This is a genomic window from Zobellella maritima, assembly GCF_003075035.1.
Classification (GTDB): domain Bacteria; phylum Pseudomonadota; class Gammaproteobacteria; order Enterobacterales; family Aeromonadaceae; genus Oceanimonas; species Oceanimonas maritima.
In genome coordinates, this window is sequence record NZ_QCZE01000001.1 from 1,918,430 (window position 1) to 1,976,100 (window position 57,671).

42 protein-coding genes and 1 pseudogene (2 of these 43 running past the window's edge) are annotated in these 57,671 nt (G+C 59.5%); 11 read left to right on the forward strand and 32 right to left on the reverse strand.

Annotated features, from left to right (window positions below; translation table 11 throughout):
• The 11 genes from DCS96_RS08860 to DCS96_RS08910 all read right to left on the reverse strand — a co-directional run.
• On the reverse strand, nt 1-814 hold the 5' portion of the coding sequence (locus DCS96_RS08860) for a dipeptidase (RefSeq protein WP_116473923.1). 167 nt of this gene lie to the left of the window's left edge; 814 of the gene's 981 nt are visible here — the first part of the coding sequence; its start codon is at nt 812-814; the stop codon falls past the left edge of the window.
• Between the two features lie 209 nt (nt 815-1,023).
• Nucleotides 1,024-2,076, reverse strand: coding sequence for a choline metabolism transcriptional regulator GbdR (gbdR, locus tag DCS96_RS08865; protein WP_116473924.1), 1,053 nt, complete (start codon nt 2,074-2,076; stop codon nt 1,024-1,026).
• Between the two features lie 494 nt (nt 2,077-2,570).
• Nucleotides 2,571-4,175, reverse strand: a complete 1,605-nt coding sequence (locus DCS96_RS08870) for a BCCT family transporter (RefSeq protein WP_232818211.1) — start codon at nt 4,173-4,175, stop codon at nt 2,571-2,573.
• A gap of 290 nt (nt 4,176-4,465) precedes the next feature.
• Complete coding sequence (gene betT / locus DCS96_RS08875; protein ID WP_116473926.1) at nt 4,466-6,493, reverse strand: choline BCCT transporter BetT; 2,028 nt, start codon at nt 6,491-6,493, stop codon at nt 4,466-4,468.
• 154 nt (nt 6,494-6,647) lie between these two features.
• Nucleotides 6,648-7,649: a 3-hydroxyacyl-CoA dehydrogenase NAD-binding domain-containing protein gene (locus DCS96_RS08880; protein WP_116473927.1), complete on the reverse strand. Its 1,002-nt coding sequence runs from the start codon at nt 7,647-7,649 to the stop codon at nt 6,648-6,650.
• 65 nt (nt 7,650-7,714) lie between these two features.
• A complete protein-coding gene (locus tag DCS96_RS08885) occupies nt 7,715-8,479 on the reverse strand; it encodes an SDR family NAD(P)-dependent oxidoreductase (RefSeq protein WP_116473928.1) in 765 nt (254 codons plus the stop codon).
• 11 nt (nt 8,480-8,490) lie between these two features.
• On the reverse strand, nt 8,491-9,465 hold the full coding sequence (locus DCS96_RS08890) for a PDR/VanB family oxidoreductase (protein ID WP_116474581.1): 975 nt from the start codon (nt 9,463-9,465) through the stop codon (nt 8,491-8,493).
• 52 nt (nt 9,466-9,517) lie between these two features.
• Nucleotides 9,518-10,945: a gamma-aminobutyraldehyde dehydrogenase gene (locus DCS96_RS08895; RefSeq protein ID WP_116473929.1), complete on the reverse strand. Its 1,428-nt coding sequence runs from the start codon at nt 10,943-10,945 to the stop codon at nt 9,518-9,520.
• A gap of 23 nt (nt 10,946-10,968) precedes the next feature.
• Entirely contained in the window at nt 10,969-11,898 is a 930-nt protein-coding gene (locus tag DCS96_RS08900; protein ID WP_116473930.1) for a BKACE family enzyme, read from the reverse strand.
• Nucleotides 11,899-11,910: 12 nt separating this feature from the next.
• Complete coding sequence (locus DCS96_RS08905; RefSeq protein ID WP_116473931.1) at nt 11,911-12,675, reverse strand: SDR family NAD(P)-dependent oxidoreductase; 765 nt, start codon at nt 12,673-12,675, stop codon at nt 11,911-11,913.
• A 71-nt stretch (nt 12,676-12,746) separates the two neighbouring features.
• Nucleotides 12,747-13,892 (reverse strand): aromatic ring-hydroxylating oxygenase subunit alpha, encoded by a 1,146-nt coding sequence (locus DCS96_RS08910; RefSeq protein ID WP_198649966.1) that lies wholly within the window; start codon nt 13,890-13,892, stop codon nt 12,747-12,749.
• A gap of 929 nt (nt 13,893-14,821) precedes the next feature.
• On the opposite strand from DCS96_RS08910, the gene DCS96_RS08915 reads away from it, so the two are divergent.
• A complete protein-coding gene (locus DCS96_RS08915) occupies nt 14,822-16,000 on the forward strand; it encodes a gamma-butyrobetaine dioxygenase (protein WP_116473933.1) in 1,179 nt (392 codons plus the stop codon).
• Nucleotides 16,001-16,440: 440 nt separating this feature from the next.
• On the opposite strand, the gene DCS96_RS08920 is transcribed toward DCS96_RS08915, so the two are convergent.
• Complete coding sequence (locus DCS96_RS08920) at nt 16,441-17,382, reverse strand: DUF1177 domain-containing protein (protein ID WP_198649967.1); 942 nt, start codon at nt 17,380-17,382, stop codon at nt 16,441-16,443.
• Nucleotides 17,383-17,479: 97 nt separating this feature from the next.
• Between DCS96_RS08920 and DCS96_RS08925 the strand changes: the two genes are divergently transcribed.
• Entirely contained in the window at nt 17,480-18,394 is a 915-nt protein-coding gene (locus tag DCS96_RS08925; RefSeq protein ID WP_198649968.1) for a LysR family transcriptional regulator, read from the forward strand.
• Between the two features lie 94 nt (nt 18,395-18,488).
• Nucleotides 18,489-18,668, forward strand: a pseudogene (locus tag DCS96_RS08930) (TauD/TfdA family dioxygenase); the annotation flags it as partial.
• A gap of 33 nt (nt 18,669-18,701) precedes the next feature.
• On the opposite strand, the gene DCS96_RS08935 reads toward DCS96_RS08930, so the two are convergent.
• The 6 genes from DCS96_RS08935 to DCS96_RS08960 form a co-directional block, all read right to left on the reverse strand.
• Nucleotides 18,702-19,730, reverse strand: coding sequence for a GlxA family transcriptional regulator (locus DCS96_RS08935; RefSeq protein ID WP_116473936.1), 1,029 nt, complete (start codon nt 19,728-19,730; stop codon nt 18,702-18,704).
• A 51-nt stretch (nt 19,731-19,781) separates the two neighbouring features.
• Nucleotides 19,782-21,440, reverse strand: coding sequence for a BCCT family transporter (locus DCS96_RS08940; protein WP_116473937.1), 1,659 nt, complete (start codon nt 21,438-21,440; stop codon nt 19,782-19,784).
• A 401-nt stretch (nt 21,441-21,841) separates the two neighbouring features.
• Nucleotides 21,842-22,603, reverse strand: coding sequence for an SDR family oxidoreductase (locus DCS96_RS08945; RefSeq protein ID WP_116473938.1), 762 nt, complete (start codon nt 22,601-22,603; stop codon nt 21,842-21,844).
• 99 nt (nt 22,604-22,702) lie between these two features.
• Nucleotides 22,703-23,671 (reverse strand): 3-hydroxyacyl-CoA dehydrogenase NAD-binding domain-containing protein, encoded by a 969-nt coding sequence (locus DCS96_RS08950; protein WP_116473939.1) that lies wholly within the window; start codon nt 23,669-23,671, stop codon nt 22,703-22,705.
• 131 nt (nt 23,672-23,802) lie between these two features.
• A complete protein-coding gene (locus tag DCS96_RS08955) occupies nt 23,803-24,693 on the reverse strand; it encodes a BKACE family enzyme (RefSeq protein ID WP_116473940.1) in 891 nt (296 codons plus the stop codon).
• Between the two features lie 212 nt (nt 24,694-24,905).
• On the reverse strand, nt 24,906-27,440 hold the full coding sequence (locus tag DCS96_RS08960; RefSeq protein ID WP_116473941.1) for a CoA transferase: 2,535 nt from the start codon (nt 27,438-27,440) through the stop codon (nt 24,906-24,908).
• Nucleotides 27,441-27,572: 132 nt separating this feature from the next.
• On the opposite strand from DCS96_RS08960, the gene DCS96_RS08965 reads away from it, so the two are divergent.
• Nucleotides 27,573-28,418: a LysR family transcriptional regulator gene (locus DCS96_RS08965; protein WP_116473942.1), complete on the forward strand. Its 846-nt coding sequence runs from the start codon at nt 27,573-27,575 to the stop codon at nt 28,416-28,418.
• A 402-nt stretch (nt 28,419-28,820) separates the two neighbouring features.
• Here the strand turns inward: DCS96_RS08965 and DCS96_RS08970 are convergent, their stop codons facing one another.
• The 3 genes from DCS96_RS08970 to DCS96_RS08980 form a co-directional block, all read right to left on the reverse strand.
• Complete coding sequence (locus DCS96_RS08970) at nt 28,821-30,209, reverse strand: BCCT family transporter (protein WP_116473943.1); 1,389 nt, start codon at nt 30,207-30,209, stop codon at nt 28,821-28,823.
• A 133-nt stretch (nt 30,210-30,342) separates the two neighbouring features.
• On the reverse strand, nt 30,343-31,161 hold the full coding sequence (locus DCS96_RS08975; RefSeq protein WP_116473944.1) for an alpha/beta hydrolase fold domain-containing protein: 819 nt from the start codon (nt 31,159-31,161) through the stop codon (nt 30,343-30,345).
• A 300-nt stretch (nt 31,162-31,461) separates the two neighbouring features.
• Complete coding sequence (locus tag DCS96_RS08980) at nt 31,462-32,418, reverse strand: GlxA family transcriptional regulator (protein ID WP_116473945.1); 957 nt, start codon at nt 32,416-32,418, stop codon at nt 31,462-31,464.
• A gap of 181 nt (nt 32,419-32,599) precedes the next feature.
• Between DCS96_RS08980 and DCS96_RS08985 the strand changes: the two genes are divergently transcribed.
• Complete coding sequence (locus DCS96_RS08985) at nt 32,600-33,082, forward strand: thioesterase family protein (protein WP_116473946.1); 483 nt, start codon at nt 32,600-32,602, stop codon at nt 33,080-33,082.
• A 161-nt stretch (nt 33,083-33,243) separates the two neighbouring features.
• Here the strand turns inward: DCS96_RS08985 and DCS96_RS08990 are convergent, their stop codons facing one another.
• Nucleotides 33,244-33,483 (reverse strand): hypothetical protein, encoded by a 240-nt coding sequence (locus tag DCS96_RS08990; RefSeq protein WP_116473947.1) that lies wholly within the window; start codon nt 33,481-33,483, stop codon nt 33,244-33,246.
• Nucleotides 33,484-33,595: 112 nt separating this feature from the next.
• Here DCS96_RS08990 and DCS96_RS08995 point away from each other — a divergent pair, with 112 nt between their 5' ends.
• The 3 genes from DCS96_RS08995 to DCS96_RS09005 all read left to right on the forward strand — a co-directional run bounded on the left by DCS96_RS08995 (nt 33,596) and on the right by DCS96_RS09005 (nt 37,024).
• On the forward strand, nt 33,596-34,549 hold the full coding sequence (locus tag DCS96_RS08995; RefSeq protein WP_116473948.1) for a LysR substrate-binding domain-containing protein: 954 nt from the start codon (nt 33,596-33,598) through the stop codon (nt 34,547-34,549).
• A gap of 180 nt (nt 34,550-34,729) precedes the next feature.
• Nucleotides 34,730-36,679: an acetoacetate--CoA ligase gene (locus DCS96_RS09000; RefSeq protein WP_198649970.1), complete on the forward strand. Its 1,950-nt coding sequence runs from the start codon at nt 34,730-34,732 to the stop codon at nt 36,677-36,679.
• Between the two features lie 117 nt (nt 36,680-36,796).
• Nucleotides 36,797-37,024, forward strand: a complete 228-nt coding sequence (locus tag DCS96_RS09005) for a hypothetical protein (RefSeq protein WP_116473949.1) — start codon at nt 36,797-36,799, stop codon at nt 37,022-37,024.
• A gap of 38 nt (nt 37,025-37,062) precedes the next feature.
• Here DCS96_RS09005 and DCS96_RS09010 read toward each other — a convergent pair whose 3' ends face one another.
• Entirely contained in the window at nt 37,063-38,328 is a 1,266-nt protein-coding gene (locus DCS96_RS09010; protein ID WP_116473950.1) for an aromatic ring-hydroxylating oxygenase subunit alpha, read from the reverse strand.
• Between the two features lie 306 nt (nt 38,329-38,634).
• Here DCS96_RS09010 and DCS96_RS09015 point away from each other — a divergent pair, with 306 nt between their 5' ends.
• The 3 genes from DCS96_RS09015 (at nt 38,635) to DCS96_RS09025 (ending at nt 43,706) form a co-directional block, all read left to right on the forward strand.
• Complete coding sequence (locus tag DCS96_RS09015) at nt 38,635-39,741, forward strand: hybrid-cluster NAD(P)-dependent oxidoreductase (protein WP_116473951.1); 1,107 nt, start codon at nt 38,635-38,637, stop codon at nt 39,739-39,741.
• 343 nt (nt 39,742-40,084) lie between these two features.
• Complete coding sequence (locus tag DCS96_RS09020; RefSeq protein ID WP_116473952.1) at nt 40,085-43,084, forward strand: 2Fe-2S iron-sulfur cluster-binding protein; 3,000 nt, start codon at nt 40,085-40,087, stop codon at nt 43,082-43,084.
• Nucleotides 43,077-43,706 carry a sarcosine oxidase subunit gamma gene (locus tag DCS96_RS09025; protein WP_116473953.1) on the forward strand — a complete coding sequence of 210 codons (630 nt, stop codon included), beginning with the start codon at nt 43,077-43,079 and terminating at the stop codon, nt 43,704-43,706. The genes DCS96_RS09020 and DCS96_RS09025 overlap by 8 nt, the downstream gene beginning before the upstream one ends.
• Nucleotides 43,707-44,264: 558 nt before the next feature.
• On the opposite strand, the gene DCS96_RS09030 is transcribed toward DCS96_RS09025, so the two are convergent.
• From DCS96_RS09030 to DCS96_RS09070, 9 genes are all read right to left on the reverse strand, one after another.
• Nucleotides 44,265-45,434 (reverse strand): BCCT family transporter, encoded by a 1,170-nt coding sequence (locus DCS96_RS09030; protein WP_116473954.1) that lies wholly within the window; start codon nt 45,432-45,434, stop codon nt 44,265-44,267.
• A 275-nt stretch (nt 45,435-45,709) separates the two neighbouring features.
• Entirely contained in the window at nt 45,710-46,531 is an 822-nt protein-coding gene (gene fdhD / locus DCS96_RS09035) for a formate dehydrogenase accessory sulfurtransferase FdhD (protein WP_116473955.1), read from the reverse strand.
• Nucleotides 46,532-46,688: 157 nt separating this feature from the next.
• Nucleotides 46,689-49,553: a formate dehydrogenase subunit alpha gene (gene fdhF, locus DCS96_RS09040; RefSeq protein WP_116473956.1), complete on the reverse strand. Its 2,865-nt coding sequence runs from the start codon at nt 49,551-49,553 to the stop codon at nt 46,689-46,691.
• A 3-nt stretch (nt 49,554-49,556) separates the two neighbouring features.
• A complete protein-coding gene (locus DCS96_RS09045; protein ID WP_116473957.1) occupies nt 49,557-51,104 on the reverse strand; it encodes a formate dehydrogenase beta subunit in 1,548 nt (515 codons plus the stop codon).
• Nucleotides 51,104-51,631, reverse strand: coding sequence for a formate dehydrogenase subunit gamma (locus DCS96_RS09050; protein WP_332870194.1), 528 nt, complete (start codon nt 51,629-51,631; stop codon nt 51,104-51,106). Before DCS96_RS09050 ends, DCS96_RS09045 begins: the two co-directional genes overlap by 1 nt.
• A 120-nt stretch (nt 51,632-51,751) precedes the next feature.
• On the reverse strand, nt 51,752-52,951 hold the full coding sequence (gene fdhA, locus DCS96_RS09055; RefSeq protein WP_116473959.1) for a formaldehyde dehydrogenase, glutathione-independent: 1,200 nt from the start codon (nt 52,949-52,951) through the stop codon (nt 51,752-51,754).
• A gap of 395 nt (nt 52,952-53,346) precedes the next feature.
• Complete coding sequence (locus DCS96_RS09060) at nt 53,347-54,624, reverse strand: dicarboxylate/amino acid:cation symporter (RefSeq protein WP_116473960.1); 1,278 nt, start codon at nt 54,622-54,624, stop codon at nt 53,347-53,349.
• 314 nt (nt 54,625-54,938) lie between these two features.
• Nucleotides 54,939-56,360, reverse strand: coding sequence for a sigma-54-dependent transcriptional regulator (locus DCS96_RS09065; RefSeq protein WP_198649971.1), 1,422 nt, complete (start codon nt 56,358-56,360; stop codon nt 54,939-54,941).
• Nucleotides 56,357-57,671, reverse strand: partial view of a transporter substrate-binding domain-containing protein gene (locus DCS96_RS09070; protein ID WP_232818212.1) — the 3' portion only. The gene runs 362 nt beyond the window's last position; only the last 1,315 of its 1,677 coding nucleotides appear in the window; its start codon lies beyond the right edge, outside the window — the gene reads right to left on this strand; it ends in the stop codon at nt 56,357-56,359. The genes DCS96_RS09065 and DCS96_RS09070 overlap by 4 nt, the downstream gene beginning before the upstream one ends.

The following is a 57,671-nucleotide window of genomic DNA, read 5'->3' on the forward strand; positions in this document are numbered from 1 at the left end:
GACGGGCATAACCCTTGTCGTGAGTCAGCCACTCGAAGAAGTTCTGATCATGGCCCTGGGTAAAATCGGTACCGATACCGATGGCATCTTCACCGACCAGATCCATTACATAGGCGATAGCCTCGACGTAGTCGTCGATGGTGGAATTGATGCCGTTTTTCAGGAAGGGCGCAAACATGGTCACACCGACAAAACCGCCGTGGTCGGCGATAAAGCGCAGCTCTTCGTCGGACTTGTTGCGCGGATGATCCTTCAGACCAGCCGGCAGGCAGTGGGAGTAGCACACCGGCTTCTTGGACTCGAGGATCACCTCCTGGGAGGTCTGGGCGCCCACATGGGACAGATCGCACATGATGCCGACCCGGTTCATCTCGGCCACGACTTCGCGACCGAAGCCGGACAGGCCACCGTCCCGCTCGTAACAACCGGTACCGACCAGGTTCTGGGTGTTGTAGGCCATCTGCACTATGCCCACACCCAGCTGCTTGAAGATCTCCACATAACCCAGCTGATCTTCAAAGGCATGGGCATTCTGGAAACCCAGGATCACGCCGGTGCGGCCTTCTTCTTTGGCCTTCTGGATATCGGCGGTGGTGCGCACCGGGCGGATCAGGTCGGCGTGTTCCTGGAAATGGCGGTTGAAGGCGGCAATGTTGTTTACCGTGCCCTGAAAGCCTTCCCATACCGATACGGTGCAGTTGGCGGCGGTGAGCCCCCCACGGCGCATATCTTCAAACAGCTCACGCCCCCAGTTGGCGATGATAAGGCCGTCGATCACGACCGCCTGATTGTGTAGTTCAGCTGCACTTTGCATAGCCAGACCTTCCTTGAATTAATGTGGCAGGTGGCACATGGTCCACCGGATTCAAGGGCAGTCTAGCCCGCAGTCATCTTCGTTCGCTGGCTGAAAACGACGAGTGCATAGCCAAAAACGTCACTTTAAGCGACATCCGCCAGAAACTAAAAAGCCCCGCATCGCGGGGCTTGTTATAAACCGGGTTTAACGGCCTGTTTACCGGGTGTTTACAGTATCACCGAGGCGAAGGTGGGCTCCCCTCTCGCCGTTTCTAGCTGAATATTCATCACCAGCTCCGGCAGTACCGGGGCGTCGGCCGTCGCCTTGGTGCTGGCTCGGCCGCAGCGGTCGTCCCGCGGGGGCACCCCGAAATTCTCCCGGTAGCACTTGCTGAAATGGGGGGTAGACACAAAACCGCAGGCGGTAGCGATTTCAATAATGGAAAACGACGTCTGCCGCAGCAGCTGGCGGGCACGCTTCAGCCGCAGGTTGAGATAATAGCGGGACGGTGAACATTTCACATGACGCTGGAACAGCCGCTCAACCTGCCGCCGGGACAGGCCCACATAATAGGCCAGCTCGTCCAGGGTGATCGGTTCTTCCAGGTTGGCTTCCATCAAGGCCACCACCTCGGCCAGCTTGGGCTGGGCCGTGCCCACCGTATGACGCAGCGGTACCCGCTGCTCTTCCTGTCCCTCGCGGATACGCTCGCACAGGAACATGTCACAGATGGCGGTACTCAGTGCGCTGGAATGTTCCTTTTCGATTAGGTGCAGCATCATGTCCATCGGTACCGTACCACCGCTGCTGGTCAGGCGGTCACGGTCGATGCAATAGAGGGCATTGCTGGTTTCAAGATGGGGATAGGCTTCCTTGAAGGCGGCCATATACTCCCAGTGAAGGGTACAGCGGTAACCGGTGAGCACACCGGCATCGGCCAGCAGGTAGCTACCGGTACAGACGGCGCCTATCTTGACCCGCCGCTTGGCCTGCTGCTGCAGCCAGGCACGCATATTACGGCTGCGTGCATTGGATATTCCCACGCCACCACAGAGGATCATCATATCCAGATGGCCACAATCCTGGATACTGTGATCCGGGGTCACCAGGAGGTTGTCGCTGGCCCGGACCGGCTCACCGGTTTCGGTGAGCATGACCCACTCATAGAGGGGCTGGCCCGACAGCTGGTTGGCCATGCGCAGAGGTTCGATGGCGGAAGCCAGGGAAATCATGGTGAAGTTGTCCACCAATAAAAAACCGACTCGGTTAGTCTGACTCATCACTATTACTCCAGGGCCCCAAGCTTAAAATAGCCATCCGGAGCCGACACAGCGTCACAACCTGCTATGCCTACCCAGTCAGGGAAACACAGCCAACAAAACACTAATAAATCTATAACAAAAGCATCCCCTGTGAAAGGACCACATTGTTTTTTTATTGAGTCATAGCTCACAACTAATATATTTATACTGAAAACTGCTATTTTTATTCCATAAAATCCTTCTACTTATCGATAATAATCAAAAAAATCCTTTATAAACATAATGTAGGCATCTAGCGTGCCATTTTTTAAAAGTTCATAAAAACTTCCAATAAAATAACTCTAAACGGACAAATTCCGGCCATATCAAGGAATTAAAGTTATTTTATTGGGGGGCTCAAACATTGTTACAAAACCAGCCGTATGCCAGGTGCTCCATTGCAGTGCCTTTTAAGCCAGAGATGCGCTCGTTTGAGGCAAACTGGCGACCCCTCGGGTCGCCAGCTCAACAGCTTAAGATGCCGGGGGCACGTTGGCCGACTGTTCGACGGTCACCGGCGTCCCGACGGGGACTTCCTGGTGCAGGGCCCGGTACAGGCCCCACATCATCACCAGGATAACGAACGAGAAGGGGAAGGCGGCGATAATGGCCGCGGTCTGCAGTGCCTTGAGGCCACCGGCCAGCATCAGGATGGCCGCCACCGCTGCCACCGCCATGCTCCACAGCACCCGCTGGCTGCGCGGCGGATGCTCATTACCCATCGACAATATGGTGGTCACCACCAGGGTGCCGGAGTCGGCCGAGGTAATGAAATAAAGCGCCACCAGCAGGGTCGCCAGCATCGATGCCAGGTTACCCATCATGCCGCTATCCAGCAAGGAAAGGGTCGCATACAGGGATGAGGTGACATCTTCAGCCACCGCCGTGACGATGCCGGCCTGGCCTACGGCCGCCACCGCTTCTCCGGCAGCATTGGTGACCGTGTGGGTCAGCTCAAGATACAGGGCTGTGCCCCCGAACAACGTCAGCCACAGCATACCCAGCAGGGTCGGCACCAGCAGCACGCCGCAAATAAACTCGCGAATGGTGCGGCCTTTGGAGATGCGGGCGATAAACATGCCCACGAAGGGCGACCAGGACATCCACCAGGCCCAGTAGAACACGGTCCACCAGGACTGCCATTGGCTGTCTTTAGTGGCATCGGTCCAGGTGCTCAGACCCACTACATGGGCCAGATAGTCACCGATGCCCTGTACATAGCTCAGCAACAAATAACGGGTGGGGCCGTAGCACAGCAGAAACAGCAGGATGGCGGCGCTCAACCACATGTTGGCAACCGACAACCATTTCACACCCCGGCCCAAGCCGGACAGCACCGACAGGGTGGCAATCAGCGAGATCACAGCGATCAGGATCAACTGGCTGGTGGTGCCTACCTCCATGCCGAACAGGTGATTCAGGCCGGTATTGATCTGGGAAACCCCGAAACCAAGAGATGTCGCAACCCCGAAGATGGTGCCGAACACCGCCAAGGTATCCACCGTGTGCCCCATCCAGCCATAGATGCGTTTGCCGACCAGCGGATAGAGGGCGGAGCGAATGGTCAGCGGCAATCCTTTGCGATAGGAAAAATAGGCCAGGGACAGCCCCACTACCACATAGATGGCCCAGGGATGCAGACCCCAGTGGAAGAAGGTCAACCGCATGGCCACTTCTGCCGCTTCCGGCGTCATGCCTTCGGCGATAAAGGGATTACTCTGAAAATGATAGATGGGTTCGGCAATAGCCCAGAACACCAGGCCGATGCCCATGCCGGCGCTGAACAGCATGGCAAACCAGGAAAACAGGCTGTATTCCGGGCGGGAGTCGTCGTCTCCCAGGCGTAAAGCGCCAAAACGACTGAAAGCCAGCACCACACAGAACACCAGCATCAAGGTCAGAATGGCAATGTAATACCATTTAAAATTGTTAAGAATATCTCCCGATATGCTTTCAAACAGCTTGGCAGCCGCTTCGGGGAAGAACGCCCCTCCCACCACAAACAGGGTAACGATCATCATGGAACTGATCGTCGCCGCCGGGCTCATTCCTTTCAAAAGTCCATCTTTGCCTAACATAGGACAAGATCTCCGTCGGATTATGTAAAAGCTTTAACGGCAAGCGGAGGCCAAACATCCTGAGGGCCTGTCGCTTGCCGGGGCAGAATTTGCCAATAACGGCGGCCAAGCGTCGTTATGAGCAAAAACTGGCCTATATCACAACAGCTAAGCCCCTGGCGGAGTTTCCCTGATACGACACCGAGTTATGCCTGGGCGTCCTGCACTTTGCCGACTTTCCTATATACGACATGAAAGACAGTGATCTTATCCGGGGGGACAGCGTACATCCCCCACAGGGTCATATTTGGTCAGGCAAATACCCCCGCTGACGCAGGCTCTCGCTCCGGATGGCCATCGGCTCCGGTCAGCGCCCGGATCTGGATAAAGTGCTCATACTCGGATACCAGATCATGCAACACATCCTCAAACAGATAGCCGGCCAGGCAGCTGCCCTCCTCCCCATCGGCCAGGAAAACCTGGAGCGCCACACTATCGGAGCGGGTGCTCGACAAGGGATCGTGGGACAAATTCAATGGCCTTGGCCTGATGTCATAGAGAAAACTACTCCCCTCGCCCGACTCGATCCTCAGCGTCAAGCCTGGCCTTACACCCTCCCCTTGCTGCGCTTCAACTGCCACCGCTTTGCCAAGCTCCCTCAGCTCCTGGGCAAACAGCTCCACCGCCGGTTTTACCGTGGTCATTAACAAGCCGGCAGCATCCGTTTGACCCGCTCCGTGAAGGGCATGGCGCAACCGGTCGCGCCAGCCAAGTCCAGATGCCCTGGCCTGTGGCCGCGCAATCACAAACCCATCCACCTCCTGTAGCAACGCCTTGTACAAGCCTGCCATACTGGCAAACAGCACCAGGGAAAACGGCAGCGCCGCCATCACCACCACACTTTGCAGGGCATTCAGGCCACCGGACAGCAGTAAGACAATGGTAATAGCACCGATGACGGCCGCCCAGAATGCCCGCAGAGGCACGGGCGCATCCTGATCGGCCTCCGCCAGCTCGGTGGTGAAATTGGCCAACACCAGGGCGCCGGAGTCGGCTGAGGTTACAAAGAAGAGGACCGCCAGCACCAGTACAACGGCGGTGGTCAGCCCCACATAGGGGTATTGCTCCAACAAGGTATAAATGGTGCTCTGCGGGCTGTTCAATGCCTGCTCGCCCAGCGCCTTCAGGCCCTGGTTGGCGACCAGCTCTATGCCCGAATTGCCGAAAATCGACATCCACGCCATCATGAAGCCCAGCGGGATCAGCAGGGCTCCGATGGTAAACTCACGAAGGGTTCGCCCCCTGGAGATGCGCGCCAGGAACATGCCGATGAAGGGCGTCCAGGCGATCCACCAGGACCAGAAAAACACCGTCCACCAGCCTTTCCATTGTTGTGTATCCTCCCCGGAAAGCGCATAGGTATTGAAGCTCAGGGCCACAAATCCCGTTATATAATCACCGATATTCAGTACCAACGTATCCAACAGCCCCAGGGTATTGCCCTGATAAAGCACGAACAGCAGCAATCCGCTTGCCAGCAGCATGTTGACCTCGGACAGGCGGCGAATCCCCTTGTCCACGCCACTCATGGCAGAAAAGGCCGCGATAATGACCACAGCGATAATCAACAGTACCTGGTTCGTCAGGTTCTCGGGCAAGCCGAACATAATGCCCAGGCCATAGTTCAGCTGCATGACACCGATCCCGAGGCTGGTGGCAATACCGAAGACGGTGCCGATCACGGCGGCAATATCCACCAGGTACCCGATGGGCCCATTGATACGCTTGCCGAGCAGCGGAAACAGCGTACTGCGGATAGCCAGCGGCAGCTTGTGGCGATAGCTGAAATAGGCCAGAGCCGCCCCCATCAGGGCATACATGGCCCAGCCGGTCAGCCCCCAGTGGAAGAAGGTCTGGGGCACGGCATGGCGCATTGCTTGCCGGCTTTCAGGGTCCAACTCAGGAGGCAACAGATAATGAGACAGGGGTTCGGCAACGCTGAAAAACAGCACGTCAATACCAATGCCGGCGGCAAACAGCATGGCGGCCCAGGAGATCAGTGAAAACTCGGGCCTGGAGGCATCGCTCCCCAGACGCACCTTGCCGAAGCGTGACAGGCTGATGTACAGGATAAAGACCAGGTAGGCGACGGTGGCGAGCATGTAATACCAGCCGAAGGTCTGATTGACCCAGGCCAGTCCGGCGCTGAACGCCGACGCCGCCTGGTCGGTATTTAACATGGTGTACAAAAGAAAAAAGGCAATGCCGAACAGTGAGCCGTAGAATATCGTCGAATTAATAACGAGCCCACCCACTTTCTGGGGTTTGTCATCTTTCATTAGAATCCGTCCTTGTAGATGATGTGACGCCTGTTGTTTGCAGCTTGTGTTATCGGTAGCTGCCCCCTCTACTGATGAAGGGGTTATAGGTTCTGTATTCCTGTTTACGATGATGAAATCAGCAGGCCGGCGATAAACAACCGGCTCGTCAGCCTCAGCGGGCGGTCACCAACCGAGCCTTGCGAGCATGCTCATGGCCGCCCACCAACATCGCCTGCCGTATGGCCCGGCTGGCCTCCACTATCTTGCTGTCACGCTCGGCGGCCAGCGCGTCAAAGCTTCGGCCGTTTTCCTCCGCCTGCACCCCGGCCAGCAGTTGCTCGATCACCTCGGGAGTCAGTCGCGGATCGCCCAGATCGTCCCACCAACGGTGGAAGGAAGGCCCGAAGCGCTCGCAGAACACGCCCAGCCCGTGGCCGCCACTGCCCAGGTTGAACAGCATGTGTGGCCCCATGACCGACCAGCGCAGCCCGGGCCCGGCATAGACCGCCTTGTCCACATCCTCGACACTGGCGACCCCTTCCACCACCAGGTGAATTGCCTCACGCCACAGGGCCGCCTGCAGCCGATTGGCCACATGCCCGGGCACTTCCTTGTTGACGCGGATCGTCACCTTGCCGCAGGCCGCATAGAACTGCTCGGCCAGCTCCAGCACGTCACTGTCGGTCTTGTCGTTGCCCAGCAACTCCACCAGCGGGATCAGATGAGGCGGGTTGAAGGGATGGCCCAGGATAAAGCGGCCGGGGTTTATCCAGCCGGACTGCATTTCTTTTACCAGCAGGCCGGACGCACTGGAGGCGACAATGGCATCGGGGCGCAGGTGCGGTTCGATGCGGGCATACAGCTCGTGTTTGATCTCGATGCGCTCGGGCACGCTTTCCTGCACAAACTGGGCCCTGACCACCGCCTCTTCCGGCGTACGGAAGAAGCGTACCCGTTCCATGGCGCCATTGACCGTGAGGCCCAGCCGCTTCAGGCTCGGCCAGGCGTGCTCCACGTAATCACGCACGAAGGCCTCGGCGTTCTCGGAAGGATCATAAACATCGACTTCCAGCCCCGCCGCCAGAAACAGGGCGGTCCAGCTGGCGCCTATGGTGCCGGCGCCCAGAATGGCCGCGACCTTCATATCCCGAGGAAAATCAACCTGCTTGTTCATTTGCTACCTCTCTTAAAACGGTCATTCACACGTCAATATTTAGTCAGTAGACACGACCGGGCGACTTAAAACAGGCCGGGCTGTAGCGGCGATGCTGCCGTCAGTCCGCCATCCATCACAAACATCTGCCCACTGGCATAGGCCGCATCGTCGGACGCTAGCCAGAGCGCCAGCCCGGCGACATCTTCCGGCTTGCCGAAACGTCCCACCGCATGGCGGGCCAGCGCATCACGCTTGGCGGCCTCGGGATCGGCCGCCAGCTCAAAGCCCGCCTCGGCCATCTCGGTCATGATCCAGCCCGGGCAAATGGCATTGCAGCGCACGCCATCCTTGCCGTGGTCCACCGCTATCGAGCGGGTCAAGCCATGCACAAAGGCCTTGGAGGCGTTGTAAATTGCCATGCTGGGATCCGATACCTTGGCGCTGATGGAGCCCAAGTTGATAATGACCCCCGCCCCCTGGTGACCCAGATCCGGAATAAGCTCGCGACAGCACAGGAATACCGCCTTGGCGTTCACTCCCATCACCAGTTCCCAGTCGTCATCTGTGGTTTCGGTCACGGTCTTTTCTACCTGTACTCCGGCGTTGTTGACCAGGATGTCCACCTGGCCGAAGGTCTCGAGGGCGACGCTGCGCACCCGCCTGACATCCTCCAGCCGCGTCAAATCCGCCTGCACCCAGCTCACTGACTCAGGCAGATCCGCCGGCCGTTCCCCCCTGCCGCAGCTCAGCACCCGGGCACCGTTGGCGAGATAACGATCCACCACGGCACGACCGATACCCCGGCCTCCGCCGGTAACAATTGCAACTTTTCCTTTCAGGGCAGACATGGCTATCTCCATTAAAGATCGAGTACCAGACGATCAGACTTGGCGCGCGAACAGCACACCGCCATCACGTCATTCATGCTTTTTTCATCTTCGGTGAGGATCTGATCCCGATGCTCGGGTTCCCCCTCTAGCACATCAGTCAGGCAGGAGCCGCAGACCCCCTCTTCACAGATGGTGTCGATATCGAACCCGTTTTCCTTCAGCACCTTGAGTGCCGTTTTCTCGGCCGGTACCTCCAGCTCCATCTTCGAACGGCACAGATAGATACGGAACGGCCGGTTCTCGCCCGTAACCACAGGGGATGCCTTGAAGCGCTCGAAATGCACGGTCCCGGCCGGCCAGTGGGCCGATGCCGCCTCAACGGCATCCATCAACCCGCCCGGACCACAGCAATACAGGTGCCGCCCCGGCACCACCTCGGCCAGCAATGCGCGCAAATCCAGTCCCTTGGAGGGATCACCGCCGTCAAAATGCAGCTGCACCCGGTAGCTGAAGGGCGCCTCGTTTTTCAACCAGCCGACAAAGGCCGCATCCTCCGCGTGGCGGGCGCAGTAGTGCATCTGAAAGGAGCTGCCAACGTGGTGCAGTGCAAGCGCCATCGACAATATGGGGGTCACCCCGATACCACCGGCAATCAGCAACGACGACGAAGCCTCCGTGGCCAGCGGAAAATGATTGACGGGGCCACTGACACTGAGCCGGTCACCCACCTTGAGCTCGTGCATAAAACGGGAGCCACCGCGGCTGGCGGGATCCTTGAGCACGGCAACGCGATAGCTGTGACGGACTCCGGGCCGGTCATAGAGCGAATATTGCCGGGTCAGGCCGTTGTCCAGATGCATGGCCAGGTGCGCCCCCGCCTCGAATGGCGGCAGGGCTTCGCCACTTTCCAGCGCCAGTTCGACGCTGCGTATATTCCGGGCTTCGTCCTTCACGGCACGCACGATCAGCGGCTGTTTGTCCAGCGGTGTAATGGGGTTGCGCATGGGCGTCACCTCTCCTTGATTCAGGCCCGGCGGCTGCCGGGCCAGGCTGCTGTTACAGATGGGCAATCTGGACGTGACGCACCGAGGTATAACCCTCCAGTGCATACACCGACATGTCGCTGCCATAGCCTGAGGCCTTCATGCCGCCATGGGGCATTTCCGAGGTCGCCACCCCATGGGTATTGACCCAGGTAATGCCGCAGCGCAGCGCGGCAGCCACCTTCATCGCCTTGCCCGTATTCTGGGTCCAGATGGACGACGCCAGACCGAACTCGCTGTCGTTGGCAAGCGTAATGCCCTGCTCCACGCCGCTGAACGGGGTGATGGAGATCACCGGCCCGAAGACCTCCTTCTGCACGATTTCATCCTGCTGGCGGGCATTGGCGATCAAGGTCGGGGCATAGTAGAAACCACTGCCCGGCAACCGGTACCCGCCGGTCACCACCTCGGTGTGGGCCAGGTCCCGCGCCCGCTCAACAAAGCCCGCCACATGGTCCAGGTGCCTGCCCGAGATCACCGGCCCCATTTCCGTGCTGTTGTCATTCGGTTGACCCACCCTGATGGACGAAATCGCCTGCGCCATCTCCGCCACGAAGTTGTCGTAAATGCGATCTTCAACATAGAAGCGACAGGGCTGGGTGCAATCCTGCCCGGCATTGAAGAAGGCAGCCCCCCGCAGCGCCTCGACAGCCGCCGGCACATCGGCATCATTGAATACCAGTACCGGCGCCTTGCCGCCAAGCTCCATATGGGTATGCATGATATTGCGCGCGGAGGCTTCCAGGATCCGGCTGGCCGTCTCGGGCCCGCCGGTCAGCGATACCAGCTCCAGATCCGGGCTGTTGATCAGCGCATTACCTGTGGTCGAGCCCCGGCCGGCAACCACATTGACCACACCCTTGGGGAAGATCTCCGCGGCCAGTTCGGCCAGGCGCAGGGTGGTCAGCGGCGTCATCTGTGACGGCTTGAGGACCAGCGGACAGCCCGCGGCCAGCGCCGGGGCCAGCTTCCAGGCCGTCATCATCAGCGGGTAGTTCCAGGGGGCGATGGAGCCCACCACCCCCACGGGGTCGCGGCGGATCATCGAGGTGAAGCCCTGCACATACTCGCCGGCGGTCGAGCCGCTCATGCTGCGGGCGGCGCCGGCCATAAAGCGGAACACATCGATGATCAGCGGCATCTCGTCCGTCTTCACCGACGCCAGCGGCTTGCCGTTGTTGAGCGACTCCAGCATCGCAAACTCATCCTGCCGCGTCTCCAGCGCATCGGCCAGGGCCAGCAGGTGCGCGGCACGCTCCGCGGGGGTGGTTCGCGACCAGGCAGGAAAGGCCGCCTTCGCCGCCGCCACTGCGGCCGCCACCTGTTCCGGGGTGGCCTCGGCAATGTCGACAATCACCTCTTCCGTCGCCGGGTTAAGCACCCGCACCATCTCGCCTTCGCCGGCCACCAGTTCGCCATTGATCAAATTTTTTATCTGCATGTTCCGACTCCCGTTAGCGCTCATCAAAAACCGACCAGGTCTTTGCCCTTGAGACCCAGCCGCTCACGCGCCTCGTCCGGTGTGGCCACCTTCAAGCCCAGCTCTTCGACGATACGGCGGATCTTTTTGACCTGGTCGGCATTGGAGGCCGCCAGCTGACCAGCACCGATATACAGGTTGTCTTCCAGGCCGACCCGCACGTTGCCGCCCATGATGGCGGACTGGGTGGCGAACGGCATCTGGTTGCGACCGGCCGCCAGCACCGACCACTCGAAGCTATCGCCAAACAGCTTCTTGGCGATGCTGTGCATATGGGTCATGTTGTCGGGATCCGCCCCCACACCACCCAGGATGCCGTAGATCATCTGGATGAAGAACGGCGGCTTGATCAGCCCCTTGTCAACGAAGTAGGCCAGGTTATACAGGTGGCCCAGGTCGTAACATTCGAACTCGAAGCGGGTGCCGTGGGTCTCGCCCAACTCACGCAGGGTGTACTCGATATCCTTGAAGGTGTTCTTGAACACGAAGTCACGGGTCATGTCGAGGAACTCGGGTTCCCAGTCATGCTGCCACTCCTTGTGTTTCTGCAGCAGCGGGAAAATACCGAAGTTGATCGATCCCGCATTCAGCGACGCCATCTCGGGGCGGGTGACCAGCGCCGCTTCCAGCCGATGCTCCAGGGTCATGCCCAGGCCGCCCCCGGTAGAGACATTGATGACCGCATCGCAGTGATGCTTGATCACCGGCAGAAACTGCATGAACACCTTAGGATCCGGTGTTGGCCGACCGGTTTCCGGGTCACGGGCATGCAGATGGATGATGGATGCCCCTGCCTCAGCCGCCGCAATGGACTCGGCCGCGATCTGATCGGGCGTGATCGGCAAATGTTTGGACATGGTCGGGGTATGGATGCCACCGGTGACCGCACAGGTAATAATGACGCTCTTGGACATGGCTCTTCTCCCTTACAGACGCATTTGTTGAACTTGCGCGGTCAGGCCGCCGTCCAGAACCCACAGCTGGCCACTGGCATAGACGGACTCGTCACCCGCCAGCCAGTTGACCAGGCTGGCAATGTCGGCCGGCGTGCCGTAACGGCGCATGGGGTGAATACGGCGCACCTCTTCCTTGAGGCTGTCGATATCGCCGGCACTGCCGAAGAAGCTTTGCAGCATGGGAGTATCGATAAAGCCCGGACAGACCGCGTTGACCCGTATATTCTCGGGGCCGTAATCGCAAGCCATGGCCTTGGTCAGGGCATGCACCGCGCCCTTGGTGGCGCAATAGGCGGCCAGACTCGGGTCGGCAATAAAGCCGTCATAGGAGCCAAAATTGATAATGGAGCCACCACCGGCCTGGCGCATCAGCGGCACTGCATATTTGCAGACAAGGAACATGCCGGTCACGTTAATGGAAAAAATACGGTTCCAGTCGTCGAGTGAGGTTTCTTCAATGGTTTTTTCGATTTCAATGGCCGCGGCATTAACCAATACATCCAGCTGGCCGTATTTCTCTCCCACCTTTTCCATCAGGGCATGAACATTGTCTTCATTGGTCACATCCAGCCGTTCAAAATAAACGGAGTCCGGCAATCCCCCTTCTCCCTGTGCAATATCCGCGGCAATCACTGTCGCCCCTTCATTGGCAAAGCGTTCACAGATCCCGCGACCAATACCACCGCGCCCACCTGTTACCAACGCAATCTTGCCGCGCAGCTGTCCCTGAGCCATATATCACCTCATCTTTGGAAATTCAGAATAAACCTGGAGGAGATCCCCTCCAGGAAAACCATTAATTGACGTTACCTGACGGCCTGTTTATAGGCATCGAGCAGCAGGCCATGGAAATGATGCAGCGCATGCTCGCTCAACCCGGAGCCGGCGGGATCATTGACAATACGTCCGCTTTCGAAGGCTGGCGTGCTCATGCCCCGTTGTACGCTTTCGACCAAATCGATATCCTCCTGCTGCAGGACATCGCGAATGTAGTTGATCGCTTCTTCTTCCTGTTCGGTCGGCTCCGCCGTTTCGAAATAGAAGTCGTAGGTTTCTATGGTGTGGTCCGGCCCCACGGGAATAATATTGAGCACCAGGAAGTTATTGCGCCCCGGGTAGCGCATCAGGCAGGTATTGGGCCACAGCCACCAGACCGCATGGTCGTCGCAGCTACCGCCCTCGACGCTGTAGGCGCTGTTCTCCCCCTTGGAGCCCTTGGCCATATGGCTGGAATAGATGCCATGGGTGGTGACCTGGTAGGTATCAAACTGCAGCAGGGTGCAGAAATCCTTGTGCGCCGTCGGGCAGTGATAGCACTCCAGGAAATTGTCGACCACATTCTTCCAGTTCGACTTGATATCGAAAGTCAGCCGGCGGGCCAGGGTCAGATCCTTAATATCAGACGCAAACGCATTGATTTCATTGGCAAGGTTACCGGTCTGCTCGGCCAGCGACCTGGCCTCGGGGTCCAGATTCACGTAGATAAAGCCGCAGAATTCCTCAACTTTCACCTGATCCAGGCAGATATCCCCCTTGTTGAAATCGATCAACGCGTCGGTATGGGGAGCATTGCGCAGGTTACCGTCCAGGTTGTAGCTCCAGGCATGGTAAGGGCAGGTCATGACCCGGGTCTTGCCTTCCCCCTCGAGCAGGTGGTGCGCCCGGTGCTTGCACACATTGTAGAAGGCGCGCAATTCACCGCTGCGATCACGTACCACGGCAATACTACGGCCTTGCACATCCGCCACATAGTAGGCGCCTGGTTCGCGCACCTTCTCCATATGACAAACCCATTGCCAGGTACGATGGAAAATCGTTTCACGTTCCAGATCCAGAAATTTCTGATCGGTATAGCACTGGGCATTCAGGGTGAAAGACGCACTTGCATCAGTTTCATTATATCTGCCTTTGGCCACCTGGATTTCTGCATCGGAAATATATACGCCCATCATCACTCTCCTGTCAGTAGATATACGTTTCCCATTTAATTATCTGTTTCTAATGATGCTATAGAGGACGGACTCACACGCAGATTCGTCGTAGCCCCATATATGAATATCCTTGGCGAGGAGAGCTTGTTTATCCGCCCCTGCGCTCTGCCTCGATATTAGCCATACTTTCATCAGCCATTTAATATCCGTCATTTATGGAAGTGAGTTGTAAACATTAAATAATTGCCCCTTTTCATTTTCAGGAATATATGTTCACGTCCTCTTACCACTCGTGATATATCAGCCTGATAAACACTGACAGACATATAATAGATTTCGTCGTTAACTTGCCGAACGAATCGACTCCTGTAACTGATTATTCAATAAGAAAGATGTTACCAAGAGGTTACATTCTTGAACTGGAGCCACTGTATCCTGCCCATTCTGCGTCCTCAAACGATGAATCGCAGGGCAAATGGGTTAAATAATTTAAGGCAAATGCCGGCCATGGCTTAGTAGGACGCCCCCGAAAACAACAGGGCTGAGCTCAATAACGAATTCAAATACGGCACTACTTCGAGACAGAGACCGATAAGCAAGCCTTCCACACTAGGACCGGTAAGTACTCCTGCCGTTCCGGCGTTCCCGCTATCCCTGGCAGTCAGTAGTGCGGAGCCCCCTCCCCCCGGATGGCAGCCTGATGCCTGTATTAAGACGGGTAAGGGACCGAACATTCAGTGAAGGTTCGAAGCCGTTATCGAGTACAGGTGACCTTAAACTGCGGCGAGTCTGAGTACGGGAATTCGGGTATACGGGATGTGCTAGCTCCCTGGTTGTCGCCTGGTGTCTATAGCCTGTCGAGTTGGCAATATCAGGGTGACGGGGTTTCGCCTTACTATCGTTGCCGGCGCTGCCGCTTGAGCAGCGGTAACGAAGTAGGAGCCCCCCACATGCCTGACAACAATGCCACTTTCGACATCGCCGGCTACGGCAACTATCAGGTCAACCACAAACCACTGCGTATCGAGACCGGCGCCGAGTCACTGCGCCTTGTCTGGGACGATGGCCACGAGAGCGAATATCATTATCTGTGGCTGCGGGACAATTGCCCCTGCCCGGACTGCGTCTCGACCCTGACCCGGGAGCAACTGTTCGAAATCTGTGATGTGCCGCTGTCCATCCGGCCGCTGGAGGCGCAGCTGGACCAGGAGTATCTTCATATCCAGTGGGATAACGATGGCCATGTCAGCCGCTTTCACCCCGGCTGGTTGCGCAGCCATTGCTACAGCGAACAAGCCAGGGCAACCCGGCAATGGCGCCCGGAGATCTGGGACAAGGCGACCATCGAAAACACGCTGCCCTGCTATGACTGCGCCGACATCATGCAGGACGACGCCACACTGCTAAGCTGGCTGTGCCAGCAGCGTGATCGCGGCATTGCCCTGCTGAAAAACACCGATACCACGCCCGGCACCCTGCAGCAGGTGGCTGCCCGCATTTCCTTTATCCGGGAAACCAACTTCGGCACCCTGTTCGATGTGCGCTCCAAGCCCGATGCCAATTCCTCTGCCTACACCAACCTGCGTCTGCCGCTGCATACCGACTTGCCCACGCGAGAGTTGCAGCCGGGATTGCAGTTCCTGCACTGCCTGGAAAACGACGCCACCGGCGGTGAGTCAATCCTGGTAGACGGCTTTCGCATTGCCGAACATATGCGCGAGCAGTACCCCGATGACTTCGCAGCCCTCAGCAGCCTGCCGATGGATTTTTATAACAAGGATCGCCACAGCGATTACCGCTTTCGTGGGCCGGCGCTGGTACTCGACGGCCAGGGCACCGTCATCGAAGTGCGTTTTGCCAACTTCCTGCGCGGGCCGCTGGATGTGCCGGCCAGCCAGGTGGTGCGCCACTATCGCGCCTACCGCACCTTTATCAGCCTGACCCGGGAGCCCCGTTTCCAGTTTGAATACCGACTGGTGCCCGGCGACCTGCTGGTGTTTGACAATCGCCGCGTGCTGCATGCCCGCCAGGCCTTTGACCTGCAGCAGGGCCAGCGGCATCTGCAGGGTTGTTATGTGGATCGCGACGAGTTGCTGTCCCGTATCCGAGTGCTGGAACGCACCCTGTAGCGGCTTCCCGGGTGGCTCCGGAGATCAGGCGGCGCCTGATCTCCTTGCGTCATGGCGAAAAAGCGCCAACACCGCAGACGGTACCCACATCGCAGACACTCAGATCCGTCTCCTGCAGCAACTACCGGGCCCGCTCGAAACGCAGCCTGAGGTAATGGGCCGATGAGAGCAATACACAATCCGATATCGCCAAACGATTAGCTGTGACACAAGGGTGTGTCAGTCAACCCGGGTTTAACCAAGATGAATACCTTAGTCGCGATCTAAAGCAAGGGATACCGGCACCATCGCCGGCCCGCCGTCGCCAAGATCTCACGACCAAGATTGTCACCATCCCCTAAAATCGGGGCCTACATCATCAGAGTTCTGCTGCCTACGATGAGGCAAACCTAGCTGTGATCATATGCAGTCTTTTCAGCCTAACGTGGGTTTGCTAATACTCATGCATCCTGGCCCTGCGTCTGAAAATGCTGCATGCTGCCATAACGTCGTTTGATCTCGGCAAACTCCTCGCTATCGACAAACTGGCACACACCGTTACCAAGATCTTTAGCCACCTCAATCGCAAAGCGCGCAGCCTGCTCAATGTCGACTTCATGGCTGGCTCCGGTAGCGCATCCGGCCACTGGTACTTCGGTGGAGAGCGCCACACCAATGACCGGTGCCTGACTGGCCACACTTGGCTGTAAAATACTATTGAGGTGATAAAGGGTGTTACCGTAGGGCGTAATGTCCTGTTGGCTGATCGGGAACACATTGGCTCTCTGACCGGTAACGCGTTCGATAACATTAATGACGCTTTCACTGACTTTGAGAATGTAACCCTGGCAAACGGTCGGAGAGATCGCCACACCGCGGTAGTTCATGATGCGGTTACCTTTAGTGGTGTCGATAGACAGAATGGCGTCCATCTCGTCATCCACTTCGTGCAGCCAGGTATCTTCCATGGTGATCGGAGAGTCCATAAATGGTACTGGATGATGCTCGCGGGTCGGGGCATCAGGACAAATGTGGGTTGTGATTATGACATCGCCCGGTAGCCTGTCGCCCAGATGTACCATGCGGACCAGCTTGGCAGCGGCTGCCATGGCCGCCAGTGCGCCGTCACCATCGGATACGAATCCTGTCAGCTCTGGACGGGCACCAATGCCGCCCAGGCGTCCGATGATACCCAGCGTCGGCACATCGCCGCCGACGCTTTTCCCGCGCGTACCCGGAATACGTACCTTGATAAAATCGCTGGCGCCATTGTCTGAGGTGAGGCGATTAATTTCTATCAAATCAGGTTTAGCGCCTTGTTCACATAAGTAATTTTTGACCACATCGCCACTGGCACTTGGGCTGTCCAGCAATTCATACAAATCCATTACTTGCTTTAACATCAATCATCCCCTTAACAATCATCTAGATAATTTCGATACTAACCCACATAATTGATAAGATTAATTTAATTAAACTATCTATTTATAGAAGATGTTTATGAATGTAAACGCACGTCAATTGCAATCATTTCTGCGAGTCGCTCAGCTGGGCAATTTCACCGAAGCAGCGGAACAGCTGCATATGACACAACCTTCATTGAGTCACCAGATTCGCCAACTGGAGCATATGCTGCGGATCAAGCTGTTTGAGCGCACCACGCGACGCGTGCTCCTAACTGAGGCAGGCAAGGCATTTTTGCCCGCGGCAGAGCGTATCCTGGCCCGGCTGGAGAAGGCAGTCAGGGATATGCATAGCCTGGCGGAAGGGCAAACTGGACGAGTCAGTTTTGCCGCGTTGCTGACGGTGGGAGCAAGCCTTATTCCTGCCGCCATGGCTTCATTTCAGCGCCAGTATCCAAATGTGACCCTGGAATATCTGGAAGAGAGTGATGAGCCTATTTATCAGTTGGTAAATAATGGTGATATCGATTTTGGAATCGGTGCCATGCCGCCTCAGAACGATGACATTATTTTTACGCCGATTTACAAAGACTATCTCTATTTTGTCTGTTCACCGCGCCATCCGCTGGCGAAGTGCAGTGAAGTCAGCTGGCATGACATTGTCAAAAATCCGTTTATTGCCATCAAATCCGGCACCAGTATGCGCAGCTTGATGGAGCAGGGCTTTGCCATCACCCATACTCCAATGCAACCGGTGCAGACCGCCATTTATCAGTCCACCATTCTGGGTATGGTTTCCTGTGATATTGGAGTCAGCGTCGTTCCGTCATCGATGAAACTGATGTTCGAGCGTAACGATGTGTGCCTGATCCCAATTAAAGAGCGTCTTTATCGGGATATCGGCCTGATAGTAGCGAAAAGTCGCCCGCTCTCCAAAGCGGCTCAGGAGTTGGTGAACGTCATTTTGCAAATTGTCGGAGAAAATCGCAGCTTGCTGCCGCGCTCGGATTAAACAGGCGTTGTTAATCAAATCAGAGCGGGATCAGCTTGTCCCTGCTGGGATTGATGCCCTTACCTGACCGGCTGACGAGCAGACATACCGCGAACCTCGTTTCCAGTTTGAATACCGGCTGGTGCCCGGCGACCTACTGGTGTTCGACAACCGCCGTGTGCTGCATGCCCGCCGGGCCTTTGACCTGCAGCAGGGGCAGCGTCACCTACAGGGCTGTTATCTGGATCGTGATGAGCTGCTGTCCCGCATTCGGGTGCTGGAACGCACCCTCTAGTTAGGATACAGGACGCTTTCCCTCCCCAACTAATCAGGCGGCGCTCCGGCGCCGCTGCTCGCCGGGCGTCATATTGAAATGACGCCGGTAACTGCGGCAAAAGCCGGATGCCGAGCCAAAACCGCAGGCGGTCCCCACCTCACAGACACTCAGATCGGTCTCCTGCAGCAACTGCCGGGCCCGCTCGAGGCGCAACTTGAGGTAATAGGCCGATGGCGATGCATCGAGGAAACGCTGACACAGGCGCTCCAGCTGGCGCAGCGAGATAAAGGCGCTGTTGGCCAGCTCTGCCGGGGTTAGCGGTATTTCTATGTGTTGCTCCATCAGGCTCAGAACCCGGATCAGGCGCGGATGATGGATATTGAGCCGTCGCGGCAGCCCGATACGCTGCCGGTCCGAGGGCGGGCGTATGCCGTTCTTGATGCACTGATCGCAAATCTGCAGCGCCAACGCAGTGCCCGCATGCTGTTGGATCAAGTGCAACATCATGTCGGTGGCGGCGGTGCCGCCGGCGCAGGTGATACGGTTGCGGCCGATTTCGAACAGCTCCGGGCTTATCAGGATATCAGGGTAGGTTTCCTGGAATGCCGGTGCCGCCTCCCAGTGCAGGGTCACCCTCTGCCCCTTCAGCAACCCGGCCCGGGCAAGCAGGTAACAGCCGGTATCCAGCGCCCCCAGCAGGCTGCCGCGCCGGTTCAGTCGGCGCAGCCAGTCGACAAACGCAAGGCTCCTGTGGCGTTCGGGATGGAAGCTGGCATTGACGAACAGGTTGCGCGGCGGGTCAACCGCGTACATATCAAGGTGCTGTTGCAGCGCCATCTGATTGCTGGCCATCACCGGCTGGCCCTGTTCGCTCAGGCACTGCCAGCGATACAGCGGCCGTCCCGCCAGGCGGTTGGCGATGCGCAACGGCTCTATCGCCGACAGCAGCGACACCATGGCATATTCCGGCAGCAACAAAAAGGAAACGGTGATCACGCCGTCATCGTCGGGGTGGAGTATGGGTGATACGGGCGCGGGGCCCGTGGCCACCGCGGTCCGGATGAGTGAGGATGTGTGCATATGTCTTTCCCGGGCGGGCCTGCGCCGCGTACAACACAGGCCCGGATGATGTCAGTCGTTCTGAGCCACCGGACGCGAGGCGCCGATCAGACCCGACTCCAGCCACAGGGACTTCAGTACCCCGAAGGTCATGGCCAGGATCACCAGGCTCAGTGGCAGGGCCGCGGCCATCAGGGCCGTCTGCAAGGCGCTGAGGCCACCGGCCAGCAACAGCACAGCTGCCACCAGGCCGATCACCACTCCCCAGAAGACGCGGAAGATCTGCGGCGGCTCGTCGTTGCCCAGCGACAGTATGGTGGTCAGCACCAGGGTGCTGGAATCCGACGAGGTCACAAACCAGCTCATCAGCAGAAACACCATCATGGCCGAGATAATCCAGCCCAGGGTGCCGGTGCCGGCGATGCCGTCGGAGCTGGCAAACAGGGCGGCCGGCAGGTTCCAGGCCTTGACCAGGTCGATCAAGCCGGCGCTGCCCGGACCGCCCGCGGCGAACAGCTCCTGCCACAGCGCGGTGCCGCCGAAGATGCCCAGCCAGACAAAGATAACCAGGGTCGGAACCAGCAGCACGCCGAGCACGAACTCACGCAGGGTGCGGCCCTTTGAAATGCGGGCAATAAACAGGCCGACAAAGGGAGCCCAGGCCAGCCACCAGCCCCAGTAGAACACGGTCCAGCCATTCTGCCAGCTGGCGGGGCCTTCCTCTTCCGGGAACCATAGCCCCATCTGTACGAAATTGACCAGGTAATCACCCAGCGACTCGGCAAAGATGCTCAGCAACCAGGTGGTCGGGCCGCCGAACAGGAAGAAAGCGATAACCAGCACCGAGATAATGATGTTCCACTCGGAGATGAACTTAATACCGCGCTGCACCCCCGACACCGCCGACAGGATGGAAATCACCGAAATCACGGCAATCAGCACCAGCTGGGTATTGATACCCGGATCCACCCCGATCAGCCGCTCCAGGCCCACCGACATCTGGCTGACACCGAGCCCCAGGGAGGTGGCGACGCCGAACACGCAGCCCAGTACGCCAAGCATGTCCACCACATGACCGATGGGGCCGTAGATACGATCACCGATAAAGGGATAGAGGGCCGAGCGCAGCGCCAGCGGCAGCTTCTTGCGGTAGGCGAAATAGGCCAGCGACAGGCCGACAATCACATAGACGGCCCAGCCGTGAAAGCCCCAGTGGAAGAAGGTGACACGCAGGGCATCGACGGCACGGTCATGGCCGATGGCGGTGGCGCCGGCCATATCGGCGTAGGGGTTGTTGGGGTAGCCGAAGGCACCGCTGTTATCCAGGTAGAAGATGGGCTCGGCGACCCCGAAAAACAGGATGCCAATACCGATACCGGCGGAAAACAGCATGGAGAACCAGGCAAAGTTGCTGAACTCGGGGCGGGTGTCGTCATCACCCAGGCGGGTGCTGCCATGGCGGCTGAACACGATGTAGCAACAGGTGACGATCAGGAACACCACCGTCACCAGGTAGTACCAGCCAAAAGTGGTTTCGATCCAGCTGCGGGCGGCACCGAAGATGGTGCTGGCCAGTTCCGCATTGAGGCCTGTGAACAGCACGAAGGCGAGTACCAGGGTGGCCGATGCCACCGTCATGCCCTTGTGCATGCCCTTGAACAGGCCGCTTGGTGCTAGCAGATCCGCTTTGAAAACGGTGCTGCCACTATTTGAATGTTGTTCTATAGACATTCTATTTGTCTCCGATAAGCCATAATACGGGTCCTTGTATTTCTGGTATTACTGGGTAGATAAGTCGCCTCCTGAAAATGTGGAACAGGCTGCAATGGAGCCTAAACCCTGCCCCACTGCACATGTATGAAATTCGTATCCCCTGATTATCGCCCTGCCCGATGCGATTCGGGCCTTGGCACCCTCCGGGAGCGGCCGGCGATAGGGTCCCTGTCCAAATGTTATCCTTGGTCGAGCATGCCCTTTCACCGCATGCGTCGCTTATACGTCTTGCCGCGACACGGGCATGCCCGTTTTTGCGGATTACAAGGCCGGAATGACCGACACCTGCGATGTACAGTCTCCAGGCGTAGCAGCCGCGCTGCTGTTCCAGTGAGTGAAACCTCAATTATCTTTGTCGTTCAGGCCAGGGTATGGGTGTCGCCATCCACACTGATAACCTGGCCCGAGATCCTGCTGCCTACCGCCGAGCCGAGGAACACGGCCATGGCGGCAATATCCTCGGGGTCGATAAAGGTTTTCAGCGAGCACTGGCTGACATAGCTGCGGCGCACCTCCTCTTCACTCAGGCCGCGTGCCGATGCTTCATTACGGATCACCCGGTCCATCCGCACGCCGGATACCGGTCCCGGACAAATGGCATTCACCCGGATGTTGTCACTACCGCATTCGATGGCCAGGGACTTGGTCAGCCCGGTCACGGCCCATTTGGCGGCGGCATAGGGGGTGCGCAGCGGGTAGCCCATGATCCCGGCAGTGGACGACAGGTTGATAATGGCCCCGCTGCACTGTGCCCTCATCAACGGCAGGGCCTGCTTACAGCAATAGAAGGTCGAGTTCAGGTTAAGCTGAATGGTTTGCTGCCAGGCATCGCTGTCCAGGGTCTCCAGCCGGCCCGCCGGCCCGCCGATACCGGCGTTGTTCACCAGCACATCAATGCCACCGAGCTGCTCCAGGCCGTCGCGGAAAAACTGCTCGACCTGTGCCTCGTCGCCAACATCGGTCAGGCTGTAGCTCAGTTGCGGTAACTCCCTGGCCAAGGCTTCCAGTGCGCCCAGGTCTATATCACAGACATGGACCCGGGCGCCGGCCTGAATGAAGGCCCGGGCGATGGCACGACCGATGCCGGCTCCGGCGGCGGTGATCATTACTCGTTGTTGCATGGTTTAACTCCTCCCTGATAAACACGACCCACTGACATCATTCCGTGTCAGGCATCCCGACGGCGCCGCACACCGGCACGACGCCCCCTGGATACGCTACTAGCGGCGAATCCCCTTTTCGTCGCGGTACTCCTTGAGGGTCTGCATGATGCGGATCAGGCAGTCGTCACGCTCCTGGATCAGCTCGTTGATCGAGGCGCCATTGGCCTGGCTCAGGCAGCCGGCCACCATATCGTCTTTCAGTTGTTGGGTCAGTTCGGGGGCCTCCAGACGGGTCCAGGGTTCCTTCAGCGATTCCTCGAAGTGATCCAGCAGGTGTGCCATGCCGCCCTGGCCGCCGCCCAGGTGATAGGTCAGGCAGTGGCCCATGATGGCCCAGCGCAACCCCGGCCCGTAGGCAATGGCCTTGTCGATATCTTCGACCGAGCACTCGTTGTTGGCCACCATATGCAGTGCCTCGCGCCACAGGGCTTCCTGCAGTCGGTTGCCGATAAAGCCCGGCAGCTCCTTGTCCATCTTGGCGACCTGCTTCTCGATCGCCTCGTAGAAGGCCGCCGTCCAGTCGACCACTTCCTGGCTGGTGCGCTCGCCGCCACAAACCTCGCAGAAGGGTACCAGGTAGGGCGGGTTAAACGGATGGCCGACCACAAAGCGATCAGCCTGCTGCTGCACCTCGACGGCCATGTCGGTCATGGCAAAGCCCGAGGTACTGGAGATAATCACCACTTCGGGCGGGGCCAGCCTGTCGAGCTCGGCAAACAGGCCGCGCTTGGCGTTGAGGTTCTCCGGTGTGCTTTCCTGGATCACCTCCACGCTGTTGACCAGTTCTTCCAGGCTGTCGGCAAAGCGCAGCCGGCTGGGGCTCGCGCCCTCGCGCAGGCCCAGCTTCTCCATGGTCGGCCAGATATGGTCCACCATCGCCAGCAGCTTCTCACGCGCATTGGGGCCCGGGTCGTAGGCCACCACGTCCATGCCCATTCTCAGGAAATGCAGCGCCCAGGCACCGCCGATTACGCCGGTGCCGAGTACGCCGGCCTTGGTCACCTCAGTTGGTAGGGGTCGATTCATCTTCATTTGCTCCAAATAAAATTGAGTGCTGTCCGTTGCCACAGCCACTACCGAGTGCCGCCAAGGGGTCGGTCGCCATTGCTGGTCGTCCTTTCCGTACCGGCGGCCCGGTTAATGTTGGGTGTTAAATGTTACTGGGTGCCACGCAGACGCAGCTTCTGGCGGGCCTCAGAGGGGCTGAGCACCCGTGAGCCCATGTTTTCAACGATATTGACGGCGCGTTCCACCAGCTGACCGTTGGTGGCGAACTGGCCCTTGCCCAGGTACAGGTTGTCTTCCAGGCCGACCCGGATATGGCCGCCGAGCAGGGCCGACTGGGCCGCCCAGGGCAGCTGATTGCGGCCCAACGCAAAGGCGGTCCAGTTGGTGTTGGCCGGCAGCATGTCGACCATGCCCTTGAGCAAGCTCAGCTCGGGCGGGGTGCCCCAGGGAATGCCCTGGCAGATCTGGAACATGGCGTTGTCGTCGAGCAGCCCCTCTTTCATCATCTGCAGCGCAAACCAGAGGTTGCCGGTATCGAAGATTTCCAGCTCGACGGTCACATCCAGCTGCTGGATGCGGGCCGCAGCCTTGCGCAGCATGTCCGGGGTCGAGATATACACCAGGTTGCTGTCACCGAAGTTGACCGAGCCGCAATCCAGGGTACAGATCTCGGGCTTGAGCTCCTCGATATGCACTAGTCGCTCTAGGCCACCGACCAGATCGGTTTCCGGGCAGAAGGCGGTGGGGTTTTCCTCGGGGCCGATATAGAGGTCGCCCCCCATGCCGGCGGTCAGGTTGATGATGACATCGCAGTCGGCGGCGCGCAGCCGCTCGCAGACCTCGGCATACAGATCCAGGCGCCGGGAGCACTGCTTGGTTTCCGGGTCACGCACATGCATATGGGCGATGGCGGCGCCGGCGTTCCAGGCCTCGATGGCGGCATCGGCAATCTCTTTCGGGGTAACCGGCACATACGGGCTGCGGTTGGCGGTATCGGCGGCGCCGGTGACGGCGCAGGTGATAATGACGTCCTGATTCATGGCGATTCTGACTCCTGGTCTGTTTTGTGTTAGGCCGGATGCCGGGCCTGGACTGCCCGGCACCTCCTGCGTGTGAGTAACGTTACGCGTCTCAGCGGAACTTTTTTGCCTATACCCGATTTATTTTTTACTTTATTCGACTACTTTTAATGACTGTCGCGAATGGACAAGAAATATCTGTTTGCGCCAAATTAAGCTGGAATACACCGCCTTCAGTCAGGCAGATAGTGCTGGCTCCAGGAGGTGGCCGCTACGCCACTGGCGAGCAGCGCTGCTATCTCATCCTCACTCAGCCCCAGCTGCGTCAGAATGTCGCAGGTATCGCTGCCGTACTTGCGCATCGGTGCGGGCAAGCTCACCCTGCCGTAGCGAGGACGGATCGCGTTCGGCGCAATCAAATCGACGGTGCGGCCGCAGGGATGATCCGTATGGCGGATAAAGGCGACGCTCGCCGGGCCATCCAGATCGATACCGCCTTCCTTGGTCATCAGCGAGCGCTCTCGCCACCGGCTCATGGTCGCCAACGGCTGACACCCGATGTCGGCCTCCCCCAGCAACTGCTGCCAATGAGCTTGCGGTTGGGTGCGGAACAAGGCCTCCAATCGCGCCTCGAGCGCATCATTGTCATCAAGGTCGATATCATCCAGCGCCAATGCGGCCAGGAAAGCCTCGCCCCTGCGCTTCCGGTCGACCGCCAGGAAGAGCCAACCATCGGACGCCGGATAGCAACGATAGAGGGCGTGGGCCCCCTTGACCTCACGACCACTGGGCTCGTTAAAGGCGCCCCGCCCCTGGTAGTCGTACATAAAGGGCAACTGGATCAGCTGACCGGCGGCGGCCAGTGAGCTGCGGGCCACCGAGCCGCCATGCCCATGGGCACGTTTTATCAGCGCCACCCCGATGGCCAGGGCGGCGCAATAGCCACCGAGCACATCGATGGTGCCGAAATGGGCGTGCTCCTCCGGCGTATCCATGCCGCCGCCGAAACGGCACATGATGCCGGTGCTGGCCTGTACCAGATCGTCATACCCCGGGTGGTTACTGCGTGGGCCGATGTCTGGCCCGCCCCAGGCATCGAACTGGCACAGGATCAGCTGCGGATTCGCCCGCCGCAGCCGCTCGGCGGTCAGCCCGAGGCGCTCTAGCTGCGCATCGCTGGCATTGATGGTGATAATGTCGATATCCGGCAACAACCGATCCAGTACCGCCTGCCCCTCGGGAGATTTGAGATCAAGTAGCAGGCTGGACTTGCCCTGGTTGGCCTGCATGCCGAACACGGTGCTGTTCCAGGGATCAAGCGCGGGTTGTGGCGGATCGATGCTGATCACCTCGGCACCGAAGCGCCCCAGGATGCCGGCGATGGTCGGGCCGGCAATGACATTGGTCAGATCCAGGATACGGATCCCATTCAGCCAGCCTCCGGTCTCTGCCGCCGGCGATGCGGCACCAGGCCCGTCGCTGCGTTCGCGCCATCGCTGCAGCGTGGCCCTGATCGGGGCATAGTTCCGGTTCGGCCGTTGTGCCGGCTGCTTGCGCATCACGGCCGTATCGCCCTTGAGCCAGCAGATATTGCCCGGCTGGCGCATGGTGCCCAGCACCGGATCCTCGACTTCCAGAATGCTTCGTGAACGCAGGGCATGGTCCGAGTGCAGCCACTCCCGCGTGGTGCGGTGGGCGCAACCCGGAATGCCCGCCTCGCCGAACAGCTGTTCCCATTCGCTGGCCGTGCGGGTTTTGAATGCCGCTTTCATCCGCTCGGAAATAAAGCCGGCCCAGGCCCGGGACAGGGGGTAGGAAAGCAGGGTGCAGTCGGTGTTATCAGGCCAGTCGGCAAGGTCGAGGTAGGGGCTGTGAGTGGGAATGCCGGCCGCCTGCACCTCTTCCCATAATCCCAGCAGCTTCAGGCAGCCAATGGGATGACGACTGTGGGATGAACAGACCGCATAAAAGGGGCGGCCATCCTGGCAGATATAGGTACGGTAGAAGGGGTCGAGAAACTCCTGCAGATCCTCGTAGCTCAGGTTCAAGGGCTCGCCGCAGGCGCGGCGGCGTTCAATTTCCTTTTCACGCGGAGACTTGTAACGATCGGGCAAACCGTCGATATGCATCGAGTTATAGGCCAGCCCTTCCATCAAGGCGGCGGAAATCGGCACCTCGATAACCTCGCCCTGACCGCTGCTTTCCCGGGCGAACAACGCCAGGGTCACGGCAGTGGCGCCCAGTACAGCAGCATAGGCCGAGGCCAGCGGCAATGGTGAGAAGGAAGGATTAACTCCCATCAGGATGCGGTTCAGCCCCATGTCGGTAAACTGGCCAACCGCCGCCGCGATAACGCCCTCCCACGCAGGCACGCCAGCATAATTGACATCCCGAGCAGAGAATCCGGGCAGTGACAGGTAGACCAGGCCCGGGTTGTTGTCGCGCAAGCCATCCGCACCCAGCCCCAGTCGCTGCATCACGCCGGGTCGGAAGTTCTCCACCACCACATCGGCATGGCGGGCTAGCTCCCGGGCCAGCTGCAGGTCGCTGTCATCGGCAAGGTCCAGGCAGATACGCTGCTTGCCGCGATTGAGCACGGCATCGGCCGGATTGTCCCAGCGCGGCCCACCGGGCGGATCTATGTGTATGACTTCCGCGCCCTGATCGGCGAGCATCATCGCGACCGCCGGGCCGGCGATGTACTGACCGAAGTCAACAACACGGATCCCGGCAAGGGGACGAGCGCTTGCAGTGTTCGAGTTTTCCATACGCACCTCACATACTTAATACTTGGTGAACTCGATACTAAGAGATGGATTCAGCGGCGCATATCGGATAATTTCTCACCAAGTGTTCATTGATTTTGTACACCTGAGGCTCGCTGATGAAGGAATCGCACCATGGATATTCAGGCACTGAAAACCTTTCTGACCCTGGCCGAGGTACAACGCCTGAGCCTCTGTGCCGAACAGCTGTGTCTGACCAAGTCCGCGGTCAGTTCACGAGTCCGGCAGCTCGAACAACAGCTCGGCGAGCAACTGTTCGTCAGAAACGCCCGCGGCATGCAACTGACCGATGCCGGACGAAGCTTCTATCGCCATGCCATGGTGATGCACCAACGTTGGATCCGCGCCAAACTAGAGATCCGCGATAAGAGCAGCCGTGCCCGCTGGCTGCGCCTTGGCGCCCATACCGCATTGGCCAATGATCTGCTGCTGAGCTGGAGTAGCGCCATTCGTGCTCGCTATCCGGAGCTGGGTCTCCATCTGGAGGCGGACTACTCGAATGAAATCGTGCGCCAGGTGGCACAGGGCACGCTGGATATCGGCTTGATATTCGTCGCCGATACCACCTCCGGTCTGGTGGTGGAGCAGGTGCTGGAAGACAAGTTGATCATGGTATCCAGTGACGCCCGTGCCCTCGAGCAGGTCCACGTCGACCGCTACCTCTATCTGGACTGGGGCTGGGGTTACAACGCGGCCCACAACGAACGCCTGCCGCAGCTGCAGAGTAGCCTGCTTTCCTGCGGCAAGGCCGATCTGGGGCTGCCCTGGCTGCTACAAAACGGCGGCACGGCCTATCTGCCGGCCCGCACCGTCGCGTCGCAGCTCGCATCCGGACTGCTGGTGCAGGTGGCCGACGCCCCCGAGTTCAAGCGGCCGATATTCGCGACATTCGCCGCCGATGCGCCGGACCGGGCGCTGCTGGATACGGCGCGCGAAGTACTGGCGGCGTTGGGCAGCTGAGCTGATCAGCGTTCCCGGCTGGGATTTTTGTTGAAGCGCTGTCGGTAGCTGCGGGAATACCACTGCATCTCGAGACCGAGGTCAGGAACCGATAAGCGGCACTGTCCGCGCCAGGGCCGAAAAGTGCCGCTGCCAATCCGGCATCCCCGCCATCCATGGCGATCAGATGCGCGGCGAGTCTCCCGAAGGACTCATCACGCGTCTGCGCTCGGGCCTAACCTCCTAAATACCGGTTTCTATTACCGCTATTGCGACCGGGTAGCGCACGCAGACACGCCACGCAATCGTCCCTGAGGGCTCCGCTGCGCCATCCCTGGCGCAGAGGGTCTGCTTAGCAATACCCGGTCGCTGTCTAGAGTAACCTACTACTCGGAACAGCTATTTAGTACAGAAGGAGAAGGGTTATTTAGCCAGGTTTAGTACTGAGTCATCGTGGTTACCTCTCCTGAGACGCAGGATAAAGGCGGCCCCCATAGCGAAGATGCCGAAGGCAACCGGAATGGCCGCCACCGAGATGAGTGTCAGAATGACCTTGAAGATGTCGCCATCCAGCCAGTTGATAACGATGGCCAGAGAGGCCATGGCGACGATCCAGAAGGCCCGGGAGCGCTCAACCGTGAGCATTTCACAGACCAGCCCGGCGGAGTCTGCGCTGGTAACGAAGAACAGCAGTATGTTGAGCGCCAGTATGGCCGAAAGGACACCGTACTGATCGAGACTGGCCATCAGTTCAAACACATCCTTGGCGCCCGTTTCCAGTCCACCCAGGCCGAATACGGTGAACCACAGGCAGGAGAACAGGCTTGGCACCAGCATCACCCCCAGCACCAGCTGGCGCAGGGTACGCCCCCTGGAGATACGTGCGATGAACACTCCGGTAAATATGAACCAGCCATACCAGGACGCTTCAAAGGCATAGAGCCAGTCGGCAAGCCAGGCCTTGCGTTCGGGATCGCCCAGGCCGATGTCGGTGGCCATGGCCGGGTAACTCAGCAGGTATTCGGGAAGTAGACGGCCGAAGGTCGACAGTATTTCTCCCGGGTTGGTCAATAGGAATACGCTGAACATAAGGACAAGGGCGAACAGGGTATTATAGTTGCTCAGCCACTTGATGCCGCGATTCAAACCGGAGGCACTGGAAGCGATGGCGAAGCCGGTCAGCACAACGATGATCAGGGTGGGACTGATGTCGATCCCAACGAATTGCACCAGGCTCTTCTGAAGTGGCTCCGCGGCGTAGGAAAAGGTCAGTGACAGGCCGATGACCGTCGAGACCACCAGGCTGACCAGGTTGAGCTTGCTGAGGAAACCGCCGCCCAGCAGGCTCTCGGCGGGCTTGGCGATATTCAGGTTATACATGGCGTGGGCAAAGAGCACGCCGATGGCCAAATACCCGGACCAGGCCAGTAATCCCCAGTGGTTGAAGGCATAGAGCAGCGCCTGATCGGTGCTGCTTCCCGCCTCGACATGGTAGCGCGGTTCCAGCACGCCCCAGGTGACGAGGCCGATGCCCATGCCGGTGGCGAACAGCATCCCCAGCCAGGCCAGGGTAGAGAATTCCGGGGCCCCTTCACCGAAACGCAACCGTCCGAGCGGCGTCAGCATCAGGAGCACAAACCCCACCGACACAACGAAGGCGGGATAGGTGAAGATAAAGCCGAGATTGCCGATGACATTGACCTTGATGGTATTGAGCAGGGCCTGGAAGGGTTCGGGTGCCAGTGCCGCGAAGCCGATAAGAGCGATGATCGTCGCTATGGTGGCGATGGTCGTACTGAAATTCCGTTTCATGAGTCTCTTTCCTTGTATGTGTCGTTATTGCTGTAATGAACCAGAAAGGTATCGCTCGTCGTTAATGGCTCTCCTTATTGGATTTAGTTAGATGCTTACGTCGGCAATAAACATGAAAAATGGCAAGGACCGGTCAGCGCAAGCGTGATCCAAGTGCCCGGCAAAACCGCTGCCAGGCCTCTGCCATGACGGGCAGTGACTCGCGGGCATGCAGGCAGCCGTGCAACATGTCGGCGGCCAGGTGATAGCCCACGTCCGCGCCCCCTTGACGCCAGGCGGTAACGGCATGCTCAAGGGGGGCGGTCAAGGGATCACGCCCAACTGCCAGTACCTCCACACCGCTGGCGGGAGGCTGAAGGCCGTCGACAACCGGGGCGTCTTGCTCGATCAGGGCCAAGGCCGCCAGCACATCCTCTCGGCTGAGCAGCGGGGCATCGGGTCCGAGTGTTGATCGTACCGGCATGCCTACCAGGGGGTAGATCAACCCCAGGGGTGGGACCTTTTCGACACTAACCATCACATCGAGGATCAGCCGGGCACCGGCGCTGTCCCCCACCAGTGCTGCAGGGACCAGGGCCTCGAATACCCGGCGGCAATCCGCCATGGCATCGGCATAGCGCGCCTCCGGCATCAACTGGTAGTCGATGCTGACCACTTCCCTCTCTAGGGACAGGGCCAGGCCTTCGGCAATGCCCTGGTGGCTGTCCAGCGAGCCCAGGCTGAAACCGCCACCATGCACATAGAGCACGCAGCCCGGGTGACAGTGCGCCGGGCGGTAGTGGCGAACCGGTACACCCTCGATACGGGCGTCGCTCAGTTTCATGCCGGCGGGACGCGGTGGTGCAAAGGACGCACAGAGGGCATCATAGTGGCGGCGCGCCGCGGGAAACCGCATACCGGTCATGGCATCCAAGCCGCGCTGGAAGCGCTGCTCGAAGGTGACAATATCCATACTGACATCTCCTGTATCCGGGAGCATTGGCCATGCCAGGGTTGCGTCTTGCTTAGTCCCCTGGTGTTTAGCCGCTTGCCGACCTGAGTCCTGGTGTTCCAGCACACCATAGAATGACGAACAAGTTACACGTCCGGGAGATCGGCTTTTATATCGATCCGCATCTTTTTTGCTCATTGACGAAGGGTTTTGCCTGCAGTCGCAAATGGATACGAAATACCTGTTTGCGTCAGCAGGCCCGGGAAGGAATTTTAAAACCGGCAGATAGAGGCGGCTTCAGGTGATAACCGCAATGCCGGATCAGCGTTCCCGGCTGGGATTTTTGTTGAAGCGCTGCCGGTAGCTGCGGGTGAAGTGAGACAGGGAGGCAAAGCCGCAGGCAACGGAGATATCGGTCACGCTCTGGCTGGTTTGCTGCAGCATCCAGCGGGCCTGATCCAGACGCAGGTTGCGGTAGTAGGCACTGGGGGTCTGCTGCAGATAATGACGGAACAGCCGTTCGAGCTCCCGCTCCGACAGCTGCAGCTGGGCTGCGATTTCAGCGATGCGCAGCGGCTCCTCGAGATTGAGCTCCATCAACTGTACGGCCTCCAGCAGCCGCGGATTGCGGCTGTCCAGGCGCTGCTGCAGCGAGGTGCGCTGAGGATCGCTGTGGGCGCGCTTGTGGGTGTAGATCAGCTCGTCCGCTACCATGGTCGCCAGGCCGTTACCGTGCTGAGTGCCGATCAGATATAGCATCATGTCGAGCCCGGACAGGGCGCCGGGGCACGAGAAGCGCCCCCTATCCACCACCAGCAGTTCCTGCACGAAATCAACCCGGGGAAACGCCTCGGCGGTGCTGTCCAGGTTTTCCCAGTGCATGGTGGTCCGGTAGCCATTCAGTATTCCCGCTTTGGTGGTAATGTAGGAGGCCGTATCCTGGCTGCCTATATCCACGCCGAGATTGGCCTGTTGGCGGATGAAACCCAACAAGCCCGGGGTGATCCGCTTGTGAGGCAAGTCCCCCGCACAGACGATAAGCGTTTCGTACTTGCTCGCGTCTCTGATGCTCTGATGACTCTTGATTTCAATGCCATCGCTGCTCTCTACCAGGCCGCCCTGCTCCGATATCAGGTGCCACTGATAAAGCTCCCGGTCGCTTAAGCGGTTGGCATGGCGCAAGGGATCCAGCATGGCCGTCAGGCCGAACAGCGAGAAGCCGGGCACCAGCAAAAAGCCGATGCGCTGGGGGTAGCTGTGGGGGCGATCGCCAAACATGAGTGCACTCTGTCCTTGTAGGGTTGTGTTCAGGTACCGGTCAGCCACCAGTGTGTGTCCCCCACCCACATTTTGTTTACCAGCAAGGCCAATAATAGGCGGATATAGGCAAGCTTTATGGGGAAGCCGGGATAGTATTGTGCAAAAGCTACCCTGACGCAATCCTCACAAGAGACCAAGCATGACAACTGAACTCAAGGTATTTGACGGGCCTGTGCTGCCCGAGTGGATCGATTATAACGGCCATATGAACGACGCCTGCTATGTGCTGGTGTTCAGCCAGGCCATTGATGAATTCATGGTGCAGATTGGCCTGAACGAGGCTTTTCGCAACGAACACAGGGTATCTATCTATACGCTGCAAAGCATGGTGCACTATCTACAGGAAGTGAGCCTGGGCGAGCCCTTGCTGGTGGAGGCACGCCTGCTGGAAAGCGACGCCAAAAAACTGCGGGTGTTTTTTACCATGCGCCACGGCGACACCGGCACCGAACTGGCGGCGATGGAAACCCTGTTACTGCACATGGACATGGCAGCCCAACGCGCCGCGCCCATGCTGCCCGTTACTGCGGACAAGGTCGCAACCCTGCAACAGCGCCAGGCCGGCAGCGACTGGCCGGCACTGGCCGGGCGTAGCATCGCCCTGACGCGCCCGCGGGGCTGAGCCAATCCTTCCTCCTGCCCCACGGCCAGCTACCAGGCTAACACCGTTCAGTTAAGGGTCGCCAGGTCCGGGGCCGACACCTCGTGATCAGCGACCACGGGGTTTCCGCAGCATCATGGCGACCGGCCTTAGGTGGTATGGTAAATTGGGGCCGGCTACTACTACTTGACCAGCGGGTAGCGGGAACGCCGCTTCAGATCCCAGCCGCTGGCCACCTGGTCTCGAAACGACTGCAGCATCTCGGCATGCGCCGACGAGACCGCCAGGTTGCGCAGCTCCCGGGGATCCTCGGTCAGGTTGTTCAACTGGTCCGCATCGGCCGGCGAGCAGATATACTTGTTGTCCCCGCGCCGGATCTGCCCTGGCCCCCTCAGGTAGACCGCTGTATCGCCCTCCAGCACCCCGCCTGAGCCAGGTAATAGACGCCAACCGGGCAGTCATGCAAGGAGGGCGAGAGCGATCGCGCCCCTCAGGTCCGACCATGTTCACAGCCGGACACAAGGAGACATCACCATGAGAAACATCATCAAGGCCCTGCCGCCGCTGGCCTACCTGAATGCGTTTGAAGCCGCGGCCCGTTACCAGAGTTTCACCCAGGCCGCGGACGAGCTCTGCGTCACCCAGGCGGCGGTCAGCCGGCAAATCCGCCTGCTGGAAGAAAACCTGGGCTGCGCCCTGTTTAACCGCTCACACAAGGCGGTCACGCTCACCCCAGACGGGCGCAAGTTCCAGCGGGCGGTCACCGCCGCCCTGGAGCTGCTCGCCACCACCACCTCGGAGCTGAAAATCAGGCGATCCGGCTCCACGGTCACGGTATCCGCCGATCTGGCCATCGCTTCCCTGTGGCTGATCCCCAAGTTGCCGCTGTTCCGCATGGCGCATACTGGCATCATTGTTCATGTCGACGCCTCCGACGACCATACCCACCAGGTCAGGGAAGGTGCCGATATCGCCATCCAGTTCGGTGACGGACACTGGCCCGGCTGCAATGCCCGTTTCCTGCTGGGCGAGGAAATCTTTCCGGTCTGCAGCCCCGCCTACCTGGCCGCCATGGGCGCGCTGGAGCACCCCATCGATCTATTGGACGCAACCCTGATCCACCTGGAATCCGAGCACTGGGACTGGATGGACTGGACCACCTGGCTGGCCCACAAGAACCTGCCGTTGTCGGCAGGCCGGCAGGATCTCTACATCAGCAACTATCCGGCGGTGCTCCAGGCGGCACTGGGCGGCCAGGGTATTGCCCTGGGCTGGCGTCACCTGGTGGACGAACTGCTGGCCAGTGGTGCTTTGGTCCGGCCGATGGCGGCGTCGGTGCAGACCCGGCGCGGGTTTTATCTGGTCCATCCGAGCAACAACCTGCTGAGCGAAGAAGCACACATCTTCTGCGAGTGGACCATAGAGCAATGTGTGGCGGCAGGACCGATGAACGGCAAGCTGGATCCAGCTTCTCGGCCCGGTGCCTGACAGGCAGCGCTACAGGGCCGCCTGTCATTAATTCATAAAACAAAACAATCAAAAAGAAAAATAAACTTAATAAATTTATAACGCCATTACACACTGGGGTCGATACCAACAAACGGCCCACCCGTAGCATCGCGAAAGCAGCCCCGGGGGCACCATCCCACAAGGACGAAACGGGGAAGAATGATGAACAGAGTACTTTGGCAACCAGACAGGACACGAATCGAGCGTAGCAACCTGCACCGGTTTATGCAGCAGGCCGGCGAGCGCACCGGTGTAAATATCGACAGCTATGACCGGCTTTACCGCTGGTCTATCGACCGGCCGGATGAGTTCTGGTCTCTGGTTTGGGACTTTACCGGGGTGCTGTCGAGCGAGCGGGGTGAACGGGTGCTGGTCGACGGCGAGCGGATGCCCGGCGCTCGCTGGTTTCCCGAGGCCCGGCTGAACTATGCCGAGAATCTGCTGCGTTACCGCGACGACCGGCCGGCGCTGGTATTTCGTAACGAGGCCGGCCTGCGCGACAGCCTGAGTTACGCCGGGCTTTACCGGCGGGTGGCACAGGTGGCCGCCGGCCTGCGCCGCGCCGGGGTGGTTGAAGGCGATCGGGTGGCGGGCTTTGTGCCCAACGTCATCGACACCGCCGTGGTCATGCTGGCCACCGCCAGCCTGGGCGCCGTCTGGACTGCCTGCTCACCGGATTTTGGTCTCCAGGGCATCATAGATCGCTTTGGCCAGACCACGCCCAAGGTGCTGTTCACCACCGACGGCTACCTCTACAACGGCAAGTCCTTCAACTCGCTGCAGCGCCTGGCACAGGTGCTACCACACCTGCCGCCCCTTGGCCGGCTGGTGGTCATCCCCTACCTCGACGCCGCCCCCGATCTGGGCCCGGTGCCCGACGCCGTGCTGCTCGATGACTTTATCGACCCGGCAGCCATGAGCCTCGAATTTACCCAGGTGGCTTTCGACAGCCCGCTCTGTATCCTCTATTCCTCCGGTACCACAGGGGTACCCAAGTGTATCGTCCATGGTGTGGGCGGCACCCTACTGCAGCACCTGAAGGAGCATCAACTGCATACCGATCTCGGGCGCGAAGATACCCTATTCTATTACGCCACCTGCGGCTGGATGATGTGGAACTGGATGCTCAGTGGCCTGGCCAGCGGCACCACCTTGGTGCTGTTCGACGGCTCCCCCTTTGCCCCCACCGCAACGGTGCTGTGGGATATTGTGGAGCAGGAAGGAGTCACCGCCTTCGGCACCAGCGCCAAGTATATCGCCGCCCAGGAAAAAGCCGGCGTCCGGCCGGGCCAAAGCCACCGGCTGAACTCGCTCAGGACCCTGCTGTCCACCGGTTCGTCCCTCACTAACGAGAGCTTTGAATATGTCTACCGGGAGGTTAAAAGCGATCTCTGCCTGTCGTCAATCTCGGGCGGGACCGATATCCTGTCGTGTTTTGCTTTGGGCTGCTCGATTTTGCCGGTGCGGGCCGGTGAGCTGCAGTGCCGGGGCCTGGGCATGGCGGTCGACATCTGGGACGAGGGCCGGCCGGTGACGAGCGGCAAGGGAGAGTTGGTCTGTACCCGTCCCTTCCCGGCCATGCCCATCGGTTTCTGGAACGACAGCGACGGCCAACAGTACCGAGATGCCTACTTCAATACCTTCGACAATGTTTGGGCCCACGGCGATTTCGCCGAACTTACCCCCGCCGGCGGCGTGGTGATCCATGGCCGTTCCGATGCGGTGCTTAATCCGGGTGGGGTGCGGATTGGCACCGCCGAGATCTACCGCCAGGTGGAGAAGGTCGAGGCGGTACAAGAGGCCGTGGCCATCGGTCAGCGCTGGCAGGACGATGTGCGGGTCGTGCTGTTTCTGGTGCTCAAGCCCGGATATCGCCTGGATTCAGTCCTGGAACAGGAAATCCGTCAGACTATTCGCAGCAACACCACACCGCGCCACGTGCCGGAAAAGATTATCCAGGTCGCGGATATTCCCCGCACCCGTACCGGCAAGCTGGTGGAGCTGGCCATTCGCAACACCGTGGAAGGACTGCCGGTAAAAAACCTGGCGGCACTGGCCAACCCCAAGGCACTGGCATTGTTCCGGGAGCTGCCACAACTGCGCTGCTGATAACGAGCCCTGCACCTCGCCAACTATCCTGAATACGACATAACAGGCAGATACCTGTTGCGGAGGGTAAAACGGCTGAATAGGCTGTAGCGAAAATGAATAGAGGAGGACAGAACCATGATGATCACCGAGCTGATGGATCAGGACGATTTTCGTGCCCAGTTGCAGGCATGGGGGCTTGAGGGGGCGGCTCAGCTGTCGCTGGCGGAGTGCACCGATAAATTGGTCAAAGCCCTGGCGGGTCCGGAACGGGCGCTATGGCAAGAGCGTCTGGCATCGCTGCAGGCCAAGCGTGAACTGCTGCATCCCGAGGTGCAGGGTGTTCTGGATAACTGTATGAAATAAAGAATGGGGGGAGCTGAACGCTCCCCCTTTAGACAGGCTTATTCCGGCAGCTTGACCGACACCTGGGCGTTGTCGATAAAGGTATCGGAATACCAGTCGACAAAGTTCACCACCCCGAATTCATAGGTAGCCGAATAGGGGCCCGGCTCATAGGCCATGGAGTTGATGCCCCGCTGATTTTCTTCGGCTAGGGTCCGGTCCTGGGCATTGGTGGCGTCCCATACCCGGCGCAGTTTTTCCACGTCGTAGTCGACCCCTTCAACCGCGTCCTTGTGCACCACCCACTTGGTGATCACCTTGGTCTTCTGCGGACCGATCGGCACCACCTGGAAGGTAATCAGGTGATCGCTCTGGCCATGGTTCCAGGAGTTAGGCAGATGCAGTATACGCAACGAGCCCAGCTCCCGGTTCTTGACCCGGCCCAGGGTCTTCTCGCAGGCATTGGAGCCGTCGATGGTCATGGCCACCTTGCCTTCGGCCAGCGGCATACGCACCATGCGGTTGCGAAGCCCGAACGACACATGCTCATGGGGAATGTTTTCGGCATCCCACTCATCGGCCATGCGCGCCACATGGGCCTTGAAGGCGTCGGTGGCACGGGGATCCGTGGTGTCATCGAATTCCAGCAAGGTATTGAGCAACTCGGGATGAGAACCGTTGCAGTGGTAACACTCGCGGTTGTTCTCGAGCACCAACTTCCAGTTGGCATCCTCAACGATCTCGGACTGGACCGCTACCTTGGCGTTTTCCAGGTCATAGGGTTCGAGATAACGCTCGAGCTCCGCCAGGAAATCGTCAATCTCGGGCGGGTTGTCGGCCAGGCTGATAAAGATATAACCACCGGCGGTCTTGGTGTGCACCTTTTTCAGCGGGAATTCGGCCTTGTTGAAGCTGTCACCCATATCATTGCCGGCATAGATCAAGTTGCCATCCAGCTCATAGGTCCACTGGTGGTAGGGGCAGACCAGCTTGGCGACCTTGCCTTTCTTGGAAGTACACAGACGCGACCCACGGTGCCGGCAGACGTTATGGAACGCCTGAATTCCATCTTTATTGCGCACTATGGTAATGGGGTTGTTGCCCACTTCCAGGGTCATGAAGTTACCGACCTTGGGGATCTCGCAGGTCAGGCCGACATAGAGCCATTCCTTGCAGTAGATCTGCTCCATATCGGCGGCAAAGACCTCGGGGCTGTTGTAAAACGCCTGAGGGAGTGAATAACCGGGACGACGCTGCTGCAACATCTGCACTGCCTCACCCAAGCCGGGGGACGTGCCGATCAATGCGGTATTGGTCTGCTCCATGTGTGCTGCTTCCTTTGCTGATATGTGGTTGAACGGTGTGTCCCGGATACCATCGATGGAACCCCACCGGAAGCCCTATTTTCATCAAGGTTATGCCATGACGATTATCTGAAAACGACTCACCAGCAGATGATTTCCGACCTCCCGCCGCCCGCCCGGCCCGACATACACCGGCTCATTGCCCAAAGCGGGGCTAGTAGATATCTGCGTGTCGTTTTTGGACAACCGTCCAGCTCCAAAGTGCACAAAAATGCCGACATAAGGATAACCCGGGGAGAGGCTCCCTAAGCCCGACGGAGAACAGCGATGAATCAGGATTTTATCTCACCCATCAATACCCAAACATGGAGTAACGGGCGTCACCCCGTACGGTGTGTCAGGGTCATACAGGAAACCTGGGATGTCAGGACTTTCTGCTTTACCGCGGAAAGCCCCCTGCTGTTCTTCTTCAAACCAGGACAATTCGTCACCCTGGAACTGGAAATCGAAGATCAGACGGTGATGCGCAGCTACACCATCGCTTCCTCTCCTTCCGTACCCTACAGTTTTTCCATTACGGTGAAGCGGGTACCCGGCGGCGTTGTGTCCAACTGGCTGCACGACAACCTCAATGAAGGGGACGCCCTGGCCGTACATGGCCCGGTCGGCAACTTCAACTGTATCGACCACCCCAATGACAAGGTGCTGCTGCTCTCCGGCGGTGTCGGCATCACTCCGGTGATGTCCATGGCCAGATGGTGGTTCGACACCAATGCCGATGTCGATATCCACTTCGTACACAGTGCCCGTACCCCCAAGGATTTGGTGTTCTACCGGGAACTGCAACACATGGATTCCCGGCTGAACAACATTCACCTCAGCCTGATCTGTGAACGCACCGATATCGGGGAAACCTGGAGTGGCTTCAAGGGCTATCTGAACGGCTCCATGCTCGCCCTGATCGCCCCGGACTTCATGGAGCGGGAAGTCTTCTGCTGTGGCCCCAACCCCTACATGCGGGCGGTACGCACCCTGCTGGAAAACAGCGGTTTCCCGATGGAGCACTACCATGAGGAAAGCTTCGGTGCGACCCCGGTGGATGTTGCCGAAGACGTCGAGGAACATGCCCGCGAGGCAGTCGAACTGGCCGAAGAGCTGGAGCGCACCGAAGACCGGCTGATGGTGTCTTTCCAGGACAGCGATCTGCAGGTCGAGATACTGCCGGGCGAGACCCTGCACAGTGCCGCGGCCCAGGTTGGCCTGCATATTCCCAAGGCCTGCGGCATGGGCATCTGCGGCACCTGTAAGGTACAGGTGGTGAAAGGGGAAGTAACCATGGAGCACAACGGCGGCATCACAGAAGAAGATATCGCCGATGGCTATGTGCTGAGCTGCTGCAGCGTGCCCCAGGGCAATGTAGAGGTGGCGTTCTAAGCCCCTCGCCTTGATTTCCGGCTTCCGTACTCCATGCGCTCCGACAAACGAGCCAGGGCAGGATGGAAGCCGGGTGCCTTGTCTCCCCGCTCCAGCGGAGATACTGTGAGCGGTGCACGCCTCGTCAGTCGTGGCGGCTATGCCCGGCGGGACCGCGGCCGGGTGACAGGATATAACCCGGCCGCCACCATCACGACTCTCCCGGGGTCAACCCCGCGAACCCTGTCAACTTACCGCCAGCACCCACCCCCATTTAAACTCACCCCGCTATACGGTGACCTACGAGATCAGGAAAGCTATCCCATAGGCTGCCGGCCTGAGGCCAACAAGGAGGATGCGCCGCATGTGCCAATCAACACGTCTGCCCGAGGGAGGCTGCATCGATCGCAGCCAGCCACTTAATTTTGTCTATAACGGCAAGCACTACCAGGGCTTCAGGGGCGATACCGTCGCCTCGGCCCTGCTGGCCAATGGCATCGATATCATCGGCCACAGTTTCAAGTACCGGCGCCCCAGGGGCATCATGGCAGCTGGTGTCGAAGAACCCAATGCCCTGATCCAGGTGGATGCAAACAGTGCCCGCCCTCAATTTAGTCGCAAGGCCACCCAGGTCCTCCTGTACGAGGGCCTGGTGTGCAACAGTACCAATGGCCGCCCCAATGTGGTGGCTGAGCCGGGGGGACCACTCGGCAATGCCCGCGGCAGCCGGATACCGGCAGGTAATGGTTACAGGAGCTTTATGGCCCCTAACCCCCTCTGGCCCGAACCTGAACAGGCCCGCCACCAGGCCACCGGTTTTGGCTGCAATCCGGCCGAGGCAGATCCGAACAGTTGTGATCATCTTCATCATCATGTGGATGTGCTGGTGATAGGCGGCGGTGCGTCCGGCCTCAGCGCTGCCCGCTCGGCGGCCCGCAGCGGCGCCCGAGTGATGCTGGTCGACGAGCAGGAGTCCTGGGGCGGGCACCTGCTCGACAGCCGAACCCTACTGGATGCCAGCCCTCCCCGAGCCTGGATAGCCGCTGTCATCGACGAGCTGGAACGAAGCGAAGCGGTCACCCTGCTGCGACGCAGCACTGCCTGCGGTTATTATGAGCACAATTTCGTGGCCATCCTGGAGCGCCGCGACAGCCACCCGGAAGCACCGCTGCCGGCCACTCGCCAGCGAGTGCACAAGGTGCGGACCAAACAGCTGATCCTAGCGACCGGGGCCGTCGAGCGCCCGCTGGTGTTTGCCAACAACGATCTTCCCGGCTGCATGCTGGCCGGAGCCGTTTCGGCCTATATCAACCGCTACGGCGTCGCCCCCGGTCACCGGCTGGTATTGATGGCCAGCCATGACCTCGCCTATCAGACCGCCCTGGACTGGCTCGAGGCCGGTCAGGAGCTGGTGGCGGTGGTCGACCCCCGTCCCGATGCCGACGGTGAGCTGGTTCGTCGGGTAGCGGCCCGCCAGGTTCCCGTACTCAAAGGCCATGGCGTACTGGAAGCCCAGGGCCGCAAACGAGTGAAAAGGGTGCTGGTCGGCCGCCTGAGCGATGATCGGCAAAGCATTGTCGGCGCCCCCCAGCGACTGAGCTGTGACCTGGTTGCCGTCAGCGGCGGCTACAGTCCCCAGGTTCATCTGAGCTGCCAGGCCGGCAACCATCCGAGCTGGAATCAGCAGGTCGCCGGCTTCGTCCCCGGCGCCGACCCGCAGGATCAGCATTGCATCGGCGCCATGGCAGGAGACTATGACCTGGCCGACAACCTGCGGGCCGGGCTCGAATGCGGCGCCATCGCCGCCCGGTCCGCCGGCTACGCAGATAACGCGGAAGAACCCGAGCTCCCCCGGTGTGACAGCATAGCAGCCGGGCCGGCCATGGCCATCTTCCATCTCCCCCATATCAAGTCCACCAGCCGCGCCCCCATGCAGTTTGTGGATTTTCAGAGCGACGAAACCGCCGCCGATATCGAACGGGCCGCCCGGGAAGGTGGAGAGGCTATCGAGCATACCAAACGCCATACCCTTATGGGCTTTGGTATCGATCAGAGCCGGCTTGGCAATATCAATGGCATGGCCATCCTGGCCAAGGCCCGGGGACAAAGCATTGAGCTCGCCGCCGCTTCCCTGCTCCGAGCCCCCTATACTCCTGATGGTGTTGTAGACCCGACCGGCCCTCGTGCAGAAACGCTGTTCGATCCGGCCCGTTTTACCGCCATGCATGCCTGGCATCTGCAGCAGGGCGCCGAGTTTGAGGATGTCGGCCTCTGGAAACGCCCCTGGTACTTCCCCAGAGCCGGCGAAACCATGGAGCAGGCGGTACAGCGGGAATGCCTGGCAGTACGCAACGGGGTCGGTATCCTCGATAACTCCAGCCAGGACAAGATCGATATCCAGGGCCCCGATGCCCGGGCGTTTCTGTCCCGAGTCCATGCCGATGCCCACCTGGCCCCAGGCAGCTGTCACCACGGCCTGATGCTGAATGAAAACGGCATAGTGTTCGATGACAGCATCACCAGCTGCATCAACGATCATCACTTGCTGATGACCACCACCGGCAGCACGGCCGGGATACAGCAATGGCTGGAGTCGTGCCATCGGCGCGAATGGCCCGAGCTGCAGGTCTATTTCACCTCGGTGACCGAGCACTGGTCCACCCTGACCCTCTCCGGCCCCGATAGCCGCAAGCTGCTCGTCGAACTGTGCGACGACACGGATCTGTCTGCCGATGCGTTTCCCTTTATGACCTGGAAAGACGCCCGGGTTGCCGGGGTACCGGCACGCATCTTCCGTATTAGCGTCACCGGCGAACTCTCGTTCGCGATCGATGTGGAAGCCAACTATGGTCACTATGTATGGCAGCAATTGTTCTCAGCTGGCAAAAAATACCATCTCACCCCCTACGGCACCGAAGCCATGCGGGTGCTGCGGGCGGAAAAGGGCTTTGCCATTGCCGGACAAGACACGGTCGGTGCAGCCTCTCCCTTCGGGCCCTCACTTGGGCGGATTCTGGACATGAATCAGCCGTTCGACGTTATCGGCAACGGGGCTCAGGGCAGCTATCGGGGCTGCACACAGCTGGTGGGCCTCAGGCCCGAGGATAGCCAGATGATATTGCCGGAAGGCACCCGAGTGATGCCGGCTCCCACCGCCCCTGAGCCCATCTCGAAACTGGGTCACGTCACCGCCAGTTACTACAGCGCCAGCCTGGGTTACAGCTTTGCCCTCGGCCTGGTCAAGGACGGCTTGAGCCGGCTGGGGGAGACCGTATATCTGTCCGGGACGGATGGCCGGATGATAGCGGCCCGGATAAGCAGTCCCGTATTTTACGATCCAGAAGGAGAGCGCCAATATGTCTGACCCCGTCGCCAGGCTCAGGATTCCCGAATTCGAGGTGAGAGCCGAAAGCCCTCTCCATCATGTTACCTTGCCCGGGCTTGCCAGCCCAACCGGCGAGGGCCGGGTCAGGCTGCGCGAGCTGTCTCTGCGCGGGCATCTGGTGCTGAGGCTGGATCCCGGTCAGCAGGAGCTGGTAGACGGGGTGGAACGGGCACTGGGGATCCCCCTGCCCCTCAAACCGGGAACAAGCAGCCATAACGACCAGGCCCAGCTGTACTGGATATCTCCCGACGAGTGGCTGTTGCTCACCGAGGGGACGCAGCTAACCAAGCTGGAAGACCATTTACGCCGGTGCCTGAGCGGCCACTACGCCCTGGTCAATGTGAGCGGTGGCCAGACAATACTGGAGCTGTCCGGACCCGATGCAATCCAGGTACTGAAAAAGTCCACCGGCTATGATGTGCACCCGCGCTCCCTGCCGGTCGGCAAGTCGGTTTCCACTACCTTCGCCAAAACCCAGGTGCTGCTCAGCCATATGGCGCCCCAAAACTACCATCTGGTAGTACGGCGCAGCTTTGCCGACTATGTCTGGCTATGGCTGCAGGATGCCGGGGCCGAATACGGCCTGACGATCATCAATTAATCCGCCCTAAAAACCATGAATTATGTCGCTCCCGGGCAATATCTCCGACCGCAGCTATGACATTATCTGTACATGCCTGACAGACGGGCATGTTGTTTTATAGGGTCAGTCCACTTTTACTGGCCTGGGCAACAGGTGCCCAGGCCAGTTTTTTAACGCCATGGACGGCTGAGTCGACCCAAATGCTGCCCAAAGCTGATATTTGCCCATCCTCCGACATACTCCTCTCCCAGGACCGCCTATATAGAAGCAAGGTCGCTTCCCGGCCGGGATAGTCACGGGATTCACTGAATGCGGTAGCCTTCTCATATCCGGCAGCATTGATGCGGGCACCACAACGGCTCAGCCCTGCCCCATCGACAATCCTTGATGCCAGTGACTGCTGTGTGGCTCAGGATTCAGAACGACAGCCCTAGCCTGCCGCATAAATCAGGATCACAAAGGCCAGCCCAATCCTTAAGCCGGCGTAGGAACAGCCCAGGTGCGTAGCGGATGCCCTGAACACAACAAGGCCGCCCATGGGCGGCCCGGTCACGGATGGTAATATCGCGGGTGGTGTTAGCCAGCCTTGGCTGACGCCCGACTCACCTGGGAAACCGCTTCCCCCAGCTGGTTGAGCTGGCGGCGGCGCTGCCAGAGCAATATCGCGATCAGGCCATAGAGGCCGATCACCGCCAGTCCCACCCACTCAATTTTCAGCGGGGTAAACTGGAACAGCAGCACCAGGCCGAACATCAGTGTCCAGTTCAGGGCCACATAGCGAACCGACCCCAGTTTCTCCGCCTCGATACGCAGGTTGGTGGTATAGAGACGGATCAGGGAGTCCAGGGAGTTGATCACGAAGATAACGCCGACCACCACCATCGCCAGGTTCAGCAGGCCGCCAATCGCCAGGGTCTGCTCGAAATGCAGATAGAGTACCGAGAACCAGATGGCGATGGGAATGGACGGCACCACCAGCATGGAAACACACAGTTGCCAGGCCTTCAGCCCGCCCGAGAAACGGGCCACGAACTGACCGATCATGATGCTCCAGGAGAACCACCAGAACAGGTAGAAGGCATGGTAGTCGGTGATAGGCGTAATAAACTGGTGAATATTGGTGAAATACTCGCCGATACCGGCCACAGTACTGCCCAGTCCCTGCACTCCGGCCCCCGTATTCAGCCACATGGCGATGATCAGTGCAATAAACAGCCAGGTCGACGCCACACTCAGTAACTTAACATAACGTACATCGGAGCTGGACCAGACCGCTGCCAGCACCACCAGCGCCACCAGACCATAGGTCATGGCCGGTGAGATACCTTCGATATAGCTGGGCAGATAGCTCAGGAACAGGAATCCGGTGAAGGCACAGGTGCCGATGATCACCAGGTTGTTGATAAACTTGATCAACGGGATCTCGAACAGCCTGACCCTCGGCTCGATCAGCACGAAATAGAAAGTGGTCAGGAAGTAAAATCCCCACACCAGGAAGCCCCAGAACCCGAACTCGATTGCCAGGGGGTTGGCGAAGCCGTACTCGGCCTCACTGGCATAAACCGGAAATTCGGTCAGCGGAAACATGATCAGGCCGACATCCAGGCCCGAGGTAAACAGGATAGCAATAAAGGTAAACAGGGAGGTGGGCATCTCGCCCTTGCAGCGTACATTCCCGTGACGCAGCAGTATCAATGCCGAGGCCACCAGGGTAAAAATAATTGCAACAGATAACACCATTTCCATGGGTAAAACCCTCTTGTCTTGATTCCATGACTCATAAATTACATTGCGATAAGACCATCCACTGGTTTCTCTGGTTTGTGTGCACCCCGCTGTGAAAATGTTCAGGGCCTGCCCTTCGGCACCGGCCTGAATTTAATTGAACGATCAATCAATTTAACTGTAAGTAAGATAGCACACCGGGCAGACCCTGTATGCGTCACTTTCTTAGCTGGATACGACAGCATGCAATAAAAAACCCGGTTCTGTGACCGGGTTTGATACTGAATGGGAAAGGATTACTCGGGCGCGGCCAGCCCCGACTGGTGATAGATAACACCGTCCCCGCCGCGGGCAAAGCCGAGCAGGTTCATGCCCGACTGGCGGGCGTAGTCGATGGCCAGTGAGGTGGGCGCCGACACCGCCACCAGGGTGGCCACCCCCAGCATGGCGCACTTGTGCACCATCTCGTAGCTGGCCCGGCTGGTAACCATGATGAAGCCGGCAAGGGGGGGTGTGCCGCTCAGCTGGGCGCCGATCAGCTTGTCCAGAGCATTGTGCCGGCCCACGTCCTCCCGCACCATTAGCAGCTTGCCCTCGCGGTCGAAGGCCCCGGCCGCATGGACAGCGCCGCTCAGGTGGTGCAGTGTCTGGCGCTCCCGCAGCAGCTCGCCGGCCCGGGCGATCGCCGCCAGGGGCGGCATGGCGGCCGGACTGACCAAGGGAGCCGGCGGCAGGGCCTGCACCAGTGACTCCCGGCCGCAGAGGCCACAGCCGGTGCGACCGGTCAGGGCACGCCGTTTTTCTTTCAGTTTCAAAAAACACTCACTGCTGAGCTCTATCTCTATCTCGATGCCCAGACGCTGACGATTGAACTCCATGCCATAGAGTTGCCCGGCGCGGCTGATAATGCCTTCGGTCAGGCTGAAGCCCAGTACAAAATCCTCCAGATCCAGGGGGCTTGCCATCATCACCGCATGGGAAATGCCGTTATAGACCAGCGCCACCGGCACCTCTTCGGCAACCAGATCCTGCTGCCGGGACAGGTTGCCCTGACGGATCCGGTCAACCTCTGCGCTGACCACGCCCGCAGGGCAGCTCTTCGACTGCTGACCGTTCATGGTGGCTCCTTTCGCTATGATTAACTTGAGTCATCTTGATACCGCTACCTGCGGCAATCGGCAAGATTTTCCGAATAAAAAACGGGGGCGCCTGCCAAACAAGCGCCCCCGTTATTGCTGATGTCATCCGCCCTCGGGCCGGCACCAGCTTAGGGTTTTAGTCATTATCCTTCTTGCTGCCGGCCTCATGAAAGTCCAGCTGCTCACGGGTAAAGGCATAGAACTGTTGCTGCCAGTCGGACAACACATTGTCGTTCGTTCCCGTTATCTGAACCGCTGTTACCTTGTATTCCGGACAGTTGGTCGCCCAGTCGGAATTATCGGTGGTGATCACGTTGGCGCCGCTGTGCGGGAAGTGAAAGGTGGTATACACCACGCCCGGCTGCATGCGCTTGCTCAACCTGGCCTTCAACACAGTGCTGCCGGTGCGGCTGGCAATGGTGACCGGCTGACCGTCCACAATACTGCGGGCACTGGCGTCATGCGGATGAATTTCCAGCACGTCCTCGCTGTGCCAGACGTTGTTGTCGGTGCGCCGGGTCTGGGCCCCCACATTGTACTGGCTGAGGATACGCCCCGTGGTCAGCAACAGCGGGTAGCTCTCCGACACCTTTTCGGTAGTGGGAATAAACTCGGTCACCACCATGCGCCCCAGGCCGATGGGAAAGCTGTCGCCATGCATGATTGGCATGCCTTCGGGGTGCTCGTCGTTGCACGGCCACTGGATGCTGCCCAGTTCGTCCAGCTTGTCGTAGCTGACATTGGCGAACGACGGGGCCACCGACGCGATTTCATCCATGATCTCGGAAGGATGCTGATAGCGCATCGGATAGCCCAGGGCATTGGCCAGCGCCATGGTGATCTCCCAGTCTTCCTTGCCCGCCAGCGGTGTCATCACCTTGCGTACCCGGTTGATCCGGCGTTCCGCGTTGGTGAAGGTGCCGTTCTTCTCCAGGAAGGTCGAGCCGGGCAGGATCACATGGGCGAACTTGGCGGTTTCGTTAAGGAAGATATCCTGCACGATCAACAGCTCCAGGGAGCGCAGTGCCGCCTCCACATGCTGGGTATTGGGGTCCGACTGGGCGATATCCTCACCCTGCACATACATGGCCTTGAACTGGCCGGCAATGGCGGCATCAAACATATGCGGGATCCGCAGCCCGGGCTCGGCTTCGAGGCTTACACCCCAGGCCGCCTCGAACTGGCTGCGCACCCCAGCATCGTTGACCGGCTGATAGCCCGGCAGTTCATGGGGGAAAGAACCCATGTCGCAGGAACCCTGCACATTGTTCTGCCCCCGCAGCGGGTTGACCCCGACCCCGGGCCGGCCGATATTGCCGGTGGCCATCGCCAGGTTGGCGATACCCATGACCATGGTCGAGCCCTGGCTGTGTTCGGTTACGCCCAGGCCATAATAGATGGCGCCGTTGCCGGCGGTGGCATACTGGCGGGCCGCCTGCCTGATGGTCTCGGCCGGCACGCCGATTACCTCCGCCATCTGCTCCGGCGAGTTACGCTGCTCGGCGACAAAGGCGCGCCAGATACGGTAATCATCCGGATCACAACGCTCGGCTACGAATGCCTCGTCTTCCAGCCCTTCGGTCACCACCACATGGGCCAGCGCATTGATCAGGGCGACGTTGGTCCCCGGCCGGATCGGCAGGTGAATGCCCTCGCCCGCGTGGGGCGTTTCCAGCAGATCGATATGGCGGGGATCGGCCACGATCAGGCTGGCACCTTCCCGCAAACGCTTGCGCATCATGGAACCGAATACCGGGTGGGCGTCGGTCGGGTTGGCGCCGATCACCATGATGCAGTCGGACTGCATCACCGAATCGAAGTCCTGGGTACCCGCCGACTCGCCCAGGGTCATCTTCAAGCCATAGCCGGTGGGGCTGTGGCACACCCGGGCACAGGTATCCGTGTTGTTGTTGCCCAGCGCCGCTCGCACCAGCTTCTGCACCAGGTAGGTTTCTTCATTGGTACAACGGGACGAGGTAATACCGCCGACGCTCTTGCGACCATGCTTGTCCTGCACTTCGCGCAGGCGCCGAGCGGCAAAGTTGATTGCTTCTTCCCAGCTGACTTCGGTCCAGGGCTCATCGATCGAGGCGCGGATCATGGGCTTGGTCAGCCTGTCCTTGTGGGTGGCATAACCGAAGGCAAAGCGGCCCTTGACGCAGGAATGGCCATGGTTGGCACTGCCGCCCTTCCAGGGGGTCATGCGGATCACCTGATCGCCTTTCATTTCCGCCTTGAATGAACAGCCCACGCCACAGTAGGCGCAGGTGGTGATCACGCTGTGCTCGGGCTGGCCATTGTCGATCACCGACTTTTCCATCAGCGTCGAGGTCGGGCAGGCCTGGACACAGGCACCGCATGACACGCAGGCCGAGTCGACAAAGTTGGTGTCCTTGCCGGTAGAGACCTTGGAGTCGAAGCCCCGGCCTTCGATAGTCAGGGCGAAGGTGCCCTGCACCTCGCTACAGGCCCGCACGCAACGGGAGCAGACGATACACTTGCTCGGGTCGAAGGTGAAATAGGGGTTGCTCTCGTCCTTGACCGAGTCCAGGTGATTCTCGCCGTCGAAACCGTAACGCACTTCGCGCAGGCCCACGGCACCAGCCATGTCCTGCAGCTCGCAGTCGCCGTTGGACGGGCAGGTCAGGCAGTCGAGGGGGTGATCGGAGATATACAGCTCCATCACGTTGCGGCGCAGCTTGGCCAGGGCCTGGCTCTGGCTGCGCACTACCATGCCCGGCTCGACCGGCGTGGTACAGGAAGCGGGATAGCCCCGCCGTCCTTCGATTTCCACCGTGCACAGCCGGCAGGAGCCAAAGGCCTCCATGCTGTCGGTAGCGCACAGTTTGGGAATATTGATGTCTGCCCTGGCCGCCGCGTGCATCACCGAGGTGCCTTCGGGGACCGTGACCTCGATACCGTCTATGTTCAGGGTAACCAGCTTTTCCGACAGCCGGGCCGGCGTCCCGTAATCCTTCTCGGGATAAAAATGCTCAACCATCTTTTACGCCCCCTTCGAGCTGTTGAAATCTTCGGAAAAATACTTAAGCGCACTCTTTACCGGGAACGGTGTCATGCCGCCCATGGCACACAGGGAGCCCTGGATCATGGTGTCACACAAGTCTTCCAGCAGCGCGATATTGGCGGCTCTGTTATCGCCCTCGATGATCTTGTCGATCACCTCGACCCCACGCACCGAACCGATCCGGCACGGGGTGCACTTGCCGCAGGACTCCTCGACACAGAACTCCATCGAGAAGCGGGCCTGTTCCGCCATGTTGACCGACTCATCGAACACCACCACGCCACCGTGCCCCAGCACGGCGCCGATCCGGGAGAAGGCCTCGTAATCCAGCAGCACATCGAATTGCTCCGGCGACAGGTAGGCCCCCAGGGGGCCCCCCACCTGCACGGCGCGCACCGGACGGCCACTGCGGGTACCACCGCCAAACTCATAGATAAGATCGCGCAGACTCTGACCGAAGGCCAGCTCCACCAGGCCACCCTGCTTGAGGTTGCCGGCCAGCTGGAACGGCAGTGTGCCCCTGGAGCGGTCAATGCCGTAATCGGCATAATATTCGGGGCCCTCACTGAAGATGGAGGGAATCGCGGCAAAGGTGAGCACGTTGTTGACCACGGTCGGCTGACCGAACAGGCCGACAATGGCCGGCAGCGGCGGCTTGGCTCGCACCATGCCGCGCTTGCCTTCCAGGCTCTCCAGCAGTGAGGTTTCTTCGCCGCAGATATAGGCGCCGGCGCCGAGCCGTACTTCCAGCTCGAAGCGACGCCCGCTGCCGGCGATATTGTCGCCCAGGTAGCCGGCGGCATAGGCCCGCTCGATGGCCTTGTTCAATAACTCATGGGCCAGCGGGTATTCCTCCCGCAGGTAGATATAGCCCTGGGTGGCGCCCACGGCCAGACCACTGATGATCATGCCCTCGATCAGCATATAGGGATCGGATTCCATCACCATGCGATCGGCAAAGGTGCCCGAGTCGCCTTCGTCGGCATTGCAGACGATGTATTTCTGCGTGGCCTGGGCATCGAGCACCGTTTGCCACTTGATACCGGTGGGAAACGCCGCTCCGCCCCGGCCACGCAAGCCGGATGCCTTGACATCATCCACCAGTTGCTGGCTGGAACGGCTGACCGCCTTGTCCAGGCCCTTGAAGCCGTCCAGCGCGCGATAGTCATCCAGCGATACCGGATCCGTGATGCCGATACGGGCAAAGGTCACCCTTTGTTGTTTTTTCAGATAGGGGATCTGTTCGGTCAGGCCCAGGGCCAGGGGATGGTCGACGGCGCCGCGCTCGAAGCCGGCGTCGAACAGGGAAGCGACATCATCCAGCTCGATCGGGCCGAAACCATAACGACCGTCATCGGTTTCCACCTCGACCAGCGGCTCCAGCCAGAACAGGCCACGTGAACCGTTGCGAATGATTTCAATATCCACACCACGCTGCTCGGCTTCGCGCCGGATCAGGGTCGCCACGTCTTCGGCGCCCAGGGACAGGGCTGTGGTTTCGTAGGGAACATAGACACGCAGGGTCATTATTTCAGCTCCAGTTTGAAGGTGGTCAACTCATCCACCAGGCGATCGAATTTGGCCGGACTCATGCGCCCCTTGATATCGTCACCCACCCGGATGGACGGACCGGTGGCACAGTTGCCCAGGCAATAGACCGCCTTCAGGCTGATATCCTGGTTCGGGGTGGTCTGATCGAAACCGATATTCAGCTTGTCCCGTACATATTGCTCAAACTCCCGGCCCCCCTGCGCCTGGCAGGCCTCGGCCCGACAGACTTCGATGACATGCCGACCCGGTTTCTGGCTTCGGAAATAATGGTAGAAGCTGATCACACCGTGCACATCGGCCTCGGTGCAACGTAAATGGGAGGCAATCACCCCGATGGCGGGATCGGGGATATAGCCAAAATGGTCCTGGATACTATGTAAGATGGGCAACAGCGCGCCAGGTTTATGTTTTATCGAACCGACGAGGTCTTCGATAGTATTAAGAACGCCTGCTTGAGTCTCATCCATAGCATCAACCTTATAAATACGGTCATGTCGGCACATCGGTATAAACCGCCATGAATTATTCTGTCCGCCCGGCCAGTCCTGGCCGGACAAATTACCATCAACCAAAATATGCCTTCCACCGGATGGTGGAAGGCATTGGTATTACTGCATCACTATTTACGCCGGCACCATACCATGGGGGTCGATAACAAATTTCTTCGCGACGCCACCATCGAATTCGGCATAGCCCTGGGCTGCCTGATCCAGGCCGATCACCTGTACGTTAACGGCATCGGCAATCTTCACCTTATCGAACAGGATAGCCTGCATCAAAGGCCTGTGATACTTCATCACCGGGCACTGGCCGGTATGGAAGGAGTGGGACTTGGCCCAGCCCAGTCCGAAACGCATGCTCAGGGCGCCATGCTTGGCGGCCTCGTCAACGGCCCCCGGATCTTCGGTCACATACAGACCGGGAATACCGATCTGGCCGCCGGCGCGGGTCAGGGCCATGGCGGAGTTCAGCACGGTGGCCGGCTGTTCCTTGCCATGGTCACAGCCGCAGCCGTGGGCCTCGAAGCCGACACAGTCGACGAAAGCATCGACTTCACGCTCACCCAGGATCTGTTCGATCTTGTCTTCCATCGAGCCTTCTTCGCGCAGATCGATGGTCTCGCAGCCGAAGCTGCGCGCCTGGGCCAGACGGTCCGGGATCATGTCGCCGACGATGACGCAGGCCGCGCCCAGCAGCTGGGCAGAGGCGGCCGCGGCCAGACCGACAGGGCCGGCGCCGGCGATATAGACGGTAGAGCCGGGGCCGACGCCGGCGGTGACACAACCGTGGAAACCGGTGGGGAAGATGTCTGACAGCAGGGTCAGGTCACGGATTTTCTCCATCGCCTGGTTCGGATCAGGGAACTTGAGCAGATTGAAGTCCGCATAGGGCACCATCACATACTCGGACTGGCCACCGACCCAGCCGCCCATATCCACATAGCCGTAGGCGGCGCCGGGGCGGGCAGGGTTGACGTTCAGGCAGATACCGGTCTTGCCTTCTTTACAGTTGCGGCAACGACCACAGGCGATGTTGAAAGGTACGGAGACAATGTCGCCCACCTTCAGAAACTCGACATCACGGCCGCATTCGATGATCTGTCCGGTAATTTCGTGGCCCAGTACCAGGCCGGCCTCGGCGGTGGTCCTACCGCGCACCATGTGCTGGTCACTGCCGCAAATATTGGTCGACACGACCTTGAGGATTACCCCATGGTGACAGGCGCGTTTACCTATGGACAGCTCGGGAAAGGCGATGGATTGCACCTCGACCTTGCCCGGACCGGTATAGACAACACCTCTGTTTCCGTGAATTGCGCACATAATGAACATCCTTTTTGCTTAACGGGAGTCAACGCCGGCACCTGAGCTGGGCGTCACAGACCGCGACAGGCAGCATCATCAAGGCCCCTGTCAAGGTAACCGACAGTAAACAGCCGATACACTTTCGTAACATTGCTGAATAAGGCACCGGCATGTCAGAACACGACATGTCCTAACGCAGGGGGAAGAATTGAGGGATAAGTGAAAAAGCAGCCATCAGTCCGCCCTTAGCCGGATACCGGGTCGGGAAGCGGCTGCCGGGATGAGGATTCAGGGGGGCGCCGTTAGGTTGGCAATAAAAGCGAGATAAGGGTGGTGAGCCCGCGGTTAATCATGCACCGAAGCGGAAGACAGGGCGGGCCGACGGCCCCGCCCTGTGCTGTATTCGACGCCTGTTATCCTCTGGCAGCGTCACGCCCGTGACCGGTGCCGTTATAGACGGTTTCGTCCAGCTCGTTTTCGCTCTTGCCGATCAGCACGGACACCATAAGGTCCCCACAGACATTCACGCTGGTGCGGGCCATGTCGAGGATGCGGTCGATGCCAGCCACGATCGCCAGGCCTTCCAGAGGCAAGCCTACTGTTGTCAGCACCAGCGATAGCATGATCAGGCCGGCGCCGGGTACACCGGCGGTACCAATGGAGCCCAGGGTGGCGGTCATGATGATCAGGATGTAGTCGGACATAGCCAGATCCACGCCAAAGGCCTGGGCCACGAACACGGCGCAGATGCCCTGATAGAGGGCGGTGCCGTCCATGTTGATAGTGGCGCCCAGGGGCAGCACAAAGCTGGACACGCCTCGGGACACGCCCATTTCCTCACGGGCCGCCTTGATGGTGGCAGGCAGGGTGCCGGAGCTGCTGGTGGTGGTGTAAGCCACGGCGGCCGGGTTGATCAGGCCCTTCAGGTAGCACACCGGGTTGAGGCGACCCAGCATGCCGATCAGGCCGCTGTAAACCACCAGCACGTGCACCAGCGAACCCACATACACCAGGGCAATCACCTTGATCAGCGGCAGCAAGACCTCCAGGCCGTACTTGCCCGCCACCCAGGCCATCAGGCCGAATACGCCGTAGGGGGCCAGCTTCATGATCAGCTCGGTCAGCTTGTACATGCCTTCGGCCAGGCTTTCAAACAGCCGTACGGCCGGCTGCGCCTTCTCGCCACACAGGGTCAGGGCAACACCCAGCCCCAGGGCAAAGACGATGATCTGCAGTATGTTGCCCGCGGCCATGGCGCCGATGGGATTTTGCGGGATCAGTGCCAACAGGGTCTCTACCAAGGACGGCGCTTCATTCGCCGTCACCGGCTCGGTAATGGTCATGTTCATGCCGGCACCCGGGGTGAACAGCAGTGCCAGCGCCAAGCCAATACTGATGGCCACCGCCGTAGTGCCCAGGTAAAGCACCACCGACTTGAGGCCGATGCGGCCCATCTTGCGGGTGTCCTGCATGGAGGTCACGCCCACCACCAGGGAGCAGAATACCAGCGGTACGATCAGCATCTTGATCGCATTAATAAACAGTGTGCCAATCGGCTTTAACAGCTCGGCGTCCGGGCCCATCACAGTGCCCGCGATCACGCCCAGCACCATGCCCACCAGAATTTTTTTCCAGAGCGCCAGTCCGCTCCAAAGGCCGGTACGGCCCTGCTCAATTACTGTCTGTTCCATCATCGGTTCCTTGGTTTTTGATGTCGAGGTATGCAGCCGGACACGGCCCTGGCGGGTGCGGTCCGAACCATCGGTATCTGGCGTTCACTCGCCAATCCCTTACCAAATACAGGCAAGGGCCATGCCAGCTTCTGGAAAGAAATTAAGTAACTGTTTCTTAATTAATTTTTAATTAAAACTGGCTGAAGCAATGAAATGGAAGGGATATAACCAGGGTTATGGACAGCAGCACCATAAAACGGAAAAATTATTTTTATCAACAAGATAGACAGGATAACCCGGGCTATAACATATCACCCGGGTTATGGGGGTTATCAGGCCTGGTCGGCTGCGGCCTTTTTCAGCCGCTTGCTCAGCGCCGGCTGGGAAATACCCAGCAGCCGGGCGGCGAGCGACTGGTTGCCCTGGGCGCGGCGCATGGCTTCGGCCACAAGCAGGTCGCCCACCTCATTCAGCCTGGGCAGGGTCGGCATCTGGCTGAAGGGGGCGGGCTCTGCCTCGCCGTCCGGTACCGGTGGCGTTTCCTGCTGGCCCAGGGCCTGCCGGAACACCTCCATCGACAGCATCCTCGACTTGTGCCGGCTCATGGCGTCATAGGCCAGCGCCCGCAGCTCCCGCACATTGCCGGGAAAACCGTAATTGGCCAGCAGCACCGGCAGCTCCCTGGGCAGGGTGGGCACGGTTTTGCCCAGCTCCGCCGCCGCCTCGGCCAGAAAGTGCTCCAGCAACAGGGGAATGTCTTCCTTGCGCCGGCGCAACGGCGGAATTTCCACCTGATGGGTGCGCAACCGGTAATAGAGATCCTTGCGGAAGCTGCCTTCCTGCTGCTTGCGGGCCAGATCCTGATGGGTGGCCACCACCACCCTGGCATGAATGCGCTTGGGTCTGTCGCTGCCCAGGGGGTAATACTCCCCTTCCTGGAGCAGCCGCAGCAGCTTGACCTGGGAGATCAAGCTCAGATCCCCGATCTCGTCCAGAAACAAGGTGCCGCCCGCGGCCTGCTCAATCATGCCGGCCCGGGCCCGGTCGGCGCCGGTAAAGGCGCCCTTGTGATGACCGAACAGGGTATCGGCAAACACATTGTCATCCAGCCCCGCCACGTTCACGCTGACCACGGGCCCATTACGGTTGCTCAGGGTATGAATGGCATGGGCAATCAACTCCTTGCCCACGCCGCTCTCACCGCAGATCAACACCGGCTGGCTGCTGGCCGAAATCGCCTCCAGATACTGAAACACCGAGCGCATGCCCTTGTCCCGGGTAATGATGCCGGCAAACACCTCAGGGCGCTCCAGGGTGTCGGTGAGAAAGCGCCGACGCATCTCCTGGTTTTCCAGGCGCATTTCCTGACTGGCGATGGCCCGGCGAATACCGCCGATCAGGCGATCTTCTTCCGTGGTCTTGACGAAATAATCATAGGCACCGAGACGAATGCAGTTCACCGCCGTTTCCAGCTGATTGAGCCCACTAACAATGATCACCGCGATCTCGGGATATTCCTCCACTATTTGTTGCAGCAGGGTCTCACCCGACAAGTGAGGCATGGTCAGATCCAGCAGCACCAGGCCAATGGGCTCGCGGGCGATGATGTCCATTACTTCTCGGCTGTCTTCGCAGCGGTAGAGATGGTTGATGCCGCCCCGCCGCTCCAGGGCAATACTGAGGCTGCGCAGAAAGGGGGCTTCATCATCCACCAGCAGCACGCCGAAGCCGGGATAGAGGTTGTTCTTGATCACGATGGGATTCCTTTGATCGCGGGCAGCGTCAGGGTGGCGCGGGTGCCCCTGCCTGGCTCGGATTCATACTCCAGCCGGCCGCCATGCTCCTGCACTATGCCGGCAGACACGGACAAACCCAGCCCAATGCCGCCCTGCTCACGTTTGGTGGTAAAAAACGGATCCTTCAACCGGGACAGGTCATGGGACGCTATGCCCACCCCCTGATCGGTAATTTCCAGATACAGCTCGTTGCGCGGTACCCGGTAGCCGGTGCGAATGAAAATGCCCTGCTCCGGACTGGTCAGGGCCTGACAGGCATTGACCACCAGGTTAATCAGCACCTGCTCAATGCGCTGGGCATTGCCCCTGAAGTGAGGCAGCCCCGGTTCGCAGTGCACTTCCAGCCGCTGGCTGGACTTACGAATGGTGTTGTCGACCAGACGGATCACTGTGGCTACCAGGGCGTTGAGATCCACGTTTTCGGTGAGCTCGGCCGGCCCCTGGCGGGCAAAGTCCCGCAGATCATCCACAATGCGCCGAATGCGGCCGACGCTGGCCTGCATGTCGTCGAGCATGGCGGGCAGCTCCTCGCGCATGCGGCTGTAGGGCAGCCCGGCCAGGTCAAAGTCACCCTGCTGCTGATATTGCGCCTCAAGCAGCGCTTCCAGATCCTCAAAGGCATCTTTCAACACCGGCAGGTTCAACAGCAGCAGGCTGCTGGGGTTGTTGATCTCGTGGGCCACTCCCGACACCAGGATGCCCAGGGAAGACATCTTGTCGGCCTGGATCAGCTGCTGATGCTGTAGCTGCAGCTCCTCACTGCGCCGGGCCACTTCCCGGGCCAGCATACGGTTCCAGATGACGATTCCGCCCAGCACCACCAGCAGCACCGCCGACACCAGGGCGGCGGCCAACCCGATTTTCTTCCAGGGCCAGCCGTCCTGCTCCAGCGGGCCCAGCCACTTGTCGTAGATTTGCTGATGGCGGCCGGTGTTCTTGAGAATGGCCAGACCCTCGCTGAACCCGGCCAGCAATGCCTCGTTGCCCTTGGCGACCGCATAGCCATAACGCTGGGGCCGAAAGGGCTGCCCCACCGGCACCAGGTTGGAGAGCTCCAGCTCGCGGCCCAGATACAGCCCCGGCAGGTTGGCAACCAAGGCATAGTCGTGCTTGCCCGCCGCCAGTAACCGCAGCCCGATGGCATGGGTATCGACCAGCACCAGTTTTGCGCCCACGTCGTTGTGCAGCAGGTGGTCGTGCATAATGCCGCCCCGTTGCACTATCACTTCCTTGCCGCGCAATCCAGCCAGTTCCCTGGCCTCGCCATCG

Coding starts and splice junctions, on each gene's coding strand:
- gbdR (WP_116473924.1), bottom strand. CDS start 2,076: ATGAGTCAGACTAACCGAGTCGGTTTTTTATTGGTGGACAACTTCACC.
- DCS96_RS08870 (WP_232818211.1), bottom strand. CDS start 4,175: ATGTTAGGCAAAGATGGACTTTTGAAAGGAATGAGCCCGGCGGCGACG.
- betT (WP_116473926.1), bottom strand. CDS start 6,493: ATGAAAGATGACAAACCCCAGAAAGTGGGTGGGCTCGTTATTAATTCG.
- DCS96_RS08880 (WP_116473927.1), bottom strand. CDS start 7,649: ATGAACAAGCAGGTTGATTTTCCTCGGGATATGAAGGTCGCGGCCATT.
- DCS96_RS08885 (WP_116473928.1), bottom strand. CDS start 8,479: ATGTCTGCCCTGAAAGGAAAAGTTGCAATTGTTACCGGCGGAGGCCGG.
- DCS96_RS08890 (WP_116474581.1), bottom strand. CDS start 9,465: ATGCGCAACCCCATTACACCGCTGGACAAACAGCCGCTGATCGTGCGT.
- DCS96_RS08895 (WP_116473929.1), bottom strand. CDS start 10,945: ATGCAGATAAAAAATTTGATCAATGGCGAACTGGTGGCCGGCGAAGGC.
- DCS96_RS08900 (WP_116473930.1), bottom strand. CDS start 11,898: ATGTCCAAGAGCGTCATTATTACCTGTGCGGTCACCGGTGGCATCCAT.
- DCS96_RS08905 (WP_116473931.1), bottom strand. CDS start 12,675: ATGGCTCAGGGACAGCTGCGCGGCAAGATTGCGTTGGTAACAGGTGGG.
- DCS96_RS08910 (WP_198649966.1), bottom strand. CDS start 13,892: ATGATGGGCGTATATATTTCCGATGCAGAAATCCAGGTGGCCAAAGGC.
- DCS96_RS08915 (WP_116473933.1), top strand. CDS start 14,822: ATGCCTGACAACAATGCCACTTTCGACATCGCCGGCTACGGCAACTAT.
- DCS96_RS08920 (WP_198649967.1), bottom strand. CDS start 17,382: ATGTTAAAGCAAGTAATGGATTTGTATGAATTGCTGGACAGCCCAAGT.
- DCS96_RS08925 (WP_198649968.1), top strand. CDS start 17,480: ATGAATGTAAACGCACGTCAATTGCAATCATTTCTGCGAGTCGCTCAG.
- DCS96_RS08935 (WP_116473936.1), bottom strand. CDS start 19,730: ATGCACACATCCTCACTCATCCGGACCGCGGTGGCCACGGGCCCCGCG.
- DCS96_RS08940 (WP_116473937.1), bottom strand. CDS start 21,440: ATGTCTATAGAACAACATTCAAATAGTGGCAGCACCGTTTTCAAAGCG.
- DCS96_RS08945 (WP_116473938.1), bottom strand. CDS start 22,603: ATGCAACAACGAGTAATGATCACCGCCGCCGGAGCCGGCATCGGTCGT.
- DCS96_RS08950 (WP_116473939.1), bottom strand. CDS start 23,671: ATGAATCGACCCCTACCAACTGAGGTGACCAAGGCCGGCGTACTCGGC.
- DCS96_RS08955 (WP_116473940.1), bottom strand. CDS start 24,693: ATGAATCAGGACGTCATTATCACCTGCGCCGTCACCGGCGCCGCCGAT.
- DCS96_RS08960 (WP_116473941.1), bottom strand. CDS start 27,440: ATGGAAAACTCGAACACTGCAAGCGCTCGTCCCCTTGCCGGGATCCGT.
- DCS96_RS08965 (WP_116473942.1), top strand. CDS start 27,573: ATGGATATTCAGGCACTGAAAACCTTTCTGACCCTGGCCGAGGTACAA.
- DCS96_RS08970 (WP_116473943.1), bottom strand. CDS start 30,209: ATGAAACGGAATTTCAGTACGACCATCGCCACCATAGCGACGATCATC.
- DCS96_RS08975 (WP_116473944.1), bottom strand. CDS start 31,161: ATGGATATTGTCACCTTCGAGCAGCGCTTCCAGCGCGGCTTGGATGCC.
- DCS96_RS08980 (WP_116473945.1), bottom strand. CDS start 32,418: ATGTTTGGCGATCGCCCCCACAGCTACCCCCAGCGCATCGGCTTTTTG.
- DCS96_RS08985 (WP_116473946.1), top strand. CDS start 32,600: ATGACAACTGAACTCAAGGTATTTGACGGGCCTGTGCTGCCCGAGTGG.
- DCS96_RS08995 (WP_116473948.1), top strand. CDS start 33,596: ATGAGAAACATCATCAAGGCCCTGCCGCCGCTGGCCTACCTGAATGCG.
- DCS96_RS09000 (WP_198649970.1), top strand. CDS start 34,730: ATGATGAACAGAGTACTTTGGCAACCAGACAGGACACGAATCGAGCGT.
- DCS96_RS09005 (WP_116473949.1), top strand. CDS start 36,797: ATGATGATCACCGAGCTGATGGATCAGGACGATTTTCGTGCCCAGTTG.
- DCS96_RS09010 (WP_116473950.1), bottom strand. CDS start 38,328: ATGGAGCAGACCAATACCGCATTGATCGGCACGTCCCCCGGCTTGGGT.
- DCS96_RS09015 (WP_116473951.1), top strand. CDS start 38,635: ATGAATCAGGATTTTATCTCACCCATCAATACCCAAACATGGAGTAAC.
- DCS96_RS09020 (WP_116473952.1), top strand. CDS start 40,085: ATGTGCCAATCAACACGTCTGCCCGAGGGAGGCTGCATCGATCGCAGC.
- DCS96_RS09025 (WP_116473953.1), top strand. CDS start 43,077: ATGTCTGACCCCGTCGCCAGGCTCAGGATTCCCGAATTCGAGGTGAGA.
- DCS96_RS09030 (WP_116473954.1), bottom strand. CDS start 45,434: ATGGAAATGGTGTTATCTGTTGCAATTATTTTTACCCTGGTGGCCTCG.
- fdhD (WP_116473955.1), bottom strand. CDS start 46,531: ATGAACGGTCAGCAGTCGAAGAGCTGCCCTGCGGGCGTGGTCAGCGCA.
- fdhF (WP_116473956.1), bottom strand. CDS start 49,553: ATGGTTGAGCATTTTTATCCCGAGAAGGATTACGGGACGCCGGCCCGG.
- DCS96_RS09045 (WP_116473957.1), bottom strand. CDS start 51,104: ATGACCCTGCGTGTCTATGTTCCCTACGAAACCACAGCCCTGTCCCTG.
- DCS96_RS09050 (WP_332870194.1), bottom strand. CDS start 51,631: ATGTGCCGACATGACCGTATTTATAAGGTTGATGCTATGGATGAGACT.
- fdhA (WP_116473959.1), bottom strand. CDS start 52,951: ATGTGCGCAATTCACGGAAACAGAGGTGTTGTCTATACCGGTCCGGGC.
- DCS96_RS09060 (WP_116473960.1), bottom strand. CDS start 54,624: ATGGAACAGACAGTAATTGAGCAGGGCCGTACCGGCCTTTGGAGCGGA.